At 53.2% G+C, this 57671-nt stretch carries 50 protein-coding genes, 1 tRNA gene, 1 rRNA gene and 1 other RNA gene; 34 read left to right on the forward strand and 19 right to left on the reverse strand.

Annotation, left to right across the window (positions count from 1 at the left end; translation table 11 throughout):
• Window positions 1–44 precede the first annotated feature (44 nt).
• A 5S ribosomal RNA gene (rrf, locus tag ACTVJH_RS10490) occupies window positions 45–159 on the forward strand.
• A 383-nt stretch (window positions 160–542) separates the two neighbouring features.
• Here the strand turns inward: rrf and hisF are convergent.
• Window positions 543–1322 (reverse strand): imidazole glycerol phosphate synthase subunit HisF, encoded by a 780-nt coding sequence (hisF, locus tag ACTVJH_RS10495; RefSeq protein ID WP_455990146.1) that lies wholly within the window; start codon window positions 1320–1322, stop codon window positions 543–545.
• Window positions 1312–1953 carry an imidazole glycerol phosphate synthase subunit HisH gene (gene hisH, locus ACTVJH_RS10500; protein WP_455990149.1) on the reverse strand — a complete coding sequence of 214 codons (642 nt, stop codon included), beginning with the start codon at window positions 1951–1953 and terminating at the stop codon, window positions 1312–1314. Before hisH ends, hisF begins: the two co-directional genes overlap by 11 nt.
• A gap of 706 nt (window positions 1954–2659) precedes the next feature.
• On the opposite strand from hisH, the gene rfaD reads away from it, so the two are divergent.
• Together rfaD and ACTVJH_RS10510 are read left to right on the forward strand one after the other, a co-directional pair.
• Window positions 2660–3646, forward strand: coding sequence for an ADP-glyceromanno-heptose 6-epimerase (gene rfaD, locus ACTVJH_RS10505; protein WP_455990152.1), 987 nt, complete (start codon window positions 2660–2662; stop codon window positions 3644–3646).
• 217 nt (window positions 3647–3863) lie between these two features.
• Window positions 3864–5069, forward strand: coding sequence for a class II fructose-bisphosphate aldolase (locus ACTVJH_RS10510; protein WP_455990155.1), 1206 nt, complete (start codon window positions 3864–3866; stop codon window positions 5067–5069).
• 320 nt (window positions 5070–5389) lie between these two features.
• On the opposite strand, the gene uvrA is transcribed toward ACTVJH_RS10510, so the two are convergent.
• A complete protein-coding gene (uvrA, locus tag ACTVJH_RS10515; protein WP_455990158.1) occupies window positions 5390–8149 on the reverse strand; it encodes an excinuclease ABC subunit UvrA in 2760 nt (919 codons plus the stop codon).
• 183 nt (window positions 8150–8332) lie between these two features.
• Entirely contained in the window at window positions 8333–8899 is a 567-nt protein-coding gene (locus ACTVJH_RS10520) for a hypothetical protein (protein WP_455990160.1), read from the reverse strand.
• A gap of 232 nt (window positions 8900–9131) precedes the next feature.
• Here ACTVJH_RS10520 and ACTVJH_RS10525 point away from each other — a divergent pair, with 232 nt between their 5' ends.
• Window positions 9132–9434: a cysteine-rich small domain-containing protein gene (locus tag ACTVJH_RS10525; RefSeq protein ID WP_455990163.1), complete on the forward strand. Its 303-nt coding sequence runs from the start codon at window positions 9132–9134 to the stop codon at window positions 9432–9434.
• A gap of 245 nt (window positions 9435–9679) precedes the next feature.
• Here ACTVJH_RS10525 and ACTVJH_RS10530 read toward each other — a convergent pair whose 3' ends face one another.
• From ACTVJH_RS10530 to ACTVJH_RS10585, 12 genes are all read right to left on the reverse strand, one after another.
• The gene (locus ACTVJH_RS10530) at window positions 9680–10636 is read right to left on the reverse strand and encodes a hypothetical protein (RefSeq protein ID WP_455990166.1); all 957 of its coding nucleotides are present in this window, start codon (window positions 10634–10636) and stop codon (window positions 9680–9682) included.
• An 18-nt stretch (window positions 10637–10654) separates the two neighbouring features.
• The gene (gene cysS / locus ACTVJH_RS10535; RefSeq protein ID WP_455990169.1) at window positions 10655–12112 is read right to left on the reverse strand and encodes a cysteine--tRNA ligase; all 1458 of its coding nucleotides are present in this window, start codon (window positions 12110–12112) and stop codon (window positions 10655–10657) included.
• A 53-nt stretch (window positions 12113–12165) separates the two neighbouring features.
• Complete coding sequence (gltX, locus tag ACTVJH_RS10540) at window positions 12166–13650, reverse strand: glutamate--tRNA ligase (RefSeq protein WP_455990172.1); 1485 nt, start codon at window positions 13648–13650, stop codon at window positions 12166–12168.
• A gap of 83 nt (window positions 13651–13733) precedes the next feature.
• Window positions 13734–14951 (reverse strand): 2-C-methyl-D-erythritol 4-phosphate cytidylyltransferase, encoded by a 1218-nt coding sequence (gene ispD / locus ACTVJH_RS10545; RefSeq protein WP_455990175.1) that lies wholly within the window; start codon window positions 14949–14951, stop codon window positions 13734–13736.
• A gap of 100 nt (window positions 14952–15051) precedes the next feature.
• Window positions 15052–15478, reverse strand: an RNA gene (rnpB, locus tag ACTVJH_RS10550) — RNase P RNA component class A.
• A 234-nt stretch (window positions 15479–15712) separates the two neighbouring features.
• The gene (locus tag ACTVJH_RS10555; RefSeq protein WP_455990178.1) at window positions 15713–16474 is read right to left on the reverse strand and encodes a zinc ribbon domain-containing protein; all 762 of its coding nucleotides are present in this window, start codon (window positions 16472–16474) and stop codon (window positions 15713–15715) included.
• 127 nt (window positions 16475–16601) lie between these two features.
• Window positions 16602–17588: a Nif3-like dinuclear metal center hexameric protein gene (locus tag ACTVJH_RS10560; RefSeq protein WP_455990181.1), complete on the reverse strand. Its 987-nt coding sequence runs from the start codon at window positions 17586–17588 to the stop codon at window positions 16602–16604.
• A gap of 134 nt (window positions 17589–17722) precedes the next feature.
• Window positions 17723–17798, reverse strand: a tRNA-Ile gene (locus tag ACTVJH_RS10565).
• A gap of 331 nt (window positions 17799–18129) precedes the next feature.
• The gene (locus ACTVJH_RS10570) at window positions 18130–19032 is read right to left on the reverse strand and encodes an NAD(P)/FAD-dependent oxidoreductase (RefSeq protein ID WP_455990184.1); all 903 of its coding nucleotides are present in this window, start codon (window positions 19030–19032) and stop codon (window positions 18130–18132) included.
• A 79-nt stretch (window positions 19033–19111) separates the two neighbouring features.
• Window positions 19112–20692 carry a signal recognition particle-docking protein FtsY gene (gene ftsY / locus ACTVJH_RS10575; RefSeq protein ID WP_455990187.1) on the reverse strand — a complete coding sequence of 527 codons (1581 nt, stop codon included), beginning with the start codon at window positions 20690–20692 and terminating at the stop codon, window positions 19112–19114.
• 72 nt (window positions 20693–20764) lie between these two features.
• Complete coding sequence (locus ACTVJH_RS10580; RefSeq protein WP_455990190.1) at window positions 20765–21418, reverse strand: Smr/MutS family protein; 654 nt, start codon at window positions 21416–21418, stop codon at window positions 20765–20767.
• Window positions 21411–22070, reverse strand: a complete 660-nt coding sequence (locus ACTVJH_RS10585; protein WP_455990310.1) for an LOG family protein — start codon at window positions 22068–22070, stop codon at window positions 21411–21413. The genes ACTVJH_RS10580 and ACTVJH_RS10585 overlap by 8 nt, the downstream gene beginning before the upstream one ends.
• Window positions 22071–22497: 427 nt before the next feature.
• Between ACTVJH_RS10585 and ACTVJH_RS10590 the strand changes: the two genes are divergently transcribed.
• The 12 genes from ACTVJH_RS10590 to ACTVJH_RS10645 all read left to right on the forward strand — a co-directional run bounded on the left by ACTVJH_RS10590 (window position 22498) and on the right by ACTVJH_RS10645 (window position 34744).
• Complete coding sequence (locus ACTVJH_RS10590; protein ID WP_455990193.1) at window positions 22498–24141, forward strand: MBL fold metallo-hydrolase RNA specificity domain-containing protein; 1644 nt, start codon at window positions 22498–22500, stop codon at window positions 24139–24141.
• Between the two features lie 3 nt (window positions 24142–24144).
• Window positions 24145–24714: a 16S rRNA (guanine(966)-N(2))-methyltransferase RsmD gene (gene rsmD, locus ACTVJH_RS10595; protein WP_455990195.1), complete on the forward strand. Its 570-nt coding sequence runs from the start codon at window positions 24145–24147 to the stop codon at window positions 24712–24714.
• Window positions 24690–25208 carry a pantetheine-phosphate adenylyltransferase gene (gene coaD, locus ACTVJH_RS10600; RefSeq protein ID WP_455990198.1) on the forward strand — a complete coding sequence of 173 codons (519 nt, stop codon included), beginning with the start codon at window positions 24690–24692 and terminating at the stop codon, window positions 25206–25208. Before rsmD ends, coaD begins: the two co-directional genes overlap by 25 nt.
• Entirely contained in the window at window positions 25199–26122 is a 924-nt protein-coding gene (gene miaA / locus ACTVJH_RS10605; RefSeq protein WP_455990201.1) for a tRNA (adenosine(37)-N6)-dimethylallyltransferase MiaA, read from the forward strand. The genes coaD and miaA overlap by 10 nt, the downstream gene beginning before the upstream one ends.
• Window positions 26094–27683 carry a SpoIID/LytB domain-containing protein gene (locus tag ACTVJH_RS10610; protein ID WP_455990204.1) on the forward strand — a complete coding sequence of 530 codons (1590 nt, stop codon included), beginning with the start codon at window positions 26094–26096 and terminating at the stop codon, window positions 27681–27683. The genes miaA and ACTVJH_RS10610 overlap by 29 nt, the downstream gene beginning before the upstream one ends.
• A 34-nt stretch (window positions 27684–27717) precedes the next feature.
• A complete protein-coding gene (locus tag ACTVJH_RS10615) occupies window positions 27718–28857 on the forward strand; it encodes an N-acetylmuramoyl-L-alanine amidase (protein ID WP_455990207.1) in 1140 nt (379 codons plus the stop codon).
• Between the two features lie 65 nt (window positions 28858–28922).
• Window positions 28923–29693, forward strand: coding sequence for a tetratricopeptide repeat protein (locus ACTVJH_RS10620; protein ID WP_455990210.1), 771 nt, complete (start codon window positions 28923–28925; stop codon window positions 29691–29693).
• Window positions 29694–29768: 75 nt separating this feature from the next.
• Window positions 29769–30707, forward strand: coding sequence for a hypothetical protein (locus tag ACTVJH_RS10625; RefSeq protein ID WP_455990213.1), 939 nt, complete (start codon window positions 29769–29771; stop codon window positions 30705–30707).
• A gap of 78 nt (window positions 30708–30785) precedes the next feature.
• Window positions 30786–31967 (forward strand): S-layer homology domain-containing protein, encoded by a 1182-nt coding sequence (locus ACTVJH_RS10630; RefSeq protein WP_455990216.1) that lies wholly within the window; start codon window positions 30786–30788, stop codon window positions 31965–31967.
• 360 nt (window positions 31968–32327) lie between these two features.
• Window positions 32328–33275, forward strand: a complete 948-nt coding sequence (locus tag ACTVJH_RS10635; RefSeq protein WP_455990219.1) for a hypothetical protein — start codon at window positions 32328–32330, stop codon at window positions 33273–33275.
• Window positions 33276–33335: 60 nt separating this feature from the next.
• On the forward strand, window positions 33336–34091 hold the full coding sequence (locus ACTVJH_RS10640; RefSeq protein WP_455990222.1) for a FecR family protein: 756 nt from the start codon (window positions 33336–33338) through the stop codon (window positions 34089–34091).
• A 92-nt stretch (window positions 34092–34183) separates the two neighbouring features.
• Window positions 34184–34744, forward strand: coding sequence for a CDP-alcohol phosphatidyltransferase family protein (locus ACTVJH_RS10645; protein WP_455990225.1), 561 nt, complete (start codon window positions 34184–34186; stop codon window positions 34742–34744).
• A gap of 417 nt (window positions 34745–35161) precedes the next feature.
• Here ACTVJH_RS10645 and ACTVJH_RS10650 read toward each other — a convergent pair whose 3' ends face one another.
• Window positions 35162–35362 carry a twin-arginine translocase TatA/TatE family subunit gene (locus ACTVJH_RS10650; protein WP_455990228.1) on the reverse strand — a complete coding sequence of 67 codons (201 nt, stop codon included), beginning with the start codon at window positions 35360–35362 and terminating at the stop codon, window positions 35162–35164.
• Between the two features lie 211 nt (window positions 35363–35573).
• On the opposite strand from ACTVJH_RS10650, the gene ACTVJH_RS10655 reads away from it, so the two are divergent.
• The 14 genes from ACTVJH_RS10655 (at window position 35574) to ACTVJH_RS10720 (ending at window position 49077) form a co-directional block, all read left to right on the forward strand.
• Window positions 35574–35966, forward strand: a complete 393-nt coding sequence (locus ACTVJH_RS10655) for a hypothetical protein (protein ID WP_455990230.1) — start codon at window positions 35574–35576, stop codon at window positions 35964–35966.
• Between the two features lie 9 nt (window positions 35967–35975).
• On the forward strand, window positions 35976–36830 hold the full coding sequence (locus ACTVJH_RS10660) for a hypothetical protein (protein WP_455990233.1): 855 nt from the start codon (window positions 35976–35978) through the stop codon (window positions 36828–36830).
• 66 nt (window positions 36831–36896) lie between these two features.
• Window positions 36897–37466 carry a helix-turn-helix domain-containing protein gene (locus ACTVJH_RS10665; protein ID WP_455990236.1) on the forward strand — a complete coding sequence of 190 codons (570 nt, stop codon included), beginning with the start codon at window positions 36897–36899 and terminating at the stop codon, window positions 37464–37466.
• 270 nt (window positions 37467–37736) lie between these two features.
• Window positions 37737–39389 (forward strand): AMP-binding protein, encoded by a 1653-nt coding sequence (locus ACTVJH_RS10670; RefSeq protein WP_455990239.1) that lies wholly within the window; start codon window positions 37737–37739, stop codon window positions 39387–39389.
• Window positions 39390–39454: 65 nt separating this feature from the next.
• Window positions 39455–40126, forward strand: coding sequence for an HAD family hydrolase (locus tag ACTVJH_RS10675; protein ID WP_455990242.1), 672 nt, complete (start codon window positions 39455–39457; stop codon window positions 40124–40126).
• A gap of 199 nt (window positions 40127–40325) precedes the next feature.
• On the forward strand, window positions 40326–40631 hold the full coding sequence (locus tag ACTVJH_RS10680) for a YggT family protein (protein WP_455990245.1): 306 nt from the start codon (window positions 40326–40328) through the stop codon (window positions 40629–40631).
• Window positions 40632–40671: 40 nt separating this feature from the next.
• Window positions 40672–40983, forward strand: a complete 312-nt coding sequence (locus ACTVJH_RS10685) for a DUF167 domain-containing protein (RefSeq protein WP_455990248.1) — start codon at window positions 40672–40674, stop codon at window positions 40981–40983.
• Between the two features lie 200 nt (window positions 40984–41183).
• Window positions 41184–41408, forward strand: coding sequence for a DUF465 domain-containing protein (locus ACTVJH_RS10690; protein ID WP_455990251.1), 225 nt, complete (start codon window positions 41184–41186; stop codon window positions 41406–41408).
• A gap of 57 nt (window positions 41409–41465) precedes the next feature.
• Window positions 41466–43157 (forward strand): biosynthetic-type acetolactate synthase large subunit, encoded by a 1692-nt coding sequence (ilvB, locus tag ACTVJH_RS10695; RefSeq protein ID WP_455990255.1) that lies wholly within the window; start codon window positions 41466–41468, stop codon window positions 43155–43157.
• A 62-nt stretch (window positions 43158–43219) separates the two neighbouring features.
• Window positions 43220–43708 carry an acetolactate synthase small subunit gene (ilvN, locus tag ACTVJH_RS10700; protein WP_455990259.1) on the forward strand — a complete coding sequence of 163 codons (489 nt, stop codon included), beginning with the start codon at window positions 43220–43222 and terminating at the stop codon, window positions 43706–43708.
• A 65-nt stretch (window positions 43709–43773) separates the two neighbouring features.
• Complete coding sequence (gene ilvC / locus ACTVJH_RS10705) at window positions 43774–44763, forward strand: ketol-acid reductoisomerase (RefSeq protein ID WP_455990261.1); 990 nt, start codon at window positions 43774–43776, stop codon at window positions 44761–44763.
• Between the two features lie 243 nt (window positions 44764–45006).
• Window positions 45007–47703: a cation-transporting P-type ATPase gene (locus ACTVJH_RS10710; RefSeq protein ID WP_455990264.1), complete on the forward strand. Its 2697-nt coding sequence runs from the start codon at window positions 45007–45009 to the stop codon at window positions 47701–47703.
• Complete coding sequence (locus ACTVJH_RS10715) at window positions 47704–47829, forward strand: hypothetical protein (RefSeq protein WP_455990267.1); 126 nt, start codon at window positions 47704–47706, stop codon at window positions 47827–47829.
• 282 nt (window positions 47830–48111) lie between these two features.
• The gene (locus ACTVJH_RS10720) at window positions 48112–49077 is read left to right on the forward strand and encodes an ABC transporter substrate-binding protein (protein WP_455990270.1); all 966 of its coding nucleotides are present in this window, start codon (window positions 48112–48114) and stop codon (window positions 49075–49077) included.
• Between the two features lie 358 nt (window positions 49078–49435).
• Here the strand turns inward: ACTVJH_RS10720 and ACTVJH_RS10725 are convergent, their stop codons facing one another.
• A complete protein-coding gene (locus ACTVJH_RS10725; RefSeq protein ID WP_455990273.1) occupies window positions 49436–50575 on the reverse strand; it encodes a PQQ-dependent sugar dehydrogenase in 1140 nt (379 codons plus the stop codon).
• A 307-nt stretch (window positions 50576–50882) separates the two neighbouring features.
• Between ACTVJH_RS10725 and ACTVJH_RS10730 the strand changes: the two genes are divergently transcribed.
• The 4 genes from ACTVJH_RS10730 to ACTVJH_RS10745 all read left to right on the forward strand — a co-directional run bounded on the left by ACTVJH_RS10730 (window position 50883) and on the right by ACTVJH_RS10745 (window position 56811).
• The gene (locus tag ACTVJH_RS10730) at window positions 50883–52244 is read left to right on the forward strand and encodes a dihydrolipoyl dehydrogenase family protein (RefSeq protein ID WP_455990275.1); all 1362 of its coding nucleotides are present in this window, start codon (window positions 50883–50885) and stop codon (window positions 52242–52244) included.
• A gap of 255 nt (window positions 52245–52499) precedes the next feature.
• Entirely contained in the window at window positions 52500–54302 is a 1803-nt protein-coding gene (locus tag ACTVJH_RS10735; RefSeq protein WP_455990277.1) for a methyl-accepting chemotaxis protein, read from the forward strand.
• 818 nt (window positions 54303–55120) lie between these two features.
• Window positions 55121–55852: a DUF6088 family protein gene (locus ACTVJH_RS10740; protein ID WP_455990280.1), complete on the forward strand. Its 732-nt coding sequence runs from the start codon at window positions 55121–55123 to the stop codon at window positions 55850–55852.
• Window positions 55849–56811: a nucleotidyl transferase AbiEii/AbiGii toxin family protein gene (locus ACTVJH_RS10745; protein WP_455990283.1), complete on the forward strand. Its 963-nt coding sequence runs from the start codon at window positions 55849–55851 to the stop codon at window positions 56809–56811. The genes ACTVJH_RS10740 and ACTVJH_RS10745 overlap by 4 nt, the downstream gene beginning before the upstream one ends.
• A gap of 192 nt (window positions 56812–57003) precedes the next feature.
• Here the strand turns inward: ACTVJH_RS10745 and ACTVJH_RS10750 are convergent, their stop codons facing one another.
• Window positions 57004–57321: a helix-turn-helix domain-containing protein gene (locus tag ACTVJH_RS10750; RefSeq protein WP_455990286.1), complete on the reverse strand. Its 318-nt coding sequence runs from the start codon at window positions 57319–57321 to the stop codon at window positions 57004–57006.
• Window positions 57322–57671 lie beyond the last annotated feature (350 nt).

Genomic DNA, 57671 nt, shown 5'->3' on the forward strand with positions numbered 1-57671 from the left:
CGCGCGTCTTAATTGCAAATCGCTCTATTTTTCTTAATATTTGTCCTGGTGACCAAGGCGGAGGGGACACACCCGATTCCATCTCGAACTCGGAAGTTAAGCCCTCCAGCGCCGATGATACTCCGGTCCTAACCGCGGGAAAGTAGGTCGTCGCCAGGACTTCTTTTTTCAATCACCAAAGAGCCCCCACATCTCATGATGTGGGGGCTCTTTGGTGTTTGCGTCATACGTCAGCAATTTTTTGAATTCAGTCTATGACGATCATAACTCTTCAGCACGATAATTCGGCATAAAGATGTGTCTTTTTCCGGGAACGCCGAGCGTCTGCTCGGCCTTTCAGACAATGGAGATGGAGTATCGTTATATTACCCCTGGGCATGTCATCTGTCCGGTTTCCTGCTGGTTCGAAGACGCGGTGCCGAGCAGACGCTCGGCGTTCCCAGGGGGCAAAACATAATCGGCAGTCAGTGGCTGAATAGTTACTGATGATCACATGTAATTTTGAATTTCAGACTATATTTCCAGACAGATATCTTTCCGCATTACCAGACAGTTCGTACCTTGACCCCGTGTTCGGTCATGTAGTCCTTGATCGCTGAAATGGTGTATTCCCCGTAATGGACAATGGAGGCGATCAGGGCGGCCGAGGCCCCTCCGGTTGTGACGGCATCGACCATGTGCTGGGGAGATCCGGCTCCGCCCGAGGCGATGATCGGAATGTTCACATTGTCCACGATGAGCCGGGTCAGCTCGAGTTCATAGCCGTCCTTGGTACCATCGGCATCGATGGAGTTGAGACAGATTTCACCCGCGCCGAGTTCCTCGACATGTCTGGCCCACCACAGGGCATCGATGCCCATGTGCTTTCGGCCGCCATGAATGACGATCTCATAGCCTGATGGGATGGATTGGGTCCGTTCCACCTTGAGCACGTCCATGCCCACAACAACGCATTGGGAACCAAAGGCCGCAGCGCCCTGGGTGATGATCTCCGGGGTCTTGACTGCGGCCGAGTTGACCGAGATTTTCTCCGCTCCGGCTCCGATGACCGCACGCATGTCTTCAAGCGTACTGATTCCTCCGCCGACCGAAAAAGGAATGAAAATGGTCTTGGCCACATCTTCGACCACCTTGAGCATGATGCCCCGGTGTTCGGCAGATGCGGTGATATCATAGAAGACGATCTCGTCAGCGCCCTGCTCGTAGTACATGCGGGCCGTTTCTACGGGATCGCCGATATCCACATTGCCCTTGAACCTGATACCCTTGGTCAGCTTGCCGTTTCTGACATCGAGACAGGGGATGATCCGTTTACTGAGCATGGCTGTTCCCCCTGCAATAGGCAGCAAAATTTTTCAATAGTTGGAGACCGGGGCGGCCGCTTTTTTCAGGATGGAATTGCACCGCCCACAGCCCCTCGCGTCCCAGAACCGAACAGAAATCCATTCCGTAATGGGTTGTTCCCACCACATATTCGGGAACGGGTTGTGTATAATATCCGTGTACAAAATAGAATTCCGCATCGGCCGAAATCCCCTCGAACAGGGGGCAGGGCGCGGTCAGCCGAACCTGGTTCCAGCCCATGTGCGGGATGCGGATGGGTTCTCCGTTCTCTTCATGGAGATCCCTGGAAAAAGGCAGACACTCCCCGGGAATGATTCCGAGGGTTTGTGTGTCGTTTTCCCGGCTGTGATCGAGGATGATCTGGCAGCCCAGGCAGATGCCGAGCACGGGGCGATTATTGTCGGCACACCATGCAATGGTTGTGTCCAATCCGGATTTTTTCAGATGGTCCATGGCCGAGCCGGCTGCCCCGACACCGGGGAAGATAACCCCGTCAGCCTGGGTGATGATTTCGGGGTCGCCCGTGATGGTGCAGGGGATGGTGAGATGATCCAGGGCACGGCGAACGCTGGTCAGGTTGCCGGCCCGGTAGTCCACAATGGCAAGCATAGAGGATTTCCTTGTTTGACGATCGATGGAATCGGTTGATTTCAAAAAATGTTCCTTAGCCTGAATAGCACCGGTTCGCAATCGCCGGGAGACCGGGGTTTGGGGGGTGATGTGTTTGTATGGCCGGTTCACTCCGTTTCAGACGGTTTGAAACTCCCTTTCCGGCCTCGTACCATCAGGCCGTTGCTCGCGACACGTTCAACGTTCTGTCAGCATGTGGGGCAACGGCCTGATGAACGATGCCTGGCTCGGTCAGACAGTCAAACCGTCTGAAACGAAGCAAACCGGCCATGATGTTTCAGGGGTTGGATGAGACTTGGGCTGTGTTTCAGGGCGAAGGTGTTTGTATGGCCGGTTCACTCCGTTTCAGACGGTTTGAAACTCCCTTGCCGGCCTCGTACCATCAGGCCGTTACTCACGACTCGTTCAACGTTCTGTCTGCATGTGGGACAACGGCCTGATGAACGATGCCTGGCTCGGTCAGACAGTCAAACCGTCTGAAACGGAGCAAACCGGCTATGATGTATCAGGCGTTGGATGAGATATTGGGCCGGGTTCGGATTTGAATGTTTTCGGGTTTGGGATTAGAGGAGACTCCTTTGGAGAATGATCATATTGAGGGGCCGATCCAGATGTCTGCCCGCGAAGATATGTGTCCGGCCGTCGAGACGTTAGGGCAATAAAGAAATCAAGGAGTACATTTATTATGTATATTGTTACAGGTGGGGCCGGATTCATTGGCAGTGCAATGGTCTGGAAGCTCAATCGGATGGGGTTCGATGATATTCTCGTGGTCGACAATCTGGGCGTCAGTTCCAAGTGGAAAAATCTGGTCGGGCTCAGGTATGCGGACTATATGCACAAGACAGCGTTTATCGAGCAGGTGCGTTCCGGCCGCTTCGATGGAAACGTAGAGGGAATCATCCATATGGGGGCCTGTTCGTCCACCACGGAGCCGGATGCCGACTATCTGATGGAGAACAATTTCCATTACACCCGGACCCTGGCAGAGTATGCCCTGAACAAGGGGGCCCGGTTCATTTATGCCAGCTCGGCTGCCACCTATGGGGACGGTTCCCTTGGTTTTGATGACGATCCCGAGACCATGGATCAGCTTGTCCCCTTGAACATGTACGGCTATTCCAAGCAGCTTTTCGATCTCTGGGTCAGGAAGAACGGGTTGCTTGGGAGTATGGTCGGACTCAAGTTTTTCAATGTCTTCGGTCCGAACGAATATCACAAGGATGACATGAAAAGCGTGATCTGCAAGGCCTTTCACCAGATACAATCCACCGGAAAGATGGGATTGTTCAAATCATACCGGCCGGATTACCGGGATGGGGAGCAGCAGAGAGATTTTGTGTATATCAAGGATTGCGTTGAGGTGATGTGGTGGCTGTTGACCCATGAAGATGTGGGCGGCATCTACAATGTGGGCACGGGTGAAGCCAGGACCTGGAACGATCTGGTCCGGTCGGTGTTTGCGGCCATGGACCGAGAGCCAAAGATCACCTATGTGGACATGCCTGAAGCCATTCGGGACAAGTATCAATATTACACCCATGCGAACATGGACAGATTGCGGGCGGCAGGGTGTACGGTTCCCATGCGATCCCTGGAGCAAGGGGCGGCTGATTACGTGATCAACTATCTTGCCCGGGACGACCGGACCCTGAGGGGTGACGAAGAATAAATCCTTTTCAACCCAAATGGCGAAGGGCATATTTTTCAAACAGTGTTATGAAAAATATGCCCTTTTTTATGGAATAATCTTTTCATTGCGTATTTTTTGAGCTATGGTGGAAACTATTGATGAAGATTGACACAATATGTGCAAGATCCTTGGTTACCCCTTTTCACGGACACGTCCCTTTGTATTTCATCCATTTTTCGATCAGGGAGGTAGCTGTATGCCGAGAACCATTTCCGAGACCGCTTTTGAACATGTACTGACATTTGGTCGTCCCCCGAACATTGAACAGCTTTTCCCCAATTCCCGTGCACTTATCGTCACCGGCAAGACCATTGACCAGGCCCTTCGCGCCAAGGGCAAGGCCATGACCATCGCTGCCAATGGTCGGAATCTTTTTGTCATCCAGGGGGTACTTGCCGCGGCTGAACGGGCCAATGCCGCTGTGATTCTCGAAATCGCCAAATCCGAGGGCGGGGAAAAGGCCTATTGCGATACCTCGTTCTGGAATCTGGCCCGCAAGGTGGATTACGTGTGCAATGCCCTGGATATCAGAATCCCCGTGGCCATTCATGCGGATCATTACGCCATCAAGGGGGATGCCGATGTCGAGCGGGGCAGGACGGAGATCCCGTCCATCTTCGATGCCGGGGTGACCTCCATCGCCATCGATGCATCCCATCTTCCTGACGAGGCCAATCTGGCCGCCAATCTGGAACTGGCCCCGCTTATTCCTGTCTGGGCCGGGTATGAGACCGAAGTCGGAGAGATCAAGGGCAAGGAGGGGTTGTCCACGCCCGAGGAAGCCCTGTATCTGATCAAAGGCCTTGTGGATAAAAAATTCTATCCCGACTGGATCGCCCTGAACAACGGGACCACCCATGGGATCGAGAAAGAGGACCAGGGCATTCAGGTGGAGCTGACCGCACAGATCCACGATGTGCTGGCTCCGTACAAGATTTCAGGGGCCCAGCACGGGACATCCGGAAACAATTCCGAACGTCTCAGGGCCATTGCCTCATCCACGCAAACGACCAAGGCCAATGTGGCCACCGCCCTGCAGATGATTTCCTGGGGGGTGAGGGTCAATGATTACGGCAATGCCCAGCTCGACGATGCGGGCAATTTCATCAAGGAACCTGATAAAGGGGTGCCTCCCGAGGTCTGGGAGGAGATGGTCGCCTATGCGGCTCAAAAGGGCTTTTCCGGGGGAAGTTTCAAGAAACTCAATAAACCCTTTGAAAATCGATTGCTCGGCCTTCCCAGAAACATCCGTGAGCGGATGGCCAAGGGGGTGGAGACGTTCACCTATAACCTGCTCACCCGCGTCTTCAATGCCGAGGACAGTGCCGATCTGGCCATCGAGATGCTCATGGAGGCCGGGAGCTATGATCTTGGGACAAAGATGGAGAAGGAAGGAATGTAGGTTGTAAGTTTTAGGTGTTAGGTTTTAGGTTTTAGGTTGGCGTGAATGGAGTGCGCAGGGTACAGAAAAAAGAGCATAGTGCGCAGGGAAAATATAAAAAACTGACAAGTATTTTTTAGGATTTGAAAGACGTGAGGCGTGGGGGAAACGGTTGACGTATCCCCCACGCCTCACGTCTTTTCTCTCTGCATAAGGTCAGCATACGACCTGCCAAGGCTCGCAAGCTCGCCAAACATTCACCTGTCCCCGACATCTGACTTCCTCTCACTATTTTTCTTTGTCTTTCCTGCGCACTGTGCACTGCGTCCTGCGCACTTTTTTTACATATTTTTCCAATGTTCCTTGAGAAACTTTCCGGTTGCCGAGCCGGTGTCCTTGACGATTTCTTCGGGGGTGCCCTGGGCCACGATGGTTCCTCCGTATTCGCCGCCGCCGGGGCCGAGATCGATGACATGGTCGGCCGCGCCGATGACGTCCAGATTGTGCTCGATGACCATGACCGAAGCACCCTTGTCCACAAGGCGGTTCATGACATGGATGAGCTTGCCCACTTCGTGCATGTGCAGGCCGGTGGTCGGTTCATCGAGGATGTACAGGGTGTTCGGGAGCCGTTTTTTACCCAGTTCCCGCGATATCTTGATCCGTTGGGCTTCCCCGCCGGAAAGGGTGGTTGCGGGCTGACCCAGTCGGATGTACTCCAGACCGACCTCCTCGAGAACCCCGAGCCTGCGGTGCAGAAGGGGGTAGGCATCGAAGAACTGCCTTGCCTGGCGTACGGTCATTTCAAGGACATCTGCGATGGACTTGCCCCGATAGGTCACATCCAGGGTTTCCCGGTTGTAGCGTTTGCCCCCGCAGACCTCGCAGGTGACAAAGACATCCGGCAGAAAGTGCATTTCCACGCGGATCTGCCCGTCTCCCTGACAGGCCTCGCATCGTCCGCCACGGACATTGAAGCTGAAACGACCCGGGGTGTATCCCCGTTTGCGGGCCTCCTTGGTGGTGGCAAATATTTTTCGGATTTCGTCGAAGACCTTGGTATAGGTGGCCGGGTTGGACCGGGGCGTCCGGCCGATGGGGGTCTGGTCGATGAGGATGACCTTTTCCACCGCCTCGAGGCCCTCGGCTCCGTTGATCCTGCCGGGATTTTCGACCTTGAGACCCTGGGCAAGTGCGATGTGTTTGTAGACCGAATCCATGATCAGGGAACTTTTGCCCGATCCGGAAACCCCGGTCACGCAGATCAGGTTTCCCAGGGGAAAAGAACAGTCGATATCTTTGAGGTTGTTGGTCGAGACCCCGTGGACATGGAGAAAGCCCTTGGGAGGTCGTCGTTTTTCAGGTTGGGGGATGGAGAGTTCGCCGCGCAGATATTTGCCGGTCAACGAGGATGCATGGTGCAAAAGACCCTGGACATCCCCGGAATATATCAGTTCTCCACCCAGAGATCCCGAACCCGGCCCGAGTTCGAGGATGTGGTCCGCGGCCCGGATGGTCGGTTCGTCGTGTTCGACCACAAGCACGGTATTTCCCCTTTGCTGCAGACTGCGCAAGGTGGCGATGAGTCGGGCATTGTCGCTGGGGTGCAGTCCGATACTCGGCTCATCCAGCACATAGGTCACTCCCACGAGTCCTGATCCAAGCTGGCCGGCCAGTCTGATGCGCTGGGCCTCGCCTCCGGAAAGGGTGGACATGTTTCGTCCCAGGTTGATGTAGTCGAGGCCCACATTGACCAGAAAGGACATTCTGTGGCGGAGTTCCTTGAGCAGGGGTGCGGCGATTTTCTCGTTCACTCCGGAAAAGGAGAGTTCCTCGAGCCATGCAAGGGTTCGTGAGATGGACCAGGAGCAAAGATCTTCGATGCTGGCCGTGTGGACTTTGACGGCCAGTGCTTCCGGACGCAGTCTGGCACCGTGGCAGACCGCACATTGGGTGGTCTGCCGGAACCTGGCCAATTCGTCCCGCCAGATGGAGCCGTAGGACTGACCCTGTTCCATGAGTGTGAGCACGCCGGGCCAGTTTGTTGTGGGATCACCCTGAAAGAGTTTGTTCCAGGCCGTGGGTGAAAATTCTCCAAGGGGGGTTGTCAGGGTGAATCCGTGGGCCTTGCCGAGTCTGGCCAGATCATCCTTGAACCGGTCAAAGATACGCGGTTTTTTCCAGGGGATGATCCCGCCCTCGGACAGGCTGAGCCCCTTGTTGGGGGCCAGCAGGTCGGGCTCGTAATATTCCATGCTCCCTATGCCGGAGCAGGCCGGACAGGCTCCCTGGGGACTGTTGAAGGAAAAAAGCTGGGGCGAGGGTTTGGGCAGGCTTATCCTGCATGAGGGACAGACCGCTTCCGTGCTGAAGGCGATTTCCTTTCCCCCGACAACCTGAACTATGAGCCGGCCTTCACCGTAACGCAGGCCGAGTTCCACGGAATCAGCCAGACGTTTGCGTATATCTTTCTTGACCACGAGACGGTCGACAACCAGGAGAATGGTGTGCCGCTTGTTTTTTTCCAGGGAAGGCAGAGGATCCAGAGGCACGACCTGGCCGTCCACGCTTGCCCGGACAAACCCCTGTTTCTTGAGTTTTTGGAACAGGTCGGCATGGGTGCCTTTTTTGTATTCGACCAGGGGAGCCAGGAGCAGAAAACGGGTGTTCTCCTCCAGGTTTACAATGGAGGCGATGATCTCGTCGCTGGTCTGGGCCTCGATGGGCTGACCGCATTTGGGACAGTAGGGGATTCCCAGCCGGGCGAAAAAAACCCGCAGAAAATCGTAAATTTCCGTGACCGTTCCCACTGTGGATCTGGGATTTTTGGATGTGGTTCCCTGCTCCAGGGAGATGGCCGGAGAAAGTCCTTCGATGAGTTCCACATCGGGCTTGTCGAGCTGGGGGAGAAACTGTCTGGCATAGGCGGACAGGGATTCCACATAGCGTCGCTGTCCTTCGGCATAGACAATGTCAAAGGCCAGGGTGGACTTGCCTGACCCTGACGGGCCGCAGACAACGACCAGTTGGTCACGCGGGATATCAAGGTTGAGATTTTTCAGATTATGCTGTTTGGCACCTTGTATATGAATGAAACTCATGGATTCGCTCGCAAAAAGACAAAGTTGATGAGTGACAGATCGCGCCGAAAAGCAACCTGGGCGCGCGCAGCCTCAATGTATAAGTCGTGGTACCGTTCTGGCAAGCGTGGGGAAAAATGAGAAACCGGAGCATGCAGGGATTTTGCACACTCCGGTTGGAGGAAGGCAATGTGGGTGCAAAAATCAGCAGGGTTTTCGACTGAAGCCCATGAGCCCAACGATGCTCGCACCAAGAAGCCAGGAGATGAGAGGAGCAGGTACGTGATTCAGATCGGACGGATTTAAGGGATCTTCCGGATGTGAGGGGCCGTTGGAGGGATTTGCATCATCAAAATACTGATTGATACCGTCCTGCCGGTTGCCATGGGGCATGGAAGCGAATTGCCAGCTGGTGGGAATACGGTTTCCAAGTTCCGGAAACGGCAGACTGGGCCACGGGTAGCTCTGTCTCTGTGTTGCATTGTGATTGGTTCGAGCACCCTGAAAGGATACGAAGTTTTCCCGCCTGCCTGAAAACGGGCTGCGAGGTAGTGGAAAACCCGGACTCGGATAATTGGGGGGCATGATGGTCAGTGAGGGCAAGGTCATCACGTCTGGGGGGAGAAACTCTCGAAAATCCAGTTCAAATCCAGGGGTTTTAAACTGTGACATGTCCACGAAAGAGTAAGAATTCGATTGGGTTGGATGGAAAATGCAGATCAGCGATACCAGTAAAAGGAACATGAGAGGAGAGGATTCTTCGAGGGGCATGGGATGGTCCTCCTGGGCGATGTGCGGATGAACGGATACCATCAAATAACAAGATTGGTGCCATGGGATAAAAAAACAAGTATATTGAATTGCTGCCTCATTTTTGAGAGGATGGGCAGCGGATTGTCCCAAGGTCTTTCCGGAAATCCCGGAGTCTTGCCTCCAATTTTTTTATTCAACCGCGAAGAATGGGTTGGACACACATCTGGCCCCATTTTATTGAGAGGCGATTGTGAAAAAAATACGACATGATGTCTCGGGAAATGATCGTTTTTGTCAGAACCTGAATTGCCCCTTTTTTCCCTGCCACGAGGGGGCCGACCCGGAAACGTTCAATTGCAAACACTGCTATTGTCCGTTGTATTTCATTTATTGGGATGATTGCGGGGGGAATTTTACCATGCTTGAAAGCGGGATCAAGGATTGCTCGAGTTGCCTGCTCCCCCACGAACCGGGCGGGCATGAGTATGTGCTTGGCAAGCTGCGGGAGTATTTCGGAAAGCTACGGCGGGGAAAGGAGGGGGGTAAGTTTTAGGTTTTAGGTTTTAGGTGTTAGGTTGGGTTGGAGTGCGCAGAAGTGCGCAGTGCGCAGTGCACATGTAAGTACACAGTACGCAGTGCGCAGTACGCAGGAAAAACCAAAAAAACGACAACTTTTTTTTAAGACTCGACAAAAAGAGACAATTCTTTTTCAGAATTTTGGGATCTAATTCGAGATACAGATATGTGTTTCGATCTGCGCACTGCGCACTGTGCACTGCGTACTTTATCCTTTTGTCTTCATCCCCAAACCGCGTAAAGTACTCCGAGGAGGGCCAGTGAGCCCACGCGCAGGCCCTGATTGGCCATGATCAGTTGCAGGGCCAGGCCGGGTTTGAAGATGCCCGCGTAGACCGGGAGCTGATGTCTGAAGGCGCGCATGGGAGAGGAAAGCAGGTTCCCGGCCACCAGGGCGAGAACAATGCCTTTGACGGATATGAGGTTGTTCTCAAGCAGTGCGCCCGCTGCTGCCGCTCCGGCTGAGAAATCTCCGCTGATCTGCAGGACGATTACCCCGATTGCTTCGGGAGGGAACCAGGACATTGTCCCGGCATGGGAGCCGATGAGTGATTCGATCCAGTCGAAAAAGCCCAGGTCCGAACCGAGAAAGACCAGAATGTAGACGGGTACGGTGATCAGGACGATCCGCTTCATTCTGCTTGCAAAGCGGGACAGGGTTGTTGTGATCACTGTCTTGAGATGAAACGGCTTCTGTTCCGGGAGTTCGCAGGTCACGCATCCCTCGGGAAGGGGCGGGAGAACGATCTGGCAGGAAACGACCATAATGACGGTGCGCAAACATGCCGCGCCCAGGGTCAGTCCGATATAGACGGGAGCCGCCTGTTTCAGGAGCGGTGCCGCGATCATGGCCATGGTCGGCAGATGCAGAAAGTAGATGGGGAGGCTGTTGAACAGATTGGAAATGATCACCTCTTTGCGGGTGATTTTTTTTTGGGCAAACCCCTCGGCGAGCATGGAGTTGGCCGTTATTCCGGAAAAAAAGGCCATGGCAAAGCTCGCCCCGGAAATCGGCTGCAGGTGGGCGATGCGTACCAGCGGGGTGGCCAACCGGGCCATGAACGTAGCCCACCTGAGATTCTCAATAAAGATACCGATGAGAATACCCAGGGAAATAAAACCCAACAATCGAACAAGCGGAGGCAGGACGTGCTGCAGGATGGCTAGGGGATCGCTCATGGCCCGATAAGGGAGTTTTTAAATCACATCCCAGGTGGCGCCCTGCGGCGTATCCTGGATGGTCACATCCATGGCGGTCAGTTCGGCACGGAGTTCGTCGGCGCGGGCAAAATCCTTGTCTTTGCGGGCCTGGGCGCGCTGGTTCATGAGTTCGATGACCGCTGTTTCGTCAATGCCCCTGCGTTTGGCCCGCATGGTCCGGAGTTCGGTGAGCAGCGTCTTGCTGTCCCGGGTGAAAATGCCGAGGATGTCGCCCCAGGTGGACAGATCATCCAGAATCCGCTGGAAGATGTCCCGGGCCTGCTCGCTTTTCTTCCAGTTCTTGTCCTCCACGATCCGGTTGGCCAGGCGGACCAGGGTGAACACGTGCCCCAGGGCACCGGCCGTGTTCAGATCGTCCTCCATGGCCCGCACAAATCCCTCTTCAGCCTTGTCGAGCTCGTCTGTGAGCTCCGCGGGCAGGGGGGATTTTTTCCATTTGGAACGTTCAAGCTCCGTTTCTATGAGCGCCTTGGTGGTGTAGATTCTCCGGATCCCTTTTTCCGCCTCGTCAATGGCCTCGGTGGAGTAGTCCAAGGGGCTGCGGTAGTGTTTGGTGAGCAAAAAGAAGCGCAAGACCTCCGGGAGATAGTGTTCAAAGATATTCCGGATGGTCGTGAAGTTGCCCAGGGATTTGGACATTTTTTCGGAATTGATCTGCACGAATCCGTTGTGGACCCAGAAACGGGCGAACTCGACGCCGTAGGCGGCCTCGCTCTGGGCCCGTTCGTTTTCGTGGTGGGGAAAGGAGAGATCCTGCCCCCCGCCGTGGATATCGAAAGGCATGTCCAGATATTTTTTGCTCATGGCCGAGCATTCCAGATGCCAGCCCGGACGGCCCAGTCCCCAGGGGCTTTCCCAGGAAGGCTCCCCGGGCTTGGCTCCCTTCCACAGGGCGAAATCCAGGGGATCTTCCTTGTCCTCGCCGGGTGCGATGCGCGCCCCGGACTGGAGCTCCTCTATCTGCCGGCCCGAGAGTCTGCCGTAGGAATCAAAGGACCTTACCCGGTAGTACACATCTCCCTTGTCCGTGGCATAGGCATGGCCTTTTTCAATGAGTTGTTCGACCAGTTCGATCATTTCGGTGATATGTTCCGTGGCCCTGGGTTCGACATCGGGACGTTTGATCCCGAGTTTATCCATGTCCTCGTAAAAGGCATCGATATACGTGGCGGCGATGGCCTCCGACGTGGTATCTTCCCTTTGGGCCCGGTTGATGATCTTGTCGTCCACGTCCGTGAAGTTTCGGACAAAGGTGACCGTGTACCCTTTGGATCGGAGATACCTGTACAGAACATCGAAAACCACGCAGGAGCGCGCATGGCCGATATGACAATAGTCATAGGCCGTGATTCCGCAGACGTACATGCGGACATGGTTGTCGATAAGAGGGGTGAATTCCTGTTTTTCCCGGATGATGGTATTGTAGAGTTGCATAAAGGATGTCCTGTGAGAGATGACGGTTTGAAGGGGCTTTTCGCGGTTGGGGTTCAAACGTCGATGTCGGCTGCAAGGGCGGATGCCTCTTGCAGCCGATTGGTGATCTGCCCGCTGGTCAGTACGGTGAACAACTGCTTGATTTCCGGCCCCTGGCTCGTACCCATGAGTCCCATGCGCAGGGGAAGATAGAGGTTCTTGCCCGTAACCTGGGCATGTTCGGATGTCTCCTTGAGTATCCTGCCGACCTCCTCGATGGGCAGCGGCATGTCGGCAGGGTGATCCTGGAGTGCGATAAACGCGAGAACCAGGTCGAGAAATGTCCGGATAATCGCGGCATTCTGTTTTTGCCGTATCAGCTGGACGGCCTCGGATGTGTAGCACACGCCTTTGTGAACAAGGGCGGCCAGCAGCGGGGCAAAGTCGTGTCCGCAATGGGTGTTGGCCTGGACCGTGCCGACAAGAGCTGTTTGACGCGCCAATGAAAGATTCTGCCAAGATTCGCCCAGGGATTCAAGTCCCTGAATATGCGCGAAAAGCTCCTTTGCATCCAGCTTGTGCCAATAGGTTCGACTCAGCTGCTCGAGTTCCTGGATTACAAAGACGGCATTGCCCCGTCCAAGACGCATGGGGTTGAATCGATCGACAAGCTCGTCTAAACTTTTGACGATCTGCTTCCCCTTGACGGCCCCGGACAGTCCGGCAAGATAATGGACCAGGGCCAGGGGATGTATGCCGGCGGCCATGAGATCCGGAAGACTTTTGGCGCCGGAGCGCTTGGACAATTTGCGCTGATCCTTGTCCACGAGCAGTCCGTGGTGGGCAAATCTCGGGGGCTCTTTGCCCAATGCCCTGTAGAGAAGGATCTGCCTGGCCGTGTTGGTCAGATGATCTTCTCCCCGAAGGACCAGGGTGATGGCCATGTCCAGGTCGTCGATCACAACGGCCATGTTGTAGCTGGGCCAGCCGTTGCTCCTTAAGATGACAAAGTCTCCAAAGGCCTGGACAGGGATATGTATTTCCCCTTTGATCAGGTCGGTGAATCTGACATCCCCGATGTTTTGATCCACTCGGAATCGGATGGTATAGGGATGCCCCTGGTCGATTTTTGTCTGGATTTCTTCCGGGGAAAGGGATGAGCATGTTCCATTGTATCGCGGGGGAAGTCCCTTGGCCGCGGCCGTCTCTCTGTCTCTCTGGAGTTCGGCCTCAGTGCAGAAGCAGGGATAGGCAAGCCCTTGATCCATCAGAAAATGGGCGGTTTCCTGGTAGCGAGTCAGCCGGGAGCTCTGACGGATGACCGGATGATCGGGTTTAAGATGCATCCAGTCAAGGGAGGCCAGGATGGATGCCTCGGAGGAAAAGCTCGATCGTTCCCTGTCCGTATCTTCGAGACGGACACTGAAATGACCGTGCTGTTTTCTGGCAATGAGCCAGTTCAGTATGGCGGTTCTGGCGTTGCCCAGATGCATGGCCCCGGTGGGAGAGGGGGCGAATCGTGTGTGCCAGGGAATGGGAGTCAGCAGGGTTGTGGACATGGTTTCTCGGGGTTGGAAAAGACACGTGCGCAGTTCGCGAAACATTGAGTGCAGGAAAAAAATCTTCCGGGTTGTTATGACGTTCAGACGAGCTTGTGCGGGGCTGGCCCCGTTCTGTCAATGGTACCCGTGACAAGGGCCATGGCCTTGATGCCCTGCTTGGTGCCAGTGAATCCCAGCCCCTCTTCGGTTGTGGCCTTGAGATTGACCCGGTCAAAGGGCAGACTCATGAGACAGGCGAGGTTTTTTTTGATCTGGGCCTTGAAGGGGCTCAATTTCGGGATCTGGGCAACTACGGTCATATCCACGTGGGTCATCTCCAGCCCCTGTTTCATGGCCCGGTCGAGAACCTCGGCCAGGAACACCGAGCTGGGCATGTTTTCAAAACTCGCTTCACTGTCCGGAAAGAGGTCACCGATGTCTCCCTGGCCGATGCAGCCGAGGATGGCATCGCACAGGGCGTGGATGAGAACATCGCCGTCGGAATGGGCTTCGATACCCGGTCCGCCGGGAATGGGGACTCCGCCGATGATCATGGGGCGGCTGCCGCCGTATTTGTGCACATCGTAGCCGAATCCGGAAACCGGCATTGGTGATTGTTGGGTTGGCGCGATATGGCAGAGATCCTCGGGATGGGTGATCTTGATATTTCCGGGTTCTCCGTCCACCACGACAATCTTTTGGCCCATCATTTCAACCATGCTCGCATCATCCGTGACTTCCCAGTTGTTGTTCATCGCTGTTTCATGCGCCTGTTTCAGAATATCCAGTTTAAAAAGTTGCGGGGTCTGCACCGCCGTCAAAAAGGATCGCTCAAGGGTGCGGAGAACCTGTCCGTCCCGGATTTCCTTGATGGTATCGGTGACCGGACATCCAGGAACTGCTCCGGAGACTTCCGGAGTGACGGCCTCAAGGAGGTTGTGCACGCATTTTGGAGTGAAAAAGGGTCTGGCCGCATCATGGACAAGGACCCGGGAGCAGCCGGTGGGAAGATGGTCCAGGGCATGACGAACAGAATCCTGTCTGCGCGAGCCGCCGACAACACAGACCACCGGAACCCCCAGGGACTCGGAGGATGCCAGATTCTCCACCAGGGGGGTGATCCGGTGAAGCTCCTCTTTGGGAAGAACCAGCACGATCCCCTTGATGCGGGGGATGCGGGAAAAGGTGCGCACACTGTGCCAGAAAAGGGGAATTTCCTGATACGTAATGAATTGTTTCCGGTCTCCCAGGCCGGCTGCGGCAAGACGAGAGCCGCTGCCGGCAGCCAGGACAATGGCCCAAAGCGTTTGTGTGCTCATGGTTGGATTTCCTTGTAGAGAGGAAGACGACAAACGCCCGTTTTCAAGTCATGCGGACGGGAAAACGGGCGTTTTGCAGCATGGTCTCCATGGCTGAAAAAAATGGAGTTGGACGATAAGCCGGGTTCTGTTCCCTGCACTCACTTTGACGGGCAAAATAGTTTCTGTTGCGACCAGCCGTCTTGGCCGTCAAAGTGAGTGCAGGATGACTGTCATTCATCTAGGACATGGATTACTCCATGCCTCAAGCAACCTACCCGAGGACATTGGCCGGGCCGGCCGTGACATCCTCCTATTTGGTTTTGCTCCAGACGGGGTTTACCTAGCCTGCCGTGTCACCACGGCAGCTGGTGGGCTCTTACCCCACCTTTTCACCCTTACCCCGCCTTCACGCGTGAGGGCGGGGCGGTTTGTTTCTGTGGCACTTTCCCGGGGTCACCCCCGCTGGACGTTATCCAGCGTCCTGCCCTGTGGAGCCCGGACTTTCCTCCCTGCCTGTGCGGCACGGCGACAGTCTGTCCAACTCCGTATGAAAAAGATGTATGCTTATTTGTAACTATTCAGGTCAAAATTTAGCAGGAGCAACAGGCTGGAATATATCGTTAGATTTGAGTGCCAGCCCGTAAATTTCAGAGATTTAAGGATTTCAGAAATTTTAGAAATTGAGGACCTGGACGCTAACCGCTTGTAATTTCTTAAATCTCTTAAATTTCTTAAATTCGTAATTCTGATTCTTGAGAAATGCACCTGAATAGTTACGCTTATTTTTTCTTTTTGTCTGCTTCCTTGGCTTCGCCCTGGGGAAAGAAATGATCTTCCCAGTAGATCAGGCGGTGGCAATTGGGGCAGCTGAGGATCTGTTCCCCTTTTTGCAGTTCAATGAACTTCTGGGGCGGAATGCTGATGCGGCATCCATTGCAGATACCCTCAGTGACCGAAACGATGACCGGGCTTTCCAATTTGGTCCGGATGTAATCGTAGCGTTTGAAAATGGGTTTGGGGATGAGGTCACAGGCGGCCTGCTTCTCTTTTTCAAGCTTTTTTCGCTTGTTCTGCATCTTGGTCAGCTCGACCTGCATGGAAGCCCGCTTTTCCTCGAGCTGGGCCTTTTCATTGGCGATCTCCTCAGAGAGATTCTCGAAAAGGACCTCCTGGTCCTTGAGATCCTCCATCAGGGTGACCTTTTCCTCTTCACGCATCCGGTTCATCTTTTCAAGACCATCCATCTCTCTCATCATGGCATGATACTCTTTGGTATTTTCGACCATCATGAGTTTGTTCTTGCTTTTTTTGATGCGTGTGGCGTCTTCCTCGATATCTGTTTCGAGTTTGTTCTGCTGATCCTTGAGGATATCAACGCGTTCCTTGAGTTGTTCGAGGCGTTCATTTTTTGTGGTCAGCGCGTCTTCCAGGCTTTCGAGCTCCTTGGGGGCTTCGGCCAGACGCTTGTCGATTTCAATGACCTGAGAATCGATTTTCTGCAGGATGACCAGCTGTCGGATTTGATCGATGTAAAGGCTCAAAGGTGTATCCTCCTTATGTACCCGGGTTTTCCGCAGAACAGGAAAAAGAAATGGGGGATCCGGTCTGTCGGCGTTTCCCTCTTGGGGGACTGGGCCGAGGTGATTCTTTATAGGTATAGGCTTGGATTCAAGTTTTTTCAACGCATAAGGGGTTCTTGCCCGGGATGAAGGCGAGTTCCACGCCGTGGGCATTGAAATCTCGCTTGAGTATTTCAAGCCAGACACGCATCATTTTTTCTTCAAGAATATAGTGACCTACATCAAGGGCCAACCCCAGGGGTTCCATATCCTGCGCCTGATGATATTTAATATCCCCGGTTATGTAAACGTGGGCTCCGGTGGCAAAAGCCCTGTGGGCCAAGGAAGCTCCCGAACCGGGGCAATAGGCCACGCGGCTGATACGCGGCAAAGGATTGCCTATGCGTGTCCAATACGTGGTGTCCAGCAGCCCGGCAAGTCGGGACTGGAACGATGACCAGTCCAGGGGGACTTCGAGATCGCCGATGCAGCCAAACCCATAGGATCGAGAAGGTTCTTCAAGAATCAGGGTGTGGTAGTCAAGAACATGGCCATGGCGATTTTCAAGTTCCTGACGAACGCTGGGCCACTGATCATTCCACACGACCACTTCAAGGAGATTTTTCTGCTCGATGACCGTCACCACCCCCGGCAGATCAATGGGACAGAGGTCGTGACCATGGGGGATCCTGACCAGGAGAGCGTTTTGCCGTGCTGTGGGCTCGAGAACGGTCTGGTTGGTCAGGCCGAGTTCCCGGCCCAGCCAGTTTGCCGGACCTTCGGGCTGGGCATCGAGGGTCGTGTGGGCCGCGTACAGCCAGATGCCGTTGGCCATGAGTAACGACATGGTTGCGTACAGCTCGTCATCTGCAGCTGGAAATTGTGGCGTGATTCCCAGAGGGTGATGGGTGAGCACAAAATCTGCCCCCAATTCAACGGCCGAACGGATCGTCTCTGGAGTTGGATCGAGGGCCACGGCCATGCGGGTGATCCGAGCACGGTTGCCCCTGACCTGAATGCCGCTGTGGTCCCATGATGCGGCCAGCCATGGCGGGGCATCCTTTTCAAGACGGGCGATCACATGTTCTGGTTGCATAACGCTATCCCGGAAGTGGCTATGGTTCGGGAACAAAAAAGGTGTTTCCGGTCAGAGGCAGGGAAACACCTTGGTTTGCACGGCTTGTCGTGTTGCGTGGTTTTACGACTCACTGACTAGACAAGCGAATAGGGTGGTGGGCCCACGAGGATTCGAACCTCGGACCATCCGGTTATGAGCCGGGGGCTCTGCCAACTGAGCTATGGGCCCGTGCAAAAGAAGACGGTTCTATATGCTTTTCCCAATGGACCTGTCAAGAATCATGGGACGTATGGCCGGGCTGATTTGTTCGCTGTATCCATGGCCGGTTTGCCCCGTTGGGGACGGTTTGAAACTCCCTCGTCGGCCTCGTACCATCAAACCGTTGCTATTCAATCTGAAAGTATGACCAGGATGCCTGGCAACGGCTTGATGAACGATGCCTGACTCGGTCAGACAGCCAAACCGTCCCCAACGGGGCAAACCGGCCATATGCTTGTGTGTAGTGTGCAGCTGCGGGATAGTAGTACGCTGCAGGACCCGGCGTGCGGACACGATGGGTTTAATTTCCGTTGTCGTTGAATCCCTTGAGGTATTTGATGGCCGAGCGGCCCGCCTTGGCACCTTCTCCCACGGCCACGCTGATCTGCAGGAAGTTGCCCACGCAGTCTCCGGCGGCAAACACGCCGGGCACGTTGGTTTTCTGGTCGCCATCAGCCTCGATGAACACGCCGTTGCGCAACAGCCCCAGGGAATAGGCAAAATCCAGGGAAGATGCCTCGCCCCTGGCCACGAAAATGCCGTCCATGGGTTCTGTGGCTCCGTCGTCATATACAATTCCCTCGACCCCGCTTTCTCCGGTTACCTGGGTGACTGTCTTTTCAATGATCGGAATGCCGGCCTTTTCCAGACGTTTGAGAAATTTCGGGGTGATGGTCAGATCGTTTCCCTGGGTGCAAATGGACACATGGGGGGTGTACTCCTTGAGTTCCAGGGCCTGGTTGGCCGCAAAAACCCCTTCTCCCACAACCATGACTCTCTTGTTCCGGTAGAAGAAGGCGTCACAGCTGACACAATAGGAAATGCCCCTGCCCTCGTAGTCTGCGGCGTTTTTGATCAACGATTTGACCCGGGCGACACCCGTGGCCAGGATGACGGCGTCCGCCTCGATGGTTTCCTTTTCCGTCTTGACCTCGAAACTTCCTTTTTCCAGGGGATGAATGGCGAGAACCCGCTCACAGCGCATGTCCACGCCAAAACGTCTGGCCTGGCTCTCACCGCGTTCTATGAGTTCGTTGCCGGAAATGGTTTCGGGGAATCCGAAATAGTTATCTATATCGTAGTCCCCGGCGATTTTGGGGGAACATCCCAGAATCAGGGTATTCAGCCCGGCTCTGCCGGTATAGATGGCGGCGGAAAGGCCTGCGGGACCCTGACCTACTATGAGAATTTGAACGTGGTCCATGCTCTGCTCCTTTGGTGGTATGCCTGCGCGTGTCTGCATGCTTCGGGCATGTCTGTCGCGTGCAGGCATACCCGGAGGATCAGTCCAGAAGGGCTTTGGCGAAATCTTCACCGCTGAACGGGCGCAGGTCTTCCATCTGTTCGCCAAGGCCGATAAAGGAAATGGGGATCTTGAATTCCAGGGCAACGGCCACGATGATCCCCCCTTTGGCCGTACCGTCGAGTTTAGTAAGAACGATCTCGTCGAGGTCAACCGCCTCGGAAAAAAGTTTGACCTGGGAGAGGGCGTTCTGGCCGGTGGTCGCGTCCAGGACGAGGATCGTTCGGTGCGGGGCCCCGTCCATTTTTTTGCCCAGAACCCGCTTGATCTTCTTGAGCTCTTCCATCAGGTCGACCTTGGTATGGATACGACCGGCCGTGTCCATGAACACCTGGTCATATCCTTCATCAATGGCCGTAGTCATGGCCTCGTAGGCCACAGCGGCAGGATCGGCTCCATGCCCTTTGGCATAGAATCCGGCCCCGACCCGTTTTGCCCAGATGCCCAGCTGCTCAATGGCCGCTGCTCTGAAGGTGTCTCCGGCCGCCACCAGGGTCTTCTTGCCCTGCATCTGCGACCGGTGGGCCAGTTTGGCAATGGTTGTTGTCTTGCCCACGCCGTTGACGCCGACCATGAGTACGACCTCGGGGGTGCCGGTTTTGGCCGGGCGTTGCGCCTCTTCGAAGATCTGCACCAGCTCGGCCTTGAGAACCTCCTTGAATGCCTGGGCGTCGGCGATTTCCTCACGGCGAATCTTGGGTCGCAGCCGCTCGAGGAGTTTATGCGAGGCTTCGTACCCCACATCGGCCATGATCAGAATCTCTTCAAGCTCTTCCCAGAATTCGTCGTCAAAAGCCCCTGTCATGCTCAGGAGGTGATCGATCCGTTTGGAAAGCTGTTCTCTTGTCTTGGTCAATCCCTCGGAGAGTTTGAGGAAAAGACGGCTTTGTTCGTCTTCTTCATCCTCGAGATCCAGGGCCAGGGCCAGGCGGTATTGCAGTTCCGATCTGAATTCTTCGACCCGTTCGTATTCCATCTCTTCCAGCCAGTGGTCGAAGCGATCGATGAAATCATCACCTTCTTCGTGAGGAACCTCCAATTGTTCGAGAAGGAAGTGCAGACGTTTCCAGAGCTCGTCGCCGCGTTCACTGACACCGCTCAAGAGATGGGTCAGCCAGATACTCAGTTTGGGCTCGGCATGTTCCAGGGCATGAACCAGCTCCTGCTGCCAGGGCTCGAGTCGTTGTGCTTTTGGCTTGTCCTGGGTGAATATGTCGGACAGAGGTTCGGGCTGCGTTTCAGATTCATCAGCTGGTTGGTCTGTAGCTGGGATGATCGGTTCTTCCGATTTGGGCGGAGCCGGTTTCTCCTGTTTGGATTGAAGAAGTTTTTTTAAAAACGATCTCTCCTGGACGGGTTCATGGGCGTGTGCTTCGGCGTCGGACTCTTGCCGGGGTTCATCCTTTGCTGCGGGAGCTGGTGCCTGCGAATGTTCCTGGACTTCGGACTGGATGGGCGAGTCGACCGGACTCGGGGCCTCGGCCTGTGGTACCTCGGTTCCGGCCTTGTGATCGTGGTCATCCTTTTTCCAGATTTTTTTGATTTTTGAGAAGAATCCCATGGATAGGCTCCTTGAAGATGAAAAAAAAGATGGGTCAATTAGCTGTTTGGTTTGACTGCATGTGCTGGTTCGCTATTTTTTGTCAAAAAATAGCTTGTCCCAGAAAATTTTGCCCTGTCCCTTTTTGTGCTTGCGAAGCAGAACATACAGAGCCCCAGCGCCTCCGTGGCGGGGTTGGGCCGTGCAAAAGGCCAGCACGATCCGTTTGACAGGATCTCTGGTCAGCCAGGATTGGACTCCCTGTCGGAGGATTCCCATACCCAGCGGGGAGTTTTTGCCGCGGCCAGGGATGATCAGCACGCAACGCATGCCCTTTAGGTAGGTCTCGCGCATGAAGTCCAGAAAGGAAATCCGTGCCTGGTCAAGAGTATGTCCATGCAGGTCGAGATGGGCCTCCACGCTGAATGTTCCGGCCTTGAGTTTACGAAAGGTTTTTTGGTTCAACCCCCTGATATTTCCCTGGATATACTCATGGGTACTTTCGAGGTCGAATTGGATGTTTTTTTCCAAAAGTTCGCTGAAGGAGGTGGTTGTCTTTATCTGGGGGCGTTTTTTGCCGGGTGAGGGATTGGGCGCAATATCCCGTCCACTCCCTTGCAGGGGGGCAACATCCTGCATGGCGCGTGTAAAGAGCTCTTCCTCCGTTGGCTTATTCTGTTTGCGGGAGACTTCTTTCTTTTCAGGGGAAGAGAGTGAGCTGCCAATCTTCTTGAAAGGATTATGCATGAACCCCTTCTCGCTCGAGTACGTCCATGATCTCCTCTTCGGTATCCACGAGATGGAACAGGGACAGATCTTTTTCCTTGATGTATTTGGACGGTAGCAATGATGACTCGAACCAGTTCACCAGGCCGCGCCAGAAATCTCTGCCTACCAGGATCAAGGGGCAGGGTTTGATCCGGCGTGTCTGCATGAGGACCAGGGCCTCACTGAATTCGTCCAGGGTGCCAAATCCGCCAGGCATGATCACATAGGCCTTGGCATATTTGATGAACATGACCTTGCGCACGAAAAAATATCTGAAACTGCACTTGATATCAATATACGGGTTGGACTTCTGTTCAAAGGGCAGGTGGATGTGAAGGCCCACCGAGGTCCCTTCGGCGTCCCGGGCCCCTTTGTTGGCGGCCTCCATGATCCCGGGTCCTCCCCCGGAAATGATCGAATGATGGTGGGCCGCGATTTTTTTGGCCAGGTTGTAGGTCATGACATAGAACGGATCGTCACGTTGAACCCGTGCCGAGCCAAAGATGGACACAGCGGGTTCTATATCCCCGAGTTGTTCAAAGGCGTCCACGAATTCGGCCATGATTTTGAAAAGACGCCAGGAGTTCTTATAGGAAAGATCGTCAATGAGGTATTGTTTGGAGTCAGGCATTGTGGTCATAGGATGCTACTTGCGGATAACAGGTTTATTTTGTAGAAAATCGAGAAAATGTATCTGCCGTTTTGTTCAAAAGCGACAAGACCGGTTGATATAGCAACGAGGAAACACCGGGTACCCGGTGTTTGTTGTTCCTGACCAGGTCTCACGTGTATGCAGACCAGGGATCAGCTCAAAAGCCGGATTGTTCTCGATTTTCGGGATACACGGCAGGTTGGGGAAACGATGTCAGCGTATTATCAGGGGATTGTATGCGGGACCCGGGATGCGTGGCGGCGAGAGTCGTTTCCCCGGGGCATTTACATCCCTGCTGAAACATTTTTTCATATATCAAAAGTCCATAAAGGGCAAAGATCCGATTTGACCGTTTCGCGGTCCTGGAAGGGTGCTTTGCAAGATTTGTAGCCAAGGAGTTTTCAGGATGAAGATCAAATTTCTAGGAGCAGCCAGAACCGTAACGGGATCGTGTTATATCCTCGAGGCCGCGGGGCATCGGTTTGCTGTTGATTGCGGCATGCATCAGGGCAACAAGGAGATTGAAAAGCGCAATTTCAACCAGATCGATGCCTATCGTCCGGATTCCATCGAGTTCGTTATTTTGACCCACGCCCATATCGATCATTCCGGACTGCTGCCCCGTTTTGTCCGGAACGGGTTTGCCGGGCCGATCTATACCACCCCTCCGACCCGCGATCTCCTTGAAATCATGCTCAAGGATTCTGCACATATTCAGGAGATGGAGGCCAAGTGGGAGAACAATCGCAGGCAGCGTCACGGAAACAAGCCAGTCGAACCCCTCTATGATCAGGCAGACGCTGAAAAGACTATTCCCCTGATTGAACCCGTGGCCTATGACAAGGTTTTCGAGCCCGTTTCCGGTGTTCGGGTCAAGTTCAAGGATGCCGGGCATATTCTCGGCTCAAGCTTCATCGAATTGTGGGTCGAGGAGAACGATCGGCTGCAGAAGATGGTCTTTTCCGGGGATCTCGGCCGCCCCAACCAATTGATCATCAGAGATCCGGACGTGGTCAACGATGCGGATTTTCTGTTCATGGAATCCACCTACGGAAACAGGAATCACAAGGACGAAAGCCGCAGTCGTGAAGAACTGGCCGAGGCCATCAGGTTCAGCTACGAACATGGAGAAAAGGTGATCATCCCTGCCTTTGCCGTGGAGCGGAGTCAGGAACTCATCTATTCCCTGCATCTTCTGGCCAAGGAGGGCAAACTGCCTGCGGATATGCCTGTCTTCCTGGACAGTCCCCTGGCCATCAGGGCCACGAAGATCTTTCGCAATCACAGGGAATTCTACGATGATACAAGCCAGGAGATTCTCTCCAACGGCGAAGACCCTCTTTCTCTTCCCAATCTGCGGATGACCCTGAGTGCTGAAGAATCCATGGAAATCAACAACCTTGATGGTCCTGCGGTCATTATTTCCGCTTCCGGCATGGCCAATGCCGGACGGATCAAGCATCATCTGCGCCATAATCTGTGGAGGCCGGGTTCCAGCGTGGTTTTTGTGGGGTTTCAGGCCTTTGGGACTCCGGGCCGCAAGATCGTGGATGGGGCCAGGGAAATCCGCATCCTTGGTGAACAGATCGCGGTCAAGGCACGGGTTTTCACCATCGGCGGTTTTTCAGCTCATGCCGGGCAGGAACAGCTGCTGACATGGCTTTCCCATTTCTACAATCCCCGCTTGCGGGTTTTTCTGGTTCACGGAGAATATGAAGGGCAAAAGGTGCTCGCCTCCCTGATCCGGGAACGGTTCGGGTTCGATGTCCATATTCCGGACTATCTCGAGGAATGTGAGCTTGCGCCTGGTGAGGAGGTGACTCCCGAGTACGAACCGGAAAAGGCCCGTCCGGGAATCGACTGGGAGTATCTTGTCGCAGATACCCAGAGTCGGGTTGCACAGCTTGCAGAGAGAAAGAAGAGACTGACGGCCATGGGTTGGGTCCATCAGACTGAAATCAGGGACAATCTGGTTGACATCAACGGGCGTCTTTCCCAGCTTTTGTCCGAGATTTATCCCGAAAAAGAGGAACAAACCACGGACAGCTGAAATATGCATATAATAACAGGCAAGTACAAGGGACATCCCCTCAAGACGGCCTCGGGTCCTGGGTACCGGCCGGCCACGGCCAGGGTCAGAGAGTCCCTGTTTTCAAGCCTCGAGTCCCTGGGCGTTGATTGGGAATCGACCCGGGTCATCGATGTCTTTGCCGGAAGCGGTTCCCTGGCATTGGAGTGTTTGAGCCGGGGGGCCCGGCTGGCCTGGTTTGTTGAAAAAAATGCCAGAGCGGCCGGGGTGATCCGAAAGAACCTGACTACCCTGGGTGTGGACAGATCCATGTATCGGATCATCTGCAAGGACCTGTTCAAATTTCTCGATACCCCTTGCGAACCCAGGTTTTCCCTGGCCTTTATCGACCCCCCCTATGGCAGGGATCTGCTGGTGCCCGCCGTGGACAAGCTGCTGGACAAGGGATTGATCCAGCCCGGCGGACTCATCTGTGCCGAGGTCGAGGCCCAGGTTGACTGCTCGGATTGCTTCACGGACTTTCTGGTGGAGATCAAAGAAAAAAACTACGGACAAACAAGGATATACATATGGCAGCTCTCGGCAAACGGATAGCCATCTATCCAGGAACCTTCGACCCGCTGACCAATGGTCATGTCAGTCTGATACGCCGTGGATTCGACATTTTTGACGGCGTCCTCGTGGCCGTGGCAGCGGATACGGGCAAAAAGACCCTGTTCAGCCTCGAGGAACGCGTGGCCATGGTTCGCGAGGTGTTCGCGCGGGAACCCCGGGTCGAGGTAGAGCCTTTTGCCGGTCTGCTCATGGATTTTGTGCGCCTCAAAAAATGCAAGGCCATCCTTCGCGGACTGCGGGCGGTTTCGGATTTCGAGCATGAGTTCCAGATGGGACTGATGAACAGACGACTGCATCAGGGAGCCCAGACCATCTATATGATGACCGATTACAAATGGCTGTACATCAGCTCGACCATCATCAAGAGCGTTGCCGAACTCGGGGGTGACATCCACGGTCTTGTTCCGGACAGTGTGGAGGGACATTTGATGCGCAGATATGAGGAACTTCAGGAAGGGTCCGGATGCGTATGAACATTGTCTGTCTGGTCGGGGCAACCGGGGCCGGAAAGACCGCCTCGGCCCTGTATCTGGCCCGTCATTTCGATGCCGAGGTGGTCAATTTCGATTCCAGACAGGTGTATCGCGATGTTCCCATTGTCACGGCCCAGCCAAGTCCGGCGGAGCAGGCTGTCTGTCCTCACCATCTCTACGGGTATCTTTGTTCGGATGTTCCCGTTCAGGCCGGCAGTTTCGTGGAGACTGTGCGCGACAGGATCGCGGACATCACGTCCCGGGGGAAGCTGCCTCTGCTGGTGGGCGGTACCGGTCTGTACCTGAAGACCCTGATCCAGGGGATCGCCCCTATTCCGGAAATTCCCCCGGAGATACGCGAACGCATAGAAACCATGTGCGTCAGCCTGGGCAGTTCTGTTCTTTACCAACGTCTGGAAGGTGAAGATCCCGAGTATGCGGCCAGGATTCATCCTCATGACAGGCAGCGCATCTGTCGCGCGCTTGAGGTGCTCGAGGGAACAGGTCACCCGCTTTCATGGTGGCATAGACAGCCTGATCGTCAACCTGCCGTGAAGGTGCGATCCCTCAAGCTCGGTGTTCGGGTCGATATGCAGGAGCTCAAACCCCTTCTGGCCAAACGCATTCGGGTCATGCTTGACCTCGGAGCGGTTCAGGAAATGCGTAACGCCTATGCCGTTTGTCCCGATCGCAGGGCTCCGGCCTTCACCGGGATAGGATGTCCCGAACTTCTTGCCCATCTTCTCGACCATGTCGATTTCGAAGAAACCAAGAGAGTGTGGTTGCAGAAAACTCGTGCCTATGCCAAACGTCAGACAACCTGGTTCAAGCGTGACCAGGAGATCACCTGGTTCGCCCCCGACGCCTTCAAGGAGATGGAAAAGCGTGTCAGAACATGGAAAGAACGGCTCTAGCCGCGTGTTTTTTCTTGTTGTGCTGTTGGTTTTTTTGAGCTCGAACCTGCCGTGCCAGGCCGCCCAGACGTTTCGGTTCGACCCGACCCCTTTGTTACAACAGGCCACAACATATCTTGATCAGGGAAAATTTCTCGAGTGTGTGGAGACCTATGAGCAAGTGGCCACGTATGCCTCGGGAGCCGACGAACAGGCCCATGCCCTGGTTCGGATGGGAGATGTTCTGTCGTTATTTCTTGAAAAGAAGGATCAGGCCCTCGAGATTTACAACCGGGTCATGGAACGCTTCGGCCCCATGGCAGCCACGGAAAACGCCTATTTCAACAGGGCCATGATTCTCTACGAGCAGCGGCGGCTGGCAGAGGCCAGAGAAGGATTTGCACGCTATGTGACCCTGTTCCCGCGTGGTCGGCGTCAAGCCACGGCCGCCTTTATGGTCGATCAGGCAGACGAGGAACTGAAGACGTCCGGGGAAGTGGGTGAACCTCCCTCCTCGTACGTGCAGCCGGCGTCTCCTCCTGCCTCGACATTTATCCGTGTTGCCCTGACTTCAAAACCGAGTGTGCGTCTTGAATCACAGGGGGGCGGTCGTCTGGTTGCGGGCGGCAGGCAGCGAAACGTGACTGAAGAGGCCATTGAGTTCCGTGTTTCGGGCAGCAAAGTGATCGGTAACGGTGTCGCACTCGGATCCCAATGCATTTTCGAACCTGCACACGGTTTATTTGCCTGCAACGGCAGAAAATATCGGGGCCAGGCCGTGGTGATGATCGATCAGGGCAGGGTGCTGCTGGTCAATCGTTTGCCCATGGAGTCCTATCTTCAGGGGGTGGTTCCCAAAGAGATGATGGCCTCCTGGGACGATGAGGCCTTGTGTTCCCAGGCCGTGGCCGCACGGACATATGCCCTTTATCTGAGCAGCAAGTCTGAAGACAAACCCTACGATGTGGCTGCGACCACTGCTTCACAGGTGTATGGCGGAGCTGAGGCAGCTACACGGAAAACCGACCAGGCGGTTGCCAGAACCGCAGGCCAGGTTTTGGTTTTCAAGGACAAGCCCGTGCTCTCCTATTTTCATTCCCACAGCGGGGGGATGCTCGAGGATCCTGCCAAGGTCTGGACTACAGGCATGCCCTATTACACGATTAAAAATGATCAGATCTCACAGCAATTCCATCCCGTTGACTGGAGTGCCCGAATTTCGGCCTCGGACGTGAGAAAGGCCCTGGTGAAAAACGGTTTCCATGTCGGACCTGTCCGTGATATGCGTATTATCGAGAGTTCACCCTCCGGGCGGTGGACCAAGGTGCGTATCACCACAGATTCCGGGGACGTGGATGTCAAAGGCAATTCGCTGCGTATCTGGTTGGGTGCCGGTGCGATAAAGAGTACCCTTGGAACCATCAGCCGTCATGGCGAGGAATTTGTTTTCAAGGGGCAGGGATTTGGTCACGGGGTCGGCCTCAGCCAGTGGGGTGCCCAGGGGATGGCCCGCGCGGGCAGGTCGTACCAGGAAATTCTGATCCATTATTATCCCGGAACCACGATCGCGAAGATCTATTGAACCCTGCTGTTTTTCCGACTCACATGGAGGGAATATGGACAAGGTGACACGGAGGCATTTTTTGCGTGCCGGATCGCTCACTCTGGGGACAGCTCTTCTTGCTCCAGGGATGCTTTTTGCTGAGGAATCGGCGTTTGATCTAGCCCTGCAGGGCCAGGATCTGCTTGCTTCCAAAGAGTATGGTCCGGCCATAGAATCGCTGCGCCAGGCTGTCGTTTTGGACGATACCAACGAGTGGGCCTGGGGGCTGCTCGGCAGGGCCTATTACCAGGTCGGGGATATGCGCAGCGCCCTTACCGCTTTCCGCAGGGTCATCAACCTCAACCCCGAGGATGTCTACTCGAGGATGATGGTCGAGGTGATCATGCAGAAACCTCTGCCCCCCAAACCCGAGGTCGAGGCCCCTTTGACTCCCTTGGAACGGGAGGCCAAAGAGGAAGAGGCCCGTTTCCGGGAAAGACTCGAGGAGAACAGCGCAAAAGGGTACCATGTTCGCCGGGTGGTTCTCGATGCCGGGCATGGAGGGTTTGATTCTGGAGCCGTGGGGCTCGGCAAGCTTGAGGAAAAGGTGGTTACCCTGGATCTGGCCAAGCGGACCGCCAGGATTCTTGAGAATCAAAAAGCCCCGTTTGAGCTTTTCCTGACCCGGACCGATGACTACTATATTCCTCTGAGCGCACGGACAACGACCGCCAACCAATACAATGCGGATCTGTTTGTTTCCTTTCATATCAATGCCAACGCCAACCGTCAGCCCAACGGGATCGAGACCTATTTCTGTTCGGAAACCGCCTCCAGCAAGGAGGCCGAACGTGTGGCCGCCTTTGAAAATTCCGTGATCAAGTTCGACAAGAAGGAGTTGATCACAAAGGGGTATGTGAACATCGAAGACATGCTCTTTCGGTTCGAGCGACGCAGATATTGGGAGGCCGGAGGAAAGATCGCCTCCATCGTGCAGAACAACATGGCCGAGCGTGTCACGATGCGCAACCGAGGTGTTCATTCAGCCAATTTTTATGTGCTTCGTCGGGCCAAGATGCCGTCCATCCTTTTAGAAACCGGATTCATCTCCAATCCCGAGCAGGAAAATCTTCTCAAGCAGCCTGACTATCGTGAGAACCTGGCCCTAAGCATTGCCGTCTCGCTTCAGCAACTCGCTTCAAGGGGGGTATGATGATCCGGATCTTCTCTCTATTGTTCTGCATGCTTTGTCTCGCACAACCGATCTGGTCACAGGATGTGAGCGATCTGGTTTTCGAGGGTTCGGCCCTGTCTTTTGAAGGAAAGGTGGATGAGGCCGCACGCATTTTCGCCCAGGTAGTCTCCCTGGACCCGGACAACGAGTTTGCCAGAAATCAGCTGGGCCTCATGTATGCCAAACAGGAAAAATTTGCACAGGCCCAGCAGCAATTTGCCGCAGTAGTCCAAAAATCTCCGGACAATATTTTTGCCCGTACCTGGCTTGGGGTTCTTCTCCTGAACCAGGGCAAGGTCGATCAGGCGCGCAAGGAATTTGAGTCCATCCTGTCGCTGGATCCTTCCAATGCCAATGGTTATTATTTTTTAGGTGTCATGCATGCCGTGGATCATGACATGGCCAAGGCCGTTACCTTTCTGCGCAAGGCCCAGTCGGTCGGTTCCGATGATCCCGAGACCCATTACCGCCTGGCCCAGGCCTTTGCCGGAATGGGTATGCAGATCAACGCCCGGCTCGAGTACGAGCGGGCCCTGGCCATAAGTCCCAAGTTTGTAAAGGCAATTAACGGGCTTGGATGGCTTTTCTACAACAAGGGGGATACGAAAAAGGCCATTTCCCTGTGGGAACAGGTCCTTTCCATCAGCAGTGATGACCCGGAGGCCCGTTACAATCTTGCCAAGGTCTACAACGACCAGGCATATGCAGCGTATTCCAACGGTGAACATGCCAAGGCCAAGCAGTGGTGGGAAAAGACTCTTGTCTATGAACCGGGGAACAAAGCAGCTAAATATTACTTGCGTAAACTGGGGTAGCGGGTTAGCCGACAACAATACCACAATTAACTCTTTTCAAGCACACTCAAGTCCTTGAATCAATGGGAGGAAGGTATGAAACTGGGTAAACGTGTACTGCTTTTCAGTCTGGTCTTCGTCTGTTCGGCCGTGATGGCCTGGGCATTGGGTACCGGCAAGAATGATGGATATGTGCAGACCTTTGATAACGGCGAGGTCAATTGGCAGTCCGGCGTCATTACTGCCGTGGGGATCGGAGCTCCTCCAGCCAATGCCGTGAACATGGCCCAGGCTCGGGCACTTGCCCGGCGTGCAGCCATTGTCGTGGCTCGACGAAATCTCCTGGAGATTGTCAAGGGGGTCCGTATTGATTCCGAAACAACGGTCCAGGAGTATATGGTCACAAGCGATATCATCAGAACCTCGGTCAGCGGCTATCTGCAGAACTCTCAAATTCTCGATGTGGCCTATATGTCCGATGGTTCCGTTGAAGCGACGGTTGGCGTCAGTCTGCGTGGTGGCCTGGCCAAGATCGTGATCCCCAAGACCATGCCGTTCAAGTTTGAAGAACCCCAGGTGGTTCCGGAGCCCGAGATAACCACGCCGGCTCCCGCTCCGCAGCCCGCCCTGCCTGCTCCATCCGAACCCGTATCTGCTCTGCCCGCTCCCACCGAACCGGCTCCCACCCCTGCACAGATTGTCACCGGGCTGGTTGTGGATGCCTCTGGAAGCGGGGCCCGGCCGGCCATGAGTCCGAAGATTTATGACGAACAGGGCACCGAAGTCTATGGTTCTGCATTGGTCAGTCGCGAGTACGCCATCCAGCAGGGAATGGCCGGCTATGCCAAGGATATCGAAAAGGCCACGACCCGTCCCAGGGTCACGGACAAGCCTTTGGTCGTCAAGGCCTTGTCAGCCAAGGGCAAGGGCATGAGCGATCTGGTTATTTCTAACGCTGATGCCAACACCTTGCGGGAACTTGCTGAAAACCAGAGTTTTCTCGAAAAGTGTCGGGTAATGATCGTTCTCAACTAACTATCGAATGTGATGTGACAAAAATGGGAGGAAGTGGACTTTCTCCCATTTCTCTGCCGTGCATTGCAAGGAGGCTGCATGAGACATGTGAATGTGATTGAGAAAGGGCTCCTGTGGATTCTGGTCGTGAGTCTGATGGCGATCGTTTCCTGTGCCCCCAAGGGACGCAAGGCCGTGGGGATCATGGATACGCCCGAGCATCATTACAACCAGGGTGTTTCCTTCCTGGACAAGGACAATCTCGACGCTGCAGCCGGTGAATTCGACCTGGCTCTGGGTCTGGACAAGAAGTATGGCCCGGCTCTGGCTGGCAAAGGTCTGGTCCAGGTCATGCAGGGAGATGACGACGGCCTGAAGATGATCACAAGCGGCTGGCGCAGGGCCGATGGCAAGTGGGAGAAGGTGCAGGTGGTCAGCGCCGAGATCCGGGCGTACATCGCCATGAAAAAGGATGGTCGCATCCAAGAAACAGAGATGATCCGCAAGGCCAAAGAGGCCTTTTCCAGAGGGTTGCTCGTGGAGCGGGATGCTCCGGCATTGTATTATTATATGGGCGAAGCCTATCTCCAGGGCCTCGATTTCAGGGAGTCGGAAACCATGTTCGCCACGGCCAAGAGTCTTGGCGGTGATTTCGAGGAGCGGGCCTACGAACGTTGGACCTTTGTGCAAAAGGCCAACAGGGCAGCCCCTGAATCCATGATCGGCAAGAAGATCGCCCTTGTGGAAAAGCTGAGCCGTGCCGACATGGCTGCCTTGCTCGTAGAGGAATTGAATATCGAACGGTTCTATACCCGTACCCAGGAACCTGAAAAGGTCAGCTTCGAGGCCCCCAAGGGCATCACTATGAAGGGCGAGGACCTGTATACCACAAAAGATATGACCGATATCGAGGGCAATCCCCTGAAAAACGACATTGAAAAGGTTGTTTCTCTGGGCGTGGAAGGTCTCAAGCCCTATCCTGACCATACCTTCAGACCCCAGGCACCTGTCAGCAGAATCGAGGCTGCCCAGCTTTTTCAGGATATCATTGTCCGGGCAACCGGGAAGACCTCTCTGGCGACCGAGTATCTTGGCGAAGAGAGTCGCATTCCCGATGTACCCAGGGATCACTGGGGATTCAATGCTGTTCGGTTGTGTACAGAGCGCGGGATCATGAGCACGGATGTGCGCACCAACTCGTTTTATCCCAAGGACGTCATGACCGGTGTGGACGCCTTGTTATCGATGAAGGAACTCAAGCGGGCCCTGACGATTTTTTAACGTGTCTTTAAAAAAGGCAAGGCCTGCGTGGAGACGATCACGGGGTGAAGTGTTCCGGGCCGTTTTTTGCGGTTGAGCCCTATTCGTTTATGACCATATGAGTCGGTAGGTGTCGATACGGGATCTCAAAGAGTATTGAAATTCAGGCAGTTGCCATAAATTCCCAGGATAGGCCCGGTTGAAGAGATGGTGTGGTGCCGAAGATATGGGCGCACCTGATACCAATATCGGCAAAGCGGGTGGCTGCACGTAGAGCGTGGTCATCCGCTTTGTTCTTGATGGATTTCTGCCGGAATGGATAGGTCACTGCGGTCAAGACGTTGTGTCGAATGGGATTATTGTTTGTTGAATGAGGGAAATATGAAGTTTGTGTGTGGGTATAAAAGCGTAGGCATGGCGATTGGTTTGCTATTGACTGTTCTGCTTCTTCCGGGCTGGGCTGCCCAACGTGTGGAGATAAGCTGGCCCCTGGCTCCGGGGCAACAGGAGATCGATGTCCGAGATGAGGCCATGCATGCCGGTTTTTTGCAGGGGGTTGTTCAACAGGCCAACGAACTTCTCGTTGAACCCATGGCAAGCGATCGGGCTGAGCTTTTTGGGGCCTATATGGAAAGCAGGGTGTCAGATCTGGTTGTGGGATACTCGGTGTTGAAGACCCGTCTTGTTGAAGAACCTCCTGCCCTTGATATGGTTCTTTCGGTTACACTCAATGTTCCTGAAATCAAAAAGCACCTGAGACAACTGGGGATTCTCTACACCTGTACGCATCCTGTCACCACGACCATGACCCTGTCTGGAGTGGATGGGACTGATTGGCAACGTCTTGAAGCGTTGAAAACATTGACGGGCGTGACTGTGATTTTTTCGGGCGCGGATGCCAAGCGGGGTGCAGCAGATGTACGGATTGTCAAATCAGATACAGCCGCGTGGGAAGGAGTGCTGAGCGCGTTTGACAAGACATTTACCTCCAGGGGCAAAAGTCTGGATGAGGTGTGGATGGCCCTGTGGGCAGACTATTTCAATCTTGAAAGCGTTGTTGCGGCAATTTTTGATACGATCAGGTTCAAGATCGATGGATGGTATGTGCCGGAAGGGGTTTCCTATTTCGATACCCTGCTCCCGACATGGAAAAAACTGGTGGAGCAATCCTATCTCGTGAAGATCGAGCTGGAACCTGAAAGCCTTGGCGGTCTCTGGGAAGTCCGCACCCGAGATGTTCAGGCCATGCGTAGTCGGCTCGAAAGCTTTTTGGCTGACAAGGGGCTCAGGTTGGTATGGTTTGATGACGGGTCCGACCCCAAGAGCTGAGTCGCGCGAGACTCCGTTTGGATGGGAGGGGATAACCCGATGAATCTGGAGGGCTGTGTGATGCGAGAACGAATAATGGTTGCTGCCGTAGTGGTGATGTGGCTTGTCAGCGTTGGTTCGGGAGTTGCTGCGGATTATGATCTCCCGGTCACGGGCCAGGCGCGAGTGCAGTTTCTTCAGGGAAGTGCGGATATGCTTGCCTTGGGAAACCGGGTGTCCTTGCAGACAGACGATGTTCTGTGTGCACCGGCCAAGGTCATGGTTGGTGCGTCATCGCGTCTGGAACTCCTTTTGGCTGATGGAAGTTTTGTCCGCTTTGCACCCAATACGACCTTTACCCTGGTCAAGGCCGATGCCGTGCCCTCCACCTCACGGGATATCAGTGTCGATGTCGCCATGGGGGACTGCTGGGCCAAAGTCCAGGATCTTCTGGGACAGGACGGCTCCTTTGAGGTCAATTCTCCCACGGCCGTGGCCGGCGTGGCCGGCACGGTGTACCGGCTGCATGTCAAGCAGAACAAGGCATCGGCATATTTTGTCTATGACGGAAAAATCCAGGTGGCCTACTCGCCTGCTTCACCGCCAGCGGGATCGGGCCCTATAACCCAACCGAATCGGGTTGCAGGTCCAAGCCGGGTTGCAGGACCCCACCGGGTTTCCCTGGAAGAGTGGATGGTCGTTGTCAGCAAGGGGTATCGGTTTTCCATTTCTGCCGAGGGCGCGTATTCCGACCCCCAGCCCTTTGACATGAAGCAGGATCGCCAGGATCCATGGGTCAAATGGAATCTCGATCGCGATCAAGGTTTGTCCTTCTAGAACCTGATACGTGTGTGGTCACTTGTGGCCATTTGTGCCGTGCAAATCAAAGACATCGAAAGCAACGGCTTTCGTCATCGGTTTGATGGCTTATGCTCAATCATTCCAATTGGACTATTCCCAATATCCTGACCCTGGTCAGAATACTGCTCACTCCGGCTATCGTCATGGCCTTTGTGGACCATCATCTTGAGCTTGTATGGATCATTTTTGCCGTGGCAGGGGTTACCGATGCACTGGATGGTTTTTTGGCCAGAGTCCTCGGCCAGCGTACGTTCCTGGGCTCGGTGCTCGATCCGCTTGCCGACAAGATACTCCTCGATACCACATTTATCTGTCTTGGCATCAAGGGATGGATCCCGCCATGGTTGGTTGTACTTGTTGTCAGCCGTGATTTTATCATTGTCGGGGGATTGAGCCTGCTTGCAATTTTTGGCATCGATGTACGCTCCAAGATCAATCCGACACTGGTCAGTAAATGCAATACCGCAGCTCAGGTCCTTCTGGTCATCACCATCCTGATAGCCAGAACCTTTGACTGGGATTGTTCCCTGTGCGAGCTTTTTCTCGTTGTTGCGGTGACCTTGCTGACGCTGGTTTCCGGAGTCCACTATCTGCTCAAGGGGATAGCCTTTTTTTCCGAGGGGGAATGACCCGGGACGACCCGGAAAATGGTCTAGGTCGTTTTGAGTACCTTACTCGTGGAAGTCTGCCATAAAAAACAGGAAAATTTTATAACTGCTTGAACTTAAAACTTAAAACCTAAAACCTAAAACTGCGGCTTGGCCGCATCGGGTAGAGGCGGGAGAAATATGTTCAGTTCATCGGACAGCATAACGTGCCGATCACCAAAGGCACGCAACCTTTGAACGGATTTGTCTGGCAGTTGTTCGTAAAGAGGCCATAAAAAAAGAACCCTGAATATCAGGGTTCTTTTTTTACGCGAAACTGCGCGTCATGACAAAAATACACACAGACTTCTCAAGCAGGGGTGTAACCATTCAGATCAAAATCCAGTCCCTCAAACCGTCTGGATTTTTGGAGACCGCACCTGAATAGTTACTTTGGATTTAAGATTTTTTTGAATTCTCGTCGTCTTTTTTGTCGGTATCCGGGGTAACGTCGATTTCTTCAGGTTCATTGGTGGCTTTCTTGAAATTTTTGATGGCCCGACCCATGCCCGAACCGATTTCGGGCAGTTTGTTCGCCCCGAAAATGACCAGGACGATGACAAGTATGATGATAAGCTCTGGTATTCCTATTCCAAACATGGTGTCCTCCTCGTGGAAACGTCAAACTTCATATCTTGTACTCAGTTACAGGTCAAGGAGGATGGTCGCGACAGGACAAATTCGATCTCTCTCAAACGACAGCCTGGAGAACAAATCGGCCCCGGCGGGCTCAAAACACTTTTCTCCCGGGACAGGTCATGATAGTTGGACCGATCATGTTGTATGAATCACCTGGAAGCAGGGAGCTGGTTTGAATCTTGTCAGGATGCCCGGGATCGGTTGCCGGTTTTACGTTTATGGCCATTGTATCTACGAGGAAGTCCAGAATCCCGGATATGATGCCACATGTATCTGCACGGTGCTCAAAAAGCTCGAGTCCCAGTTCGAGGACTTTGTGGATCGAGCTGAAGCCTTTGGGATCGAACCCCTGACCGCTGCCATGATCTGGCCCAGATTCGGGGACAGAATATGCGTTGAAACTATATGTTCGCAGTATGCACCTGATTCCGAAAAGCGCAGTGACGAGTGCCGATATCGCTATGACAATGCCTGTATCCTGCTGTTTCCCACGTGTTCCGGGCGATGTTCGAGATTCGAGCCGGGATCACACCTTTTTAAAGAAGATGGCTTTTTTCACTCATAAGGATTTGGCATGTACAAAGATATTTCAATGATCCATTTTCCCTTCATGCACCCGGAGCTTGTCCCCGGGTATCTGCCCGCCTCCATCATGTTGATGGACCCCGGCCATGTGCCACACGCGAAAGATTCCCAGCCCCGATATTTCCGTTCTACGGATCTTGTCTATGAGGACAGGCTTGCGCGGAAATTTCTGGAAGACAGCCTGGAGTTCGGAGCTCAGTTCAAGCATGCTTCAGATGCCGCCTATTATCAGGCCGGGAAGATGAATGATTTTTTTTCCGGGAGCATGCAGGAGATCAAATCTGAAATTCTTTCCTCTCAAAAGGATGGCACCGAAGAGGTGAAGAAAAAAAGGGTCGATGCCCAACTCCTTCTTCTTCTGGGATTTCATCTTGAAGAACAGATGCTGGAACTCGGTGCCCTGGAAAACAGGATCACCACTTCTGTGCGTGATTTCGAGGAAAATCTCGGGATGAGCGAGGATGACCAGCACGGATTTGGTCCGGATTTTTGCGCACACAAGCAAAAGACCCTTGCCTCGCTGACCATGGATTGGCATCGCCTGGTAGCTCCATTTGTACGTTTTGTCCCCGAGAATTGCGCCCTGGTGATCACAGACCCTCTTATCTGGGCGTCCATGCAGGAACAGGGGCTGCAGTCCTCGCCTATCTCCCCGGACGAGCTAGCTGCCCTTTTCCCGGATTGGAAACCTCCCTTTGCCATGTCCTTTTCCCTGGATACGCTGGCTTTTAAAGAGCTGCGAGCCTATGCCGGGGTGAAGGTGCCCGAGGATCTCCTTGCCAAGGAGGTCCTTCTTCTGGGTATGACAAAGGACTCGGATGCGGACAACGGACCAACCACGTAAAATGACATAACGGCCACTTTCGATAATCGGATCAGGCCCATACCACATATCAAGGAGGAACGTTTCATGGCCAAGGAAAAACTCGGTGAACGCATCAGAAATTTTCGGGAAATGAATGAACTGACCCGCGAGGAACTCGCTCAGCGCAGCGGCCTGAGCCTGGATTTTATCACCGGCCTTGAAACGGAAAGCGAATACCCTTCTCTAGGACCCCTGCTCAAGGTGGCCCGGGCCCTTGGTGTGCGACTCGGAACATTTCTCGACGACGAGGTCAGCAAGGATCCTCTGATCATCCGCCTGGACGAGCGCAGGGAAGAGCTGAGCATGCAGAGTCGCAACGGTAAATCTGTCGCACTCCGTTTTTTCGGCCTGGGTAAGGGCAAGATCGACCGCCACATGGAGCCTTTCTTCATTGAGATCCTTCCGGAATCGGGCAAGGACAAGACTCTGTCATCCCACGAGGGTGAAGAGTTCATCGTGGTCGTCTCCGGCGAGGTCGAGCTCATCTACGGTCAGGAGACAACCGTTCTGAGGGCCGGTGACAGCATGTATTACAATTCCATTGTTCCCCACCATGTGGGATGTGCCGGGGATGAGCCTGCTGAGATTTATGCGGTTCTTTATTTTCCGGAATAGGGGATTGCTGGGAGATGGAAAAAATTTAAGAGATTTGAGAGATTTGAGAGATTTAAGAGATTTAAGAGATTTAAGAGATTTGAGAGATTTGAGAGATTTGAGAGAGTTGAAAAATTTGAGAGAGTTGAAAAATTTGAGAGATTTGAGATTTGGTGGCGCTTCTTGTCAATTGCGATATCCGTGAGAGGCGGAATCGTGTGTCTGTCTTGTTTTGACCTGAACGGTTGCCAATCCGGTCCATTCTACATTTGATACATATCGAGGTACTTCATGACACAACCTGCCTTGCGAGAACGCACCCTCGGGCAGATGCTCGACGAGACGATCGGGAGATATCCTGACAACGACGCAGTGGTGTATGTTGATAGGGATTTTCGACTGACCTATCGGGAGTTCGGCGAAGTGGTCGACCAGACCGCAAAAGGGCTCATGGCCCTGGGGGTTGAAAAGGGCCATAAAGTGGCTGTATGGGCGAGCAACGTGCCTTTCTGGGTTACCCTTCAATTTGCCACGGCCAAGATCGGTGCCATTCTCCTGACTGTGAATACGGCCTACAAGACCAAAGAAGTTGAATACCTGCTCTCGCATTCCGAATGCGAGCATATTTTCATCATGGATGGATTCCGGGATACGGACTACATCCATACATTGTATGAACTCCTTCCCGAGCTCAAGACCCAGGCCCGCGGATATCTGAAGTCGGACAGCTTTCCCCATCTGCAAAAGGTTTTTTTCCTCGGTCAGGAGAAGCACAGGGGCATGTACTCCATGCCTGAGCTCCTGGCCATCGGGCAGATGGTTTCCGAGCAGGACTATCTGGCCCGACAAGACACGCTTGATCCCCATGACGTGGTCAACATGCAGTACACCTCGGGAACTACCGGGTTTCCCAAAGGGGTCATGCTCACCCATTACAATATCGGAAACAATGGTTTCTGGATCGGTGAAAACCAGGAGTTTACCGAAAAGGACAGGGTGTGCATCCCTGTACCCCTGTTTCATTGTTTCGGCTGCGTGCTCGGGGTGCTTGCCTGTGTCAGCCATGGATCGTCCATGATCATTCTCGAAGGGTTCAATCCGATTTTGATCATGACCTCGGTAGAGACCGAGAAGTGTACCGCGCTGTACGGTGTTCCAACTATGTTCATCGCCGTACTCGAGCACAGACTGTTCGAGAAGTTCGATTTCAGCACCCTGCGAACGGGGATCATGTCCGGTTCGCCCTGCCCGGTCCGGGTCATGCGCCAGGTCATCGAAAAGATGAACATGAGCGAAATCACTATCTGCTACGGTCTGACCGAGGGATCGCCGGTAATGACTCAGACCCGAGTGCACGACGAAATCAAAAAACGGGTCGAGACCGTAGGTCAGGCCATGCCCCAGATTGAAGTGGTCATCATGGATCCGGAAACCGGAAAAGAGATGCCCAGGGGGACCATCGGCGAGGTCTGCTGCCGTGGATACAACGTGATGAAGGGGTACTACAACATGCCCGAGGCCACGGCCAAGGCCGTCGACAAAAAGGGCTGGCTCCATTCAGGAGATTTGGGGGTCATGGATGATGATGGGTACGTGACCATTACCGGCCGGATCAAGGACATGATCATCCGGGGTGGTGAAAACATCTACCCGCGCGAAGTGGAGGAGTTTCTCTATTCCATGGAAGGCATTTCAGACGTTCAGGTCGTTGGCGTGCCCAGCCGGAAGTACGGCGAGGAGGTCGGCGCGTTTGTCATCCTCAAGGAGGGGTTTGAATACGCTCCCGAAGACATACGCGATTATTGCCGGGGCAAGATCGCCAGGTACAAGACGCCCAAATACATCCATTTCCTGGACAGTTATCCCATGACAGCCAGTGGAAAGATTCAGAAGTACAAGCTGCGTGAACTTTCGGCTGAATTGTTTCCCCAGGCCATGAAATAACCGGATCTTTGGCGGAACCTCACGGGCGGAGTGAAAATTCAGACTATGAGAACAGATAGTTGATCATGAATTGTGCACAACCCTATGCCACGCACCGGGCGACATCTGATGTCGCCCGTGTGCGTGGAATCATTTTTGACTGTGACGGGGTGCTTTTTGATTCCAAGGAGGTCAACCGCAAGTATTACAATGCGTTGCGGTTTGCCCTTGATCTGCCGCCGCTTTCCGAGAGCGAGCTCGACTATGCCCATATGCAGACCGTTTCCAAGGCTCTGGACCGGATTATTCCAGAGAATCGCAAAAATGAGATGCACAGGGTGCGCAGGAAGCTGTCCTATAAGGACTATATTCCCTATCTGAAGCCCATGGACGGAATTTATGCCTTGCTCGAGACCCTGCGTTCATTGGGAATACGCATGGCCGTCAATACCAATCGGTTGGACACCATGGAACGAATTCTCGAGCGGTTCGATCTGTCCATGTATTTTTTCCCGGTGATCACCTCGGCCAGGGTTGCGTTCCCCAAGCCGCATCCCGAAGGAATCCATGCCATCCTGAAAAAGTGGCGACTCGACAGGGACGAGGTGCGTTATATCGGCGACTCCAGGGTGGATGAAGTCACCGCGTCCCGTGCCGGGGTCCGTTTCTGGGCCTATGACAACGATGGATTACTCGCCCATCGTCATATTTCGGATTTCTGGGCACTCAAAAATGCGCTGGACCGGGAAAAGATCTGAGGAAAATTTGGGAGGCTGTGAATTGAAAAATTTCAGAAAATCAGGAAGATGAAAAGTTTACAATTTAAAGATGGGGATTATAACATTCTATAATGTATAAAATTTCTACTCTTTGAGATTCCTTCGTCTCAAGGGAGCAGGTACATGTTTTCTTGATTTTTAAGCGGCTCTGTGTTTTTTGTATGCTATAGGAGGATTTATGTTTATTTTTGAAAATTTATTGCAATCCGTTGCAATGCTTATCAATACATTGCTTTCCCTGTATTTTTGGGTGGTTATTATCTCAGCCCTGCTCTCCTGGGTGAACCCGGATCCCTATAACCCTATCGTGCGGATTTTGCGCTCCCTGACCGAACCTGTCTTTTACAGGATACGCAAATGGATGCCCTTTACGTACATAAGCGGGATTGATTTCTCTCCGGTGGTACTCCTTCTTGCCATTCAGTTCTTGAAGATGTTTCTGGTGCGCACTCTGTTTCAGCTTGGTGGGATGTATCCGGGTTGATGGTTCTTTTTTCTCCCTTTTTACCCCGTTTTTCACAATAATGCCTACTCAGTATCCCGAGTATATACAACAGGTCGGCCCTCATGCCTGGAAGCTCTGTGTATGGGTCCAGCCCCGGGCCAAAAAAAGCGGGATTCAGGGGCTTTACGGCGATCGGCTCAAGATCAAGGTCACAGCCCCTCCTGTCGACCACAAGGCCAACGGGGAGGTTGTGGAGACCATCGCGTCCCTCCTGGGTCTCAAGAGTCGTGAAGTGCGGGTTCAAAGCGGTGAAACCGGAAGGAAAAAAGATCTGGTCATCGAGACCGACAGGGAACCGTGCTGGGATAAACTGGGCAATTTTGCCCCGTAAAGAGAAATGTCGAGGGTGGTGGATGAACGATTTTTTCATCCTTTCTGTGCTCTTATAGAGAAAGGTGGCGTATTATCCTGTCACGGACGTGACGTGCTTGTATCTTTTGGGAACATCGATTTTCAATAGGCGCAAAAAATCTTATTTGTACCCCTGGTTATTTGCATTACTTTTCAACATATACCAACAGGAGAAGGCCTATGGAACAACGTGATCTTGAATTGATCGCTCAGTACAGCGAGACGGATGAAGAACTCAAGGCGTTGTGGGAAGAACATCTAGCCTTTGAGAATTATGTAAAAAAAATGGCTTCAAAACCATTCCTGAGCCCTGAAGAAAATACGGAACTCAAGAATATCAAGAAGCAGAAACTGGCAGGTAAGACCAGAATGCTTGCCTTATTGGAGAAGTATAAAGAAAAGTAAGATACGCTAGATGTATTCAATGACCTTCCATTGTCTTGGAAGGAGGAGTGATCGATCATGGAGTTGACTGGAGCCCAGGTTCTGCTGGAGAGTTTGCGTCGGGAAGGAGTTGAGATAGTTTTCGGCTATCCTGGCGGTTCGACCATTGATATCTACAATGAAATGCCCAAGTATCCTGTGAGACATATATTGACCAGGCATGAGCAGGGTGCTGTTCATGCGGCCGACGGGTATGCCAGGGCGTCCGGAAAGGTCGGCGTATGTCTGGTTACCTCGGGGCCGGGTGCTACCAATACGGTAACCGGAATCGCCACCGCATATATGGATTCCATCCCGCTTGTTGTTTTTACCGGACAGGTTCCCACCAGTCTCATTGGAAATGATGCTTTCCAGGAAGCAGATATCGTCGGGATCACCCGGCCCTGCGTCAAGCACAACTACCTGGTCAAGGATATCAAGGATCTGGCTGTCACCATCAAGCAGGCCTTTTACCTCGCAAGCACCGGCAGACCTGGCCCGGTCCTGGTCGATCTTCCCAAGGATATTATTCAGGCCACTGTGGATTACGAGTATCCCGGTGAAATCCAGATGCGCAGCTACAACCCTCATTACGAGCCTAATTCCAGACAGATCCAGAGGGTTGTCGATCTGATGCGTTTCGCACGCAAGCCGCTGTTCTTTGTGGGCGGCGGAGCCATTGGTTCCAATGCCTCGGAGGATCTGATCTGGATGGCCAAGAATTTGAACATCCCGGTCATTGGGTCACTCATGGGGTTGGGGGCCTTTCCCGGGAACGAACCTCTCTGGTTCGGCATGGTCGGAATGCATGGCACCTATGCGGCCAATATGGCCGTGAACAATGCCGATCTGCTCCTTGCCGTGGGGGTCCGGTTTGACGATCGGGTCACCGGTAAACTGAGTTCCTTTGCGGAAAAGGGAAAGATCGTGCACATCGACATCGATCCCACCTCCATCCGCAAGAATGTTTCCGTGGACGTTCCCATGGTCTGCGACTGCCGCAAGGCTCTCAGGGCCTTACGCAACGACATCGGCAAGGATGAGTCTATCAATTGGGAAGACAAACATGGAGAATGGGTCTCCAGGGTCCGGGCGTGGGAAAAGAGTCAGCCCATGACCTATGACAAGAACGGTTCCTCGTTTATCAAGCCCCAGATGGTCATCGAAACCATTTATGAGATTACCAAGGGCCGGGCCATCATCGCCACCGAGGTCGGTCAGAATCAGATGTGGGCCGCTCAGTTTTATAAATATCACAAGCCGAGGACCCTGCTCACCTCGGGAGGCCTCGGGACCATGGGGTATGGATTTCCCGCAGCCATCGGGGCCCAATTGGCCTTTCCCGGCTCCTTGGTCATCGATGTGGCCGGTGACGGATCCATTCAGATGAATATTCAGGAATTGGCCACAGCGGTAAGTTGTCAATTGCCGGTCAAAATCGTTATTTTGAACAACGGTCACCTGGGAATGGTCAGACAGTGGCAGGAGTTATTTTACAATCGGAACTACTGCTCGACCTGTCTGCAGAAAAATCCGGATTTCGTGGCCCTGGCCAAGGCGTATGGGGCCCAGGGATACAGGATCGAGAAGCGCGAAGACGTAAGCCCCGTCCTGAAGGAGGCATTTGCCACCAAGGAACCGACCATTGTGGACGTATTGGTCGAACCGGAAGAAAACGTCTACCCCATGGTACCGGCGGGTGCGTCTTTGACCGATATGCTGCTTGTCTAGATCGAGGCTTTGAATCGCAATCCATCCCCGGGTTCATCCCCGGAACTTTGCAGGAGTGTCCCATGCGTCATGTGCTTTCCATTCTCGTTGAAAACGAACCAGGAGTGCTCTCCCGTGTCGCAGGCCTTTTCAGCGGCAGGGGATTCAATATAGAATCGCTCAATGTAGCCCCCACCCTCGAGGAGGGTGTTTCCAGAATGACCATCTGCACCAAGGGCGATGACCAGATCGTCGAGCAGATCATCAAGCAGCTTCGCAAGCTGGTCACGGTGATCAAGGTGGTTGACCTGACCCATCTGCAGGCTGTGGAACGGGAAATGGTCCTGATCAAGGTAAGTGCCGAGGACAGCAGGCGGGCCGAGATTCTTCGGATTGCCGACATTTTTCGGTGTAAAGTGGTGGATGTTTCCGCCAACGAACTGACCCTGGAGATCACCGGCGATCAGGGCAAGATCAAGGCGATCATCAATCTGCTGCAGCGGTTCGGGATCAAGGAAATCGCCCGTACCGGTACCGGTGCCATCCGCCGGAGCATGCAGCTCGAGGATTAGTTGATACGTGTCGTCCGTTTGGTACAAATAATCATATTTTGCATATTGAAGTTCAAGGAGAACCCATGAAAGTCTATTACGAAAAGGATGCAGATCTCGCCGTCCTGAAAGGTAAAACCATCGCCATCATCGGCTATGGCAGCCAGGGCCATGCCCACGCCCAGAATCTGCGCGATTCCGGTCTCGACGTGATCATTGGCCAGCGTCCCGGCGGACCCAATTACGATCTGGCCAGGGAGCACGGGTTTGAACCCATGAGTGCTGCCGAGGCCGCTAAAAAGGCCGATGTGATCATGATTCTCATTCAGGATCAGTATCAGAGGATGCTCTATGAAAGCGAGATCAAGGACAATCTTTCCGCTGGTAATGCCATCGCCTTTGGTCATGGTTTCAATATCCATTACGGCCAGATCGAGCCCCCCAAGGACGTGGATGTGATCATGATCGCCCCCAAGGGACCCGGCCATCTGGTCCGTCGCGAGTATGAAAAGGGCGGGGCGGTTCCGTCCCTTATCGCCATCCACCAGGATGCCACGGGCACGGCCAAGGATGTCGCCCTTGCCTATGCCAAGGGTATCGGGGCCACCCGTTCCGGTGTTCTGGAAACCTCGTTCAAGGAAGAGACGGAAACCGATCTCTTCGGGGAACAGGCGGTTCTCTGCGGCGGGGTGAGTGAGCTCATCCGCAGCGGTTTCGAGACCCTGGTCGAGGCCGGTTACCAGCCGGAGATGGCCTTTTTCGAATGCATGCACGAGCTCAAGCTGATCGTCGATCTTCTGTACGAAGGCGGTTTCAAGAAGATGCACTATTCCATCAGCGATACCGCTGAGTATGGCGATTACGTTACCGGTCCCCGGGTTATCGGCAAGGAAAGCAAGGCGGCCATGAAAAAGGCCCTGACCGAAATCCAGGACGGTACCTTTGCCACCAACTGGATTCTGGAAAATCAGGCCAATTGTCCCTCGTTCAAGGCCAAACGGCGCATCGCCCATGACCACCAGATCGAGGAGGTCGGGGACAAGCTCCGGTCCATGATGTCCTGGCTGCAGAAATAAGAACGTTTTTAGATACGCTTACTCGTAAAGGGGAAATCGATTGGTTGAATCGGTTTCCCCTTTGTCGTATTGGATGTCCACCATCCTAATCAAGGCGGGTGAATGCCCGTAACCCAGGATGATCTCAACGCCCGTTTTTCCTGACCTCACTGTCAGGAGAGTGTACATAGCGCTCGAGATATAAAGGGCCATGAAAAAAGAAACGGACATCATGCGGGTAATTGCGAACCGCGGGGAGAGGGTATGCAGACACTATTGGACAAGCATTGGCACCATATGAAAGCCGGTCAGGTCGCTGAATTTTTGAATGTAAAGACCGACATGGGCTTGGATCAATTCGAAGCGGAACAGCGCCTTCATAATTTTGGAGAAAATGTAATCTCCAGCAAAAAAGGTAAGACAAATCTTGAACGATTTTTACTCCAATTCAATCAACCGCTTGTTTATATTCTGATAGCCGCCGGCCTGGTGACTGCTTTTCTCGGCGAATGGGTGGATTCGCTGGTCATCCTCGGCGTGGTTCTGGTCAATTCCCTTGTTGGGTATATTCAAGAATCAAAGGCAGTTAAAGCTTTAGACTCTCTTTCTGCAAGTATGGGCACAGATGCTACGGTCGTTCGGGCAGGTAAAACTCTCAAGGTTCCGGCCGCATCTGTCGTACCCGGGGATATTGTTTTTCTGCGTTCTGGAGACAAGGTGCCGGCGGATGTACGTATACTCGGTTCCAAGGAACTTCGAATCGACGAATCCATGCTCACCGGCGAATCATTGTCGGTTGAAAAAGATTCTATCAATCTTCCTCGGGAGACACTTCTGGCAGACAGAAAGTGCATGGCCTACGCAGGAACCCTTGTCAGCTTCGGTCAAGGCAGAGGTATTGTTGTCGCAACGGGCAATACAACGGAGATTGGACGTATTTCCGGGTTGATTGAAGCAGCAGATGAGCTCGATACCCCATTGACACAAAAGATCACGCGTTTCAGTCACCTGCTTTTGATAGCCATACTGGTGCTGGCAGCTGCCTCTTTTGTCATTGGTCTGTTACGTTCAGAGCCTGCAGGCGAAATGTTCATGGCCGCTGTTGCCCTGGCCGTGGGCGCAATTCCTGAAGGTCTTCCCGCTGCAGTGACCATTATTCTCGCCTTGGGCGTATCCAGAATGGCCAGTAGAAAGGCCATCATTCGCAAACTCCCTGCAGTGGAAACCCTGGGTGGGACCACGGTGATCTGTTCTGACAAGACAGGCACCTTGACTGAAAATCAGATGACGGTTCAGGAGATTTCAAGCGGTGGAATATCCTATAGCCTATCTGGACTCGGGTATGGGTATACAGGATCGATCAGTTCAAAAAATGGACATAACGGTGAAAACAAGTCCCTTGAAGAATGTCTTCGCGCTGGATTGTTGTGCAATAATTCGAGTATTTATGAAAAAGATGCGCGCTACAATGTTGAAGGAGATCCCACAGAAGGAGCTCTTATCGTTTCGGCTGGAAAATACGGCCTGCAAAGCGATATGGAGCAGACACAATTCAGGCGTATTGATGAGTTGCCTTTTGAATCAGAATGGCAATACATGGCCACTCTTCATGAGCATGGAGATTCACGAGTTGTTTATTTGAAAGGGGCTGTTGAAAAGATTCTCGAATGCTGCATGGAGTCAATGACTGCTTCCGGGGAGATCGTCCCGTTGGATGCCGATGCCGTTATCGAGGCGCAACATCAAATGGCCTCCAATGGGCTCCGGGTCCTGGCCTTTGCCCGCAAAAAGCTGCCCGCCGGCGCGGAGCTGGTTCGCGTGGACGCCTGCATGGGGATGACCTTTGTCGGGCTCCAGGGGATGATCGACCCACCCAGGGAAGAGGCAAAATCCGCCATTGCCGCCTGCCAGCATGCAGGAATAAAGGTGAAAATGATCACTGGTGATCACGCCCTGACAGCGGAAGCCATTGGAGTGCGGCTGGGATTGCAGGGTGAGGGATGTTCCATTGGAAAAGACTGCCCGGTTATGACAGGAAACGAAATCGCAGAGCTCAGCGATGCCCAACTCATTGAAAAGGTTCCCGGTATTTCGGTTTTTGCCAGGGTTTCACCTGAGCAGAAGCTGCGCCTGGTCATGGCTCTGCAGAAAAATGGCGAAGTCTGTGCAATGACAGGCGATGGTGTCAATGATGCTCCGGCCCTCAAACAGGCAGATATCGGGGTTGCCATGGGTATAACCGGCACTGAAGTGGCCAAGGAAGCCGCAGACATGGTTTTGACGGATGATAATTTTGCAACCATCGAGGCGGCTGTTGAAGAGGGGAGAGGCGTTTTTGCCAACCTGGTCAAATTTATCGCATGGACGCTGCCTACCAATGCTGGAGAAGGTTTGGTCATTCTGACGGCGATTTTGTTTGGCGTGACCTTGCCCATCGTGCCTGTTCAGATCCTTTGGATCAACATGACCACTGCCGCATGCCTGGGGATGATGCTCGCCTTTGAACCAAAAGAACCCGGTATCATGGATCGCCCACCCCGCAATCCTGCCCGACCCATTCTGGATAGAATCATCTTTCGCAGAATTGCCATCGTCAGTACCTTGCTGCTTGTTGCTGCCCTGGGACTTTTCAAATGGGAATTGGCTCAAGGGGCAAGTATTGAAAAGGCACGGACAATGGCGGTCAATGTCTTTGTAATTATTGAAGCGTTCTATTTATTCAACGCGAGGTCGTTCAATCGTTCTCCCTTTGAGCTTGGATTTGCATCCAACAAATGGCTCCTTGGTGGATTTGGGGCAATGATGGTTTTTCAGGCTATGTTTACCTATTTACCTGTCATGAATAACCTATTTGCAAGTGCTCCCATTGACATCATTGATTGGTTCAAAATTATTGTTTGTGGTCTAATTACCTATGGTATCGTTGAGTTAGATAAAAAAAGAACCGCAACCGATATATAGATGTATCCTCTGAAACGACTCTCCAACGGTCCCGTGTTCAAGGTCAAACAACGCATCGCCCATGACCACCAGATCGAGGAGGTCGGGGATAAACTGCGTTCCATGATGTCCTGGCTCAAGAAATAATCTCCGGCTATTTACTCGTTGCTGCAGGGGGAGTCGATGTATCACAATCGGCTCCCCCTTTTTTTTTGAGTTATCCGGTTTTTTGACCTGCTCCTGTAAATCGGATAAAGACTCAAAATGGAATAACCGCTCGAAATAATGGCGATGAGCGGTTACTTCAACGACGGTCTTTTCGCTTTTTGTTGTATCCTTTTTGGATTTCCGGTTCCAAGGGGCGTAAAAAAAGGCGCAAACCGACTTGAAGTGATTGCGATTCAAGGCTACTGATACGGAATCATCAAGATGTCGTCTCAGGTGTCGTCAACTCCAACCAAGAGGAATCATGTTCACGAAAGCAAGCAAAACCATTCTGGCTCTGATGATTGTCTGCCTGTTCTCCTGCATGCGCATGCAGCGGGAAAAATCCGCTTCGGGGTTCCGCCCTGGCCCGGTGTCACGGTCAAAACCGAGGTGGTCTGCCAACTTCTGGAAACCCTGGGATATCCCACGCAGCGGTACGAGGTCGGTCCTCCGATCATCTACAAGGGGATGGTTGCCGGCGATGTGGATGCCTTTGTGGCTGCATGGACGCCGCAGCAGAATCCCATGCTTGACCCATTGGTGAAGACCAAGGATGTCGAGGTGGTCGCCGCGAACCTGGATGAAGCGAATATCAGCCTGTGTGTACCGGATTATGTCTGGGACGCGGGTGTGAAGAGCTTTGCCGATCTCGATGCCCACGGGGATCAATTCGGCAGAACGATTTACGACATAGAGGTGGGCTCGGGCATGCATACGGCCATGGAAGAGATCATCGCCAAGGACATTGCCGGGTTGGGTGACTGGAATCATCAGGGGACCACTACCTCGGCCATGCTTTCCCAGGTCAAGGCGCTGATCAACGAGAAGAAATGGGTGACCTTTGGAGGTTGGAAACCTCATTGGATGAATATCGAGATTGACATGAAGTATCTGGAAGGCGTGCCGGGTACGGAAAAATATGTCTCCCAGAGCATTGTCTACACAGTGGTCAGCAGTGATTTTCATCAGCAGTATCCAGAAGTGTACAAATTCTTCAAGAAATTCTATGTGTCCGCCGATACCCAGAGCAAGTGGATCTACGATTACAGCTACAAGGGAATTAATCTGGACAAGGTGGCCGGGGACTGGATCAGGGCCAACATGGATACGGTTGCGACCTGGTTCGCGGATGTGCGGGCCGCCAACGGGAAACCGGCCATGGATGTCATCCAGGCCGAATTCAAATAAGGCATATCCTGTAGGAAGCACGACAACGCACAAACGCCCCCGGCCGGATGGCTCGGGGGCGTTTGTGCGTCAGGAAAACACGAATTGTCCGGTTGCACGATTCCGGGACGAGTGGAGGGTTTGTCATCTAATGCGGCCAAGCCGCAGTTTTAAGTTTTAGGTTTTAAGTTTTAGGTTCAAGCGGTTAGAGAATTTTCTTGTTTTTTATGGCAGACTTTCACGAGTAAGGTACTAATGCGGCCAGGCTATATACACTACCTGCCCACTGCCCAGGACAGGCACACGCCCGCAATTCCAAAAAAGCTTCAACGTTCCCTCCCCCAACCGGCGCTTATGCCGACCGAAACCTGGTTTGTGCCTACTCGTACGGAGTGAGCCGAAGCAGGCGACCACCTTTTTCATCTTCAAGAACCCATAGGGCACCTTGGGGCCCCTGCTCGACCTCCCGGATGCGCGCACCCATGTCAAAACGTTCCACTTCCTCGGCTTGGCTTTTCGTGATTTTGATGCGCAGCAATGATTGTGATCTCAGCCCACCGATAATGGCGTTGTCCTGCCATTGTGGGAACATGGACCCGGAATAGAGTACCATGCCTGAGGGGGCAACGGTTGGAACCCAGTAGAGCTCCGGTGCATGAAATTCCGGACGCGTATCATGGTCAGGAATGGAAACACCCGAGTATTGATCGCCCCAGGATACAATGGGCCACCCGTAATTATCTCCTTTTACGATCCGATTGAGTTCGTCACCGTGTCTGGGCCCCATTTCGTGTACCCACAATTGTCCCCGGCTGTCCAAAGCGATCCCAAGCATATTGCGATGTCCCAGCGTCCAGAAGGTTTTTGCAAGTTCCCCCTTGTCCTGAAACGGATTGTCTGATGGAACTGATCCGTCCTCGTTCAACCTGATGATCTTGCCCAGATTGTGTTCCCAGCTCTGGGCAGGAGACTGTTTTTGCCGATCCCCGGAAGTGATGAACAAATATCCTTTCGGGCCGAATGCCAGCCGGTGTGCGTAGTGGCCGTTGCCTGTGACTTTGGGTTCTTGTCTCCAGATGACTTCAAGATTTTTCAGTTCCGGAGGGGAAGATTCGGGATGGAATCTGGCCCGAGCAACAACGGCACCCCTTTTCCCTGAACTATCCTGTTCAGCATATGAAAGGTATATCCAGTTGTTCTCCGTGTATCGGGGATGGAGAATTATATCGCCCAAACCACCCTGGCCGCCATAAGCTACCTGGGGTACGCCTTTGACTGGTACCCTGGAGTGGTCATCCACATGCACGAGGAGCAATGTTCCCTTTTTTTTAGTTACCAGCAGGTCGTTACTCGGAAGAAAGGTCATGGCCCAGGGCTCGTTGAATGTCCCAAAGCTTTCGACAGAAAGCCTTGAGCCGGCATTGCCGTCAATTATACCAGGGGAGGATTGGGCGCAGGCGCTGGACGAAAACAGGGTCGACACAAAAAACAGGTAACCCAGTAAACGTAATGATCTCATAATGTTCCTCCTTGTTACCTTTTCTTTTTTCTGCTTTGATAGCTCAATGGCTTTTGGGTTTGAAAAAAACCATATGATCCTGTTTACACGAACCCGGGCAAATTTGAAGCGGTTTTTTTTGACACGATGGGTGATGTATCACCTCTGGTCGGGATGGAAGTATCGGTGTGTTTTTGGTAGCAGGATGTTGTGGCTGCCCGGGTTTTCCGGCAAAAGATCCATGCTCGTACTGGGGCGGATCACGGAACGGACCGTGACTTGACTTACGGGAGTGGGACCTGACCACTTTCAAGGAGGAATCAGACTGATGAACGAGAAGAACTATGATGTTGTGGTCATCGGCGCAGGGGCTGCCGGCAATATAGTCGCCACAACCTGCAAAGAGGCCGGGCTCGAGGTGGCGGTAGTCGAACGCGACGGCTGGGGGGGTGTCTGTCCGCTGCGGGGGTGCGAGCCCAAGAAGACCCTGGCCGACGTCGCCCATGCCGCGAACCGCGTGCGCGACCTTCAGGGCAAGGGTCTCAAGGGGGATGTGCATATCGATTGGCCGGACCTGATGCGTGTGAAGCGTTCTTTTACGGATGATATCTCGGATCGTGTGCACACCTACCTGGACAAACAAAATATTGATACTTTGCCAGGGGAGGCCAGGTTCGATGAATCAGGCATCCTGCAGCTTTCCGGTCATGGCCCTGTCCGGGGAAGGCAATATGTGATAGCCGTTGGCGCCAGGCCCAGACAGTTGGACATACCCGGTTCCGAGCTTTTGCTCACCAGCGATGCCTTTCTTGAATTGGACATCATGCCGGACTCGGTCTTGTTTATCGGGGGCGGGTTCATCGCCTTGGAGTTTGCATGCATCGCGGCGGCTGCAGGGGCCCGTGTTACTGTGCTTCATCGGAGCGAACAATTGCTGAGGGGATTTGATCCCGACTGCGTCCGTGAACTCCTCCTGGCCATGGAGGAACGCGGCGTCGACATCATCACAGAGCATCTGCCTGTGTCCGTGGAACGGGAAGCCGAAACTATCGCGGTAGTAGCCCGCCAGGCAAAGGAGGGCGTGGAAAAGCGATTTACCGCCGGATTGGCTGTGCTGGGTGCGGGCCGGGTCCCGAACACGGATATCCTGGGGCTGGAACATATCGGGGTGGAGACGAACGATCACGGGGTGGTCGTTGACGAGTATATGCGCAGCGTGTCCAATCAGGCCGTGTTCGCAGCGGGCGACTGCGCCGAGTATGGGATGGCGCTCACGCCCGTAGCTGCGCTCCAGGCCGAGGTGGTGGCCCACAACATCATCCATGGCGTCTCTCGACGTTGTGATCTCTCCGCCACCGGGACCACGGTGTTCACGGATCCTCCTCTGTCCCGGGTCGGACTGCTGGAGAAGGAGGCGCAACGTCTCGGTGTGGATTGTGTCGTGCATTCAGGCAATGCTGCCAAATGGTCAGAGCATAAACGTCTGGGAATAGACCATGCATGGTACAAGATATTGGAAGAGCGGGATACGGGCCGGATTTTGGGCGCGCACTATCTGGGCCAGCACGCCGAGGAGATAGCCAATATCCTGGGGTTGGCAGTTCGTCATAAACTGACGCGTGCGGATCTGCTGGCCCATCCGTGGGCGTATCCCTCGTTTGGCTATGCCCTGCGCTACATGCTCTCGTGATTGCCTGCAGATCTATCTCATTGGCTAAAAAGCTTACGCTTGCCAGATCAGAAAGGTTTCGGATACGTATGACGTGGGTGTTCTGCACCTTGTACATCCGCCAGACTCTTTTTGTGTCTTGATTTTACAAAGAAAGGCTGGTTTTGGGCCAGGAGGGGCTGTAGGCGCCGGTATCCAGTCCGGGGCAGCCTCGACGTGTTTTTATGAGCTATGCAAAGACATCGAAGACCGGGATGACGGCGCACAGGGGGATTGATGAAAGACATAAGCATTCGCTGGAAGATTATCGCTCTGGTTGGCTTGGGCATGTTCGCCGTGGCCGTTATCATGGGCGGATTGCGTGTCCGTGATATCAAAAAGGGCGCGGTGGATGGTATGGTTCAGAAGAGCCAGGCCATTGTACTCATGGCTGAGGCCGGTCGCAATGAAATGGCCCACAAGCTTAAAGCCGGGATAATTCGTCCTCTTGACGAGATTCCGGCAGACAAACTGCTTGAGGCTGTTCCCGTGCTCACGGCCCTGCAGATGGCCGGTGAAAATGCGGCCAAGGCCGGTTACCGGTTCAAGGCGCCCAAGGTCAGTCCCCGCAATCCTGCCAACAACCCCACTCCTTTTGAGCTCACTGTTCTCGAGGAGCTGAAAGCTGGAAAGATAAAGGAAAAAATTGTTGTCGAGTCGGATCAGGTCCGCTATTTCAAGCCGGTGTATCTGACAGAAGACTGCCTGTTCTGTCACGGCGATCCCAAGGGAGGCAAAGACCCCCTGGGCGGCACAAAGGAAGGCTGGAAGGCCGGAGAGATTCACGGCGCCTTCGAGATCATCACCTCTTTGGAAAAGACCAATCAGGATGTCTTTAACGCGGCCATCGGGGTCGGTATCTGGTCGCTTCTGCTCTTTGCAGTGGTTGTGGGGATCATTTACCTGTTTATGAACCGGGCACTTTTCAACCCGCTTTTCAGGATCAAGGATTACTCCCTGGCAGTCGCCAGAGGGGATCTGCAGGCCACGCCGGATGGAACGTTCGATGCCGAACTGGCAGACGTGGAGGATTCGATCTCCACCATGGTCGACAGGCTCAAGGGCAAGATGCAGGAGGCGGAGCACAAGAGCCAGGAGGCCGAGGCCCAGAAGGATCGGGCCGAAAAAGCCCTTGAGGATGTCAAGGCTCAGGAGGCCCGGGTGGTTCAGCTGCTGGAGAGGATGACCCATGCGGCCACCGAGGCCGCGGAGATCTCCGAGCAATTGGCCTCTGCTTCCGAGGAATTGGCGGCCCAGGTTGATGAAGTCAGTGCCGGAACCGAAATTCAGGATCAACGCAGCACCGAGACGGCCACGGCCATGGAAGAAATGAACGCCACCGTGCTCGAAGTGGCCCGCAATTCAAGCTCGGCTGCCACGTGCGCCGACAATACCAAGGATGAAGCCTCTATTGGAGCCGATATTGTGCTGCGATCCGTGGCAGCCAATGAAAGGGTCGCGGACCAGGCCGCATCGTTGAAGAAAAAGATGACCGTTCTTGGGGAGCAGGCCGAGGATATCGGTCGTATTTTGGATGTCATCAGCGATATTGCCGATCAGACCAATCTGCTGGCCCTGAATGCGGCCATTGAGGCCGCGCGGGCAGGAGAGGCTGGCCGCGGATTCGCCGTGGTGGCCGATGAAGTGCGCAAACTGGCTGAAAAGACCATGCAGGCCACCAAGGAAGTCGGCAACGCGATCAATGATATTCAGACCGGTGCCAGTGAAAATGTGGCGGTCGTTGATGTGGCGGTCGTGGCCGTACAAGAGGCCAACACCCTGGCCAACCAGTCCGGCGATGCCCTGAAACGGATTGTCCAGCTTGCCGTCGAGACTTCGGAAGAGGTACGCTCCATTGCAACGGCAGCCGAGCAGCAGAGCGCTGTCAGCGAAGAGATCAATCGGGCGGTTGAGGAGATCAGCCGTGTCACGGCCGAGACATCCGCCGGAATGAATCAGTCCGCTCAGGCGGTTACCGAACTGGCAGAACTGGCAGAAAAACTGCGCAGTCTGATCCGGTTGATTACGGAAAACAGCTAGCTGATAGGAATACAACCATGAAGAAAAGCCCGGCTGGAGAATACATCCCGCCGGGCTTTTGGGTTTGCTTGGCCAAAGAGTTTTAAGGGACATCTATAATGTTATGACATGATGGTGAAAAAGTGAATTAGTGCCAAAGGCATTGCAAATTTACGCCAAAGGCAGCGCTACTTTACAGTATGAACGAGGGAAGCTTGGTGCAATGTTGGTACAAAATGGGTTGGTATAAAAAAAGGACTTACGCCGTTATGACGTAAGTCCTTGTTTTATTGGTGGGCCACCAAGGAATCGAACCTTGAACCTCCTGATTAAGAGTCCGTTTCTTTGGGTCAAGACGAGAGGTCAGTTTGGTTAATTTCTTTTTAAATCAATAACTAACGATAGCGTAGTATAACTGTGTATAACCAGATTTTAATTCTGAGTGTCCCAAAATTGTTCCAAATCGGTTTAGTGGGACACTCAATTAACTTAATAACTTATCTATCAAAAGAATAAACTTCACGCAAGTGTTTTTTTTGAATTTTGCACTTATATCGGCGAATATTGAAATAAACTATGATCACCGATCACCGAATTTAGCGGCAACAGCAATCATCCAAGGATATCACAGAGGATGTGGATCTGGCAGTCATCATTGACGGCAAGCTGTCAAACACCCCTCCTGTGTCAGCGAAGTTGTCGCCTCCCCTGGAATTCATCTAAGGGGGCCGTGATGGTGAACGGTAAACCATGTTTTGCGTGCATGTCATGTTTTAACTATCAAAAACTTGACAAGTCCGCTAAAAAGGCTACTCCTCTTTTTAAACGAGGATCATATCATGCAAGCTGCTTCAAAAGTAAAAAATTATGTCGAGTCGGTCCCTCCGGGAAAGATCATCACCTACCAGGATTTCACTGGCATGCGAGAGGTCAAACCGCAGGCTCTGGCCAAGGCGCTCGAGCGGTTGGTGAAACAAAAAGTTCTGGTCCGTCAGGCCAAAGGGACTTTCTATCGCCCCAAACAAACGGTTTTTGGCCCGATCAGTCCGCCTGATGAAGAAATCATTTCCTTTCTGACCAGGAAAAGAGACCGGATAACAGGAATGCTCACGGGTCAGTCCATCTATCTCAATCTTGAGATATCCACCCAGGTTCCGAGTATTCTGACCATTGCCACCATCACACCCCGAAAAAAACAGACCATGGGCAAGCTCCAGGTTCGGTTCGTGCGCAGTTACGTTGCCTCGTTTGAAGCAGACGATGTCCCCCTGCTGCAACTGCTCGAGGCGCTCAGATTCATCAAACACGCCCAGGGCTGTACTCCGGATGACGTTCTGATCGTTCTTGAAAAAAAAATCCGAAAACTGTCTCAAGATGATCTGAAAAAGCTGACGGATTTTACCAAGAAGTATCCACCCATGGTCCGAGCCATCTATGGTTGTCTTCTCGAACAGATACACAAGCCTGAACAGGCCCTTGCACTCCGAAGCACGCTCAATCCCCTGACGACATTTAATCTCAACGTTTCAGAGAACATCCTGCCCGATAAAAAATCATGGGGAATAGTATGAAGCTTCATGAATCCAAAGAACTCTTCAAGGATGCCATTCAGGCGACTGCCGACCACTTCAATCTCCAGAACATCTTCATTGAAAAAGATTACTGGCTGACATTGGCACTCTATCGCCTTTCGCAAACCAGCCTGGGCGATATAACTGTTTTCAAGGGTGGAACATCGCTTTCCAAGGCCTACGGTTGCATCGAACGCTTTTCAGAGGATGTGGATCTGGCAGTCATTATTGACGGGGAGCTGTCAAACAACCAGATCAAGAAATTGCTCAAGCAGATCACATCAACGGCAAGCCGGGATCTGCAGGAAGAATCCACGGGCAGCACCAAAGGGTCCATGATCCGAAAGGTCTATTACTCATATCCAGAGGCATTTGAGAGGTCGTTGTCAGTCGGACCGATATCGAACAAAATTTTACTCGAGGTAAATGCTTTTGCCCATCCCTCCCCCTGTCAGCAGATGGAGATTTCCACCTATATCCATGCGTTTCTCAAAAACCAGAAAAAAGAGGATTTGATAATCCGGTTCGGCCTTCAACCATTCATGTTTCAGGTACTCTGTCTGGAGCGCACGTTCATTGAAAAGGTCATGGCTGTTGTCAAAGCATCGAGGAGTGAACATCATCTCGAGGCATTGCGGGCTAAAATCAGACACCTCTATGATATCCACCAACTCATGCATGTAGAAACCATTCACACGTTCATTCATTCCCCAAACGAATTGCAAGGACTATTGGATCAAGTCCGAAAATCAGACCAGGAAGCCCCTATCGGTGACACGCGATGGCTGGAGATGGATATTGCCACCTGTCCAATCTTTACTGATACAGCAGCGGTTTGGAGTTCGCTTAGCAGTACATACCGGCATGGACTTGGAGGAATCGTTTACGGCAGCCTTCCTGATGAGGCAGAAGTAATCCAATCGATATGCAGCCTTGCTCAGTTGTTGCGGAAGAAATAAATAATCGGGGGAGAGAATACTTATCCACGTCATCGGAATCATCAGCCAATTAGCATAAGCAATACGGACTCACCAACAAAGAGGCCTTGACAGTACGAACTACTGCCAAGGCCTCTTTGTTTTTGTAGATGGGTATTTGTGCGGAGAAATATGAATGGTCGTATCCAGTGGCCCTACCTACGCAACAGAGGCTCAGCTACCAAGTGACGAGAGAATCTTGAGTTTGGCCTCGAGCTCGGCAATCCGCTTTTCATGGTTTTCAAGTTGGAGCGTCATTGCATCGTCGTTTTCAGTAACCGGTTGGGTTGAGGATGCGTCTTCATCAAAAAGATCATGAATGGAAATTTCGAGTGCTTCGGCGATCTGGCGCAATTTTCCAAGTGTGCAGCGCTCAATCATATCATCTTTTCGGGCGCGCATAATCGTTACATTGTTTACTCCAGAGTCCTCTCCCAGCTGGCGGATCGTTGTTTTCTTTTCGTTCATTATCTTTTCAAGATGACTTATCATTACAAATTTCTCTTTTTTTAAAAAAAATAGCAAAATTGTGTTGACAAATTAACACAAGATGAATATAGTCTTTTTTAACGGAACGGGGAAAGTCACATTTCAAGAGCGCGTAAGATCGCTTAACAGACTCGAACTAATTATAAATGTTCATGTAAAAGTAGTCCAAGGTTTTGCCGCTTGGCGACTTTCGATTTTCTCAGCTGACCTGATACATAGGCTTTCATGTTATAGCATAGAATAACATACTAGGGTCGGTCAAAGAGGCACTGCAATGAATTTAGCGGAAAGATCTGTGTCGCGCAATGAGAGAAATAACCGTTTCAAGTGAGGAAAATTTCCCTTTGTATCAA

Source organism: Desulfoplanes sp. PS50 (genome assembly GCF_053851535.1).

Coding starts and splice junctions, on each gene's coding strand:
- ACTVJH_RS10630 (WP_455990216.1), top strand. CDS start 30,786: ATGAGACATGTGAATGTGATTGAGAAAGGGCTCCTGTGGATTCTGGTC.
- rfaD (WP_455990152.1), top strand. CDS start 2,660: ATGTATATTGTTACAGGTGGGGCCGGATTCATTGGCAGTGCAATGGTC.
- ACTVJH_RS10745 (WP_455990283.1), top strand. CDS start 55,849: ATGAAGCTTCATGAATCCAAAGAACTCTTCAAGGATGCCATTCAGGCG.
- ilvC (WP_455990261.1), top strand. CDS start 43,774: ATGAAAGTCTATTACGAAAAGGATGCAGATCTCGCCGTCCTGAAAGGT.
- ACTVJH_RS10665 (WP_455990236.1), top strand. CDS start 36,897: ATGGCCAAGGAAAAACTCGGTGAACGCATCAGAAATTTTCGGGAAATG.
- ACTVJH_RS10635 (WP_455990219.1), top strand. CDS start 32,328: ATGAAGTTTGTGTGTGGGTATAAAAGCGTAGGCATGGCGATTGGTTTG.
- ACTVJH_RS10680 (WP_455990245.1), top strand. CDS start 40,326: ATGTTTATTTTTGAAAATTTATTGCAATCCGTTGCAATGCTTATCAAT.
- ispD (WP_455990175.1), bottom strand. CDS start 14,951: ATGAGCACACAAACGCTTTGGGCCATTGTCCTGGCTGCCGGCAGCGGC.
- ACTVJH_RS10650 (WP_455990228.1), bottom strand. CDS start 35,362: ATGTTTGGAATAGGAATACCAGAGCTTATCATCATACTTGTCATCGTC.
- ACTVJH_RS10725 (WP_455990273.1), bottom strand. CDS start 50,575: ATGAGATCATTACGTTTACTGGGTTACCTGTTTTTTGTGTCGACCCTG.
- ACTVJH_RS10585 (WP_455990310.1), bottom strand. CDS start 22,070: ATGCCTGACTCCAAACAATACCTCATTGACGATCTTTCCTATAAGAAC.
- cysS (WP_455990169.1), bottom strand. CDS start 12,112: ATGCAACTCTACAATACCATCATCCGGGAAAAACAGGAATTCACCCCT.
- ACTVJH_RS10590 (WP_455990193.1), top strand. CDS start 22,498: ATGAAGATCAAATTTCTAGGAGCAGCCAGAACCGTAACGGGATCGTGT.
- ACTVJH_RS10570 (WP_455990184.1), bottom strand. CDS start 19,032: ATGGACCACGTTCAAATTCTCATAGTAGGTCAGGGTCCCGCAGGCCTT.
- ACTVJH_RS10510 (WP_455990155.1), top strand. CDS start 3,864: ATGCCGAGAACCATTTCCGAGACCGCTTTTGAACATGTACTGACATTT.
- hisF (WP_455990146.1), bottom strand. CDS start 1,322: ATGCTCAGTAAACGGATCATCCCCTGTCTCGATGTCAGAAACGGCAAG.
- ACTVJH_RS10625 (WP_455990213.1), top strand. CDS start 29,769: ATGAAACTGGGTAAACGTGTACTGCTTTTCAGTCTGGTCTTCGTCTGT.
- ACTVJH_RS10615 (WP_455990207.1), top strand. CDS start 27,718: ATGGACAAGGTGACACGGAGGCATTTTTTGCGTGCCGGATCGCTCACT.
- ACTVJH_RS10560 (WP_455990181.1), bottom strand. CDS start 17,588: ATGCAACCAGAACATGTGATCGCCCGTCTTGAAAAGGATGCCCCGCCA.
- ACTVJH_RS10640 (WP_455990222.1), top strand. CDS start 33,336: ATGCGAGAACGAATAATGGTTGCTGCCGTAGTGGTGATGTGGCTTGTC.
- ACTVJH_RS10720 (WP_455990270.1), top strand. CDS start 48,112: ATGTCGTCTCAGGTGTCGTCAACTCCAACCAAGAGGAATCATGTTCAC.
- ACTVJH_RS10645 (WP_455990225.1), top strand. CDS start 34,184: ATGCTCAATCATTCCAATTGGACTATTCCCAATATCCTGACCCTGGTC.
- ACTVJH_RS10675 (WP_455990242.1), top strand. CDS start 39,455: ATGAATTGTGCACAACCCTATGCCACGCACCGGGCGACATCTGATGTC.
- ACTVJH_RS10530 (WP_455990166.1), bottom strand. CDS start 10,636: ATGAGCGATCCCCTAGCCATCCTGCAGCACGTCCTGCCTCCGCTTGTT.
- gltX (WP_455990172.1), bottom strand. CDS start 13,650: ATGTCCACAACCCTGCTGACTCCCATTCCCTGGCACACACGATTCGCC.
- ACTVJH_RS10580 (WP_455990190.1), bottom strand. CDS start 21,418: ATGCATAATCCTTTCAAGAAGATTGGCAGCTCACTCTCTTCCCCTGAA.
- hisH (WP_455990149.1), bottom strand. CDS start 1,953: ATGCTTGCCATTGTGGACTACCGGGCCGGCAACCTGACCAGCGTTCGC.
- ACTVJH_RS10740 (WP_455990280.1), top strand. CDS start 55,121: ATGCAAGCTGCTTCAAAAGTAAAAAATTATGTCGAGTCGGTCCCTCCG.
- ilvN (WP_455990259.1), top strand. CDS start 43,220: ATGCGTCATGTGCTTTCCATTCTCGTTGAAAACGAACCAGGAGTGCTC.
- ACTVJH_RS10690 (WP_455990251.1), top strand. CDS start 41,184: ATGGAACAACGTGATCTTGAATTGATCGCTCAGTACAGCGAGACGGAT.
- ACTVJH_RS10750 (WP_455990286.1), bottom strand. CDS start 57,321: ATGATAAGTCATCTTGAAAAGATAATGAACGAAAAGAAAACAACGATC.
- ACTVJH_RS10710 (WP_455990264.1), top strand. CDS start 45,007: ATGCAGACACTATTGGACAAGCATTGGCACCATATGAAAGCCGGTCAG.
- ACTVJH_RS10715 (WP_455990267.1), top strand. CDS start 47,704: ATGTATCCTCTGAAACGACTCTCCAACGGTCCCGTGTTCAAGGTCAAA.
- miaA (WP_455990201.1), top strand. CDS start 25,199: ATGCGTATGAACATTGTCTGTCTGGTCGGGGCAACCGGGGCCGGAAAG.
- ACTVJH_RS10660 (WP_455990233.1), top strand. CDS start 35,976: ATGTACAAAGATATTTCAATGATCCATTTTCCCTTCATGCACCCGGAG.
- ACTVJH_RS10735 (WP_455990277.1), top strand. CDS start 52,500: ATGAAAGACATAAGCATTCGCTGGAAGATTATCGCTCTGGTTGGCTTG.
- ACTVJH_RS10730 (WP_455990275.1), top strand. CDS start 50,883: ATGAACGAGAAGAACTATGATGTTGTGGTCATCGGCGCAGGGGCTGCC.
- rsmD (WP_455990195.1), top strand. CDS start 24,145: ATGCATATAATAACAGGCAAGTACAAGGGACATCCCCTCAAGACGGCC.
- uvrA (WP_455990158.1), bottom strand. CDS start 8,149: ATGAGTTTCATTCATATACAAGGTGCCAAACAGCATAATCTGAAAAAT.
- ftsY (WP_455990187.1), bottom strand. CDS start 20,692: ATGGGATTCTTCTCAAAAATCAAAAAAATCTGGAAAAAGGATGACCAC.
- ACTVJH_RS10685 (WP_455990248.1), top strand. CDS start 40,672: ATGCCTACTCAGTATCCCGAGTATATACAACAGGTCGGCCCTCATGCC.
- ACTVJH_RS10670 (WP_455990239.1), top strand. CDS start 37,737: ATGACACAACCTGCCTTGCGAGAACGCACCCTCGGGCAGATGCTCGAC.
- ACTVJH_RS10520 (WP_455990160.1), bottom strand. CDS start 8,899: ATGCCCCTCGAAGAATCCTCTCCTCTCATGTTCCTTTTACTGGTATCG.
- ilvB (WP_455990255.1), top strand. CDS start 41,466: ATGGAGTTGACTGGAGCCCAGGTTCTGCTGGAGAGTTTGCGTCGGGAA.
- coaD (WP_455990198.1), top strand. CDS start 24,690: ATGGCAGCTCTCGGCAAACGGATAGCCATCTATCCAGGAACCTTCGAC.